General features: G+C 31.5%; 54 protein-coding genes (1 of these 54 running past the window's edge). 31 read left to right on the top strand and 23 right to left on the bottom strand.

All coding sequences use genetic code 11. The features are described 5' to 3' along the window. From B2217_RS04250 to B2217_RS04215, 8 genes are all read left to right on the top strand, one after another. Positions 1 to 337: the 3' portion of a hypothetical protein gene (locus B2217_RS04250; protein WP_291094534.1), read on the top strand. 173 nt of this gene lie to the left of the window's left edge; only the last 337 of its 510 coding nucleotides appear in the window; its start codon lies off the left edge, out of view; the stop codon is at positions 335 to 337. Then, positions 337 to 852, top strand: coding sequence for a hypothetical protein (locus B2217_RS04245; RefSeq protein WP_280046057.1), 516 nt, complete (start codon positions 337 to 339; stop codon positions 850 to 852). Before B2217_RS04250 ends, B2217_RS04245 begins: the two co-directional genes overlap by 1 nt. 58 nt (positions 853 to 910) lie before the next feature. After that, positions 911 to 1,111 (top strand): hypothetical protein, encoded by a 201-nt coding sequence (locus tag B2217_RS04240; RefSeq protein WP_280046056.1) that lies wholly within the window; start codon positions 911 to 913, stop codon positions 1,109 to 1,111. Positions 1,112 to 1,113: 2 nt separating this feature from the next. Beyond that, positions 1,114 to 1,698 (top strand): hypothetical protein, encoded by a 585-nt coding sequence (locus B2217_RS04235; protein WP_280046055.1) that lies wholly within the window; start codon positions 1,114 to 1,116, stop codon positions 1,696 to 1,698. Between the two features lie 92 nt (positions 1,699 to 1,790). Next, the gene (locus tag B2217_RS04230) at positions 1,791 to 2,024 is read left to right on the top strand and encodes a hypothetical protein (RefSeq protein ID WP_280046054.1); all 234 of its coding nucleotides are present in this window, start codon (positions 1,791 to 1,793) and stop codon (positions 2,022 to 2,024) included. Beyond that, positions 2,021 to 2,371 (top strand): hypothetical protein, encoded by a 351-nt coding sequence (locus B2217_RS04225; protein WP_280046053.1) that lies wholly within the window; start codon positions 2,021 to 2,023, stop codon positions 2,369 to 2,371. Before B2217_RS04230 ends, B2217_RS04225 begins: the two co-directional genes overlap by 4 nt. A gap of 106 nt (positions 2,372 to 2,477) precedes the next feature. Then, positions 2,478 to 2,948, top strand: a complete 471-nt coding sequence (locus B2217_RS04220) for a hypothetical protein (protein WP_280046052.1) — start codon at positions 2,478 to 2,480, stop codon at positions 2,946 to 2,948. Between the two features lie 123 nt (positions 2,949 to 3,071). Further along, entirely contained in the window at positions 3,072 to 3,692 is a 621-nt protein-coding gene (locus tag B2217_RS04215; RefSeq protein WP_280046051.1) for a methyltransferase domain-containing protein, read from the top strand. 49 nt (positions 3,693 to 3,741) lie between these two features. On the opposite strand, the gene B2217_RS04210 is transcribed toward B2217_RS04215, so the two are convergent. After that, on the bottom strand, positions 3,742 to 4,176 hold the full coding sequence (locus B2217_RS04210; protein ID WP_280046050.1) for a hypothetical protein: 435 nt from the start codon (positions 4,174 to 4,176) through the stop codon (positions 3,742 to 3,744). Between the two features lie 145 nt (positions 4,177 to 4,321). On the opposite strand from B2217_RS04210, the gene ccoG reads away from it, so the two are divergent. Then, the gene (ccoG, locus tag B2217_RS04205) at positions 4,322 to 5,776 is read left to right on the top strand and encodes a cytochrome c oxidase accessory protein CcoG (RefSeq protein ID WP_407932835.1); all 1,455 of its coding nucleotides are present in this window, start codon (positions 4,322 to 4,324) and stop codon (positions 5,774 to 5,776) included. A gap of 50 nt (positions 5,777 to 5,826) precedes the next feature. Here the strand turns inward: ccoG and B2217_RS04200 are convergent, their stop codons facing one another. Next, positions 5,827 to 6,150 carry a HopJ type III effector protein gene (locus tag B2217_RS04200; protein WP_180906117.1) on the bottom strand — a complete coding sequence of 108 codons (324 nt, stop codon included), beginning with the start codon at positions 6,148 to 6,150 and terminating at the stop codon, positions 5,827 to 5,829. A gap of 156 nt (positions 6,151 to 6,306) precedes the next feature. On the opposite strand from B2217_RS04200, the gene B2217_RS04195 reads away from it, so the two are divergent. Next, on the top strand, positions 6,307 to 6,627 hold the full coding sequence (locus B2217_RS04195; protein WP_180906118.1) for a hypothetical protein: 321 nt from the start codon (positions 6,307 to 6,309) through the stop codon (positions 6,625 to 6,627). Between the two features lie 116 nt (positions 6,628 to 6,743). Here B2217_RS04195 and B2217_RS04190 read toward each other — a convergent pair whose 3' ends face one another. Next, on the bottom strand, positions 6,744 to 6,935 hold the full coding sequence (locus B2217_RS04190) for a hypothetical protein (RefSeq protein WP_180906119.1): 192 nt from the start codon (positions 6,933 to 6,935) through the stop codon (positions 6,744 to 6,746). An 18-nt stretch (positions 6,936 to 6,953) separates the two neighbouring features. Then, positions 6,954 to 7,442: an SPOR domain-containing protein gene (locus tag B2217_RS04185; protein WP_180906120.1), complete on the bottom strand. Its 489-nt coding sequence runs from the start codon at positions 7,440 to 7,442 to the stop codon at positions 6,954 to 6,956. A 414-nt stretch (positions 7,443 to 7,856) separates the two neighbouring features. Between B2217_RS04185 and B2217_RS04180 the strand changes: the two genes are divergently transcribed. Genes B2217_RS04180 through B2217_RS04155 form a run of 6 tightly spaced genes read left to right on the top strand, consistent with a single transcriptional unit; the run spans position 7,857 to position 16,483 of the window. Next, the gene (locus B2217_RS04180; protein WP_180906121.1) at positions 7,857 to 9,275 is read left to right on the top strand and encodes a c-type cytochrome; all 1,419 of its coding nucleotides are present in this window, start codon (positions 7,857 to 7,859) and stop codon (positions 9,273 to 9,275) included. Between the two features lie 22 nt (positions 9,276 to 9,297). Continuing rightward, a complete protein-coding gene (locus B2217_RS04175; RefSeq protein WP_291122125.1) occupies positions 9,298 to 12,459 on the top strand; it encodes a TAT-variant-translocated molybdopterin oxidoreductase in 3,162 nt (1,053 codons plus the stop codon). 34 nt (positions 12,460 to 12,493) lie between these two features. After that, a complete protein-coding gene (nrfD, locus tag B2217_RS04170; RefSeq protein ID WP_038336919.1) occupies positions 12,494 to 13,897 on the top strand; it encodes an NrfD/PsrC family molybdoenzyme membrane anchor subunit in 1,404 nt (467 codons plus the stop codon). After that, positions 13,878 to 14,447 (top strand): DUF3341 domain-containing protein, encoded by a 570-nt coding sequence (locus tag B2217_RS04165; protein WP_221627898.1) that lies wholly within the window; start codon positions 13,878 to 13,880, stop codon positions 14,445 to 14,447. The genes nrfD and B2217_RS04165 overlap by 20 nt, the downstream gene beginning before the upstream one ends. After that, positions 14,447 to 15,127: a c-type cytochrome gene (locus tag B2217_RS04160; RefSeq protein ID WP_180906123.1), complete on the top strand. Its 681-nt coding sequence runs from the start codon at positions 14,447 to 14,449 to the stop codon at positions 15,125 to 15,127. The genes B2217_RS04165 and B2217_RS04160 overlap by 1 nt, the downstream gene beginning before the upstream one ends. Before the next feature lie 18 nt (positions 15,128 to 15,145). Continuing rightward, positions 15,146 to 16,483 (top strand): hypothetical protein, encoded by a 1,338-nt coding sequence (locus B2217_RS04155; RefSeq protein WP_180906124.1) that lies wholly within the window; start codon positions 15,146 to 15,148, stop codon positions 16,481 to 16,483. A gap of 77 nt (positions 16,484 to 16,560) precedes the next feature. On the opposite strand, the gene B2217_RS04150 is transcribed toward B2217_RS04155, so the two are convergent. Beyond that, complete coding sequence (locus B2217_RS04150) at positions 16,561 to 16,872, bottom strand: hypothetical protein (RefSeq protein WP_114999479.1); 312 nt, start codon at positions 16,870 to 16,872, stop codon at positions 16,561 to 16,563. Between the two features lie 276 nt (positions 16,873 to 17,148). Between B2217_RS04150 and B2217_RS04145 the strand changes: the two genes are divergently transcribed. Continuing rightward, complete coding sequence (locus tag B2217_RS04145; protein ID WP_291122124.1) at positions 17,149 to 17,301, top strand: hypothetical protein; 153 nt, start codon at positions 17,149 to 17,151, stop codon at positions 17,299 to 17,301. 58 nt (positions 17,302 to 17,359) lie between these two features. Here the strand turns inward: B2217_RS04145 and B2217_RS04140 are convergent, their stop codons facing one another. Together B2217_RS04140 and dnaG are read right to left on the bottom strand one after the other, a co-directional pair. Beyond that, positions 17,360 to 17,851 carry a septal ring lytic transglycosylase RlpA family protein gene (locus tag B2217_RS04140; protein ID WP_280049577.1) on the bottom strand — a complete coding sequence of 164 codons (492 nt, stop codon included), beginning with the start codon at positions 17,849 to 17,851 and terminating at the stop codon, positions 17,360 to 17,362. Positions 17,852 to 18,098: 247 nt separating this feature from the next. Further along, positions 18,099 to 20,045 (bottom strand): DNA primase, encoded by a 1,947-nt coding sequence (dnaG, locus tag B2217_RS04135; protein WP_291122123.1) that lies wholly within the window; start codon positions 20,043 to 20,045, stop codon positions 18,099 to 18,101. Positions 20,046 to 20,208: 163 nt separating this feature from the next. On the opposite strand from dnaG, the gene B2217_RS04130 reads away from it, so the two are divergent. The 3 genes from B2217_RS04130 to sucD all read left to right on the top strand — a co-directional run bounded on the left by B2217_RS04130 (position 20,209) and on the right by sucD (position 23,042). Then, on the top strand, positions 20,209 to 20,991 hold the full coding sequence (locus B2217_RS04130; protein WP_291122122.1) for an META domain-containing protein: 783 nt from the start codon (positions 20,209 to 20,211) through the stop codon (positions 20,989 to 20,991). A gap of 88 nt (positions 20,992 to 21,079) precedes the next feature. Beyond that, positions 21,080 to 22,006: a UDP-3-O-(3-hydroxymyristoyl)glucosamine N-acyltransferase gene (locus B2217_RS04125; protein ID WP_291122121.1), complete on the top strand. Its 927-nt coding sequence runs from the start codon at positions 21,080 to 21,082 to the stop codon at positions 22,004 to 22,006. 166 nt (positions 22,007 to 22,172) lie between these two features. After that, on the top strand, positions 22,173 to 23,042 hold the full coding sequence (gene sucD / locus B2217_RS04120) for a succinate--CoA ligase subunit alpha (protein WP_038337297.1): 870 nt from the start codon (positions 22,173 to 22,175) through the stop codon (positions 23,040 to 23,042). Positions 23,043 to 23,277: 235 nt separating this feature from the next. Here sucD and B2217_RS04115 read toward each other — a convergent pair whose 3' ends face one another. After that, positions 23,278 to 24,276: an EamA family transporter gene (locus tag B2217_RS04115; RefSeq protein ID WP_244958018.1), complete on the bottom strand. Its 999-nt coding sequence runs from the start codon at positions 24,274 to 24,276 to the stop codon at positions 23,278 to 23,280. A 16-nt stretch (positions 24,277 to 24,292) separates the two neighbouring features. Between B2217_RS04115 and B2217_RS04110 the strand changes: the two genes are divergently transcribed. Then, a complete protein-coding gene (locus B2217_RS04110) occupies positions 24,293 to 24,769 on the top strand; it encodes an Lrp/AsnC family transcriptional regulator (protein WP_244958019.1) in 477 nt (158 codons plus the stop codon). Between the two features lie 28 nt (positions 24,770 to 24,797). Here the strand turns inward: B2217_RS04110 and B2217_RS04105 are convergent, their stop codons facing one another. From B2217_RS04105 to B2217_RS04090, 4 genes are all read right to left on the bottom strand, one after another. Beyond that, a complete protein-coding gene (locus B2217_RS04105; RefSeq protein ID WP_038334092.1) occupies positions 24,798 to 25,352 on the bottom strand; it encodes a hypothetical protein in 555 nt (184 codons plus the stop codon). Positions 25,353 to 25,509: 157 nt separating this feature from the next. Continuing rightward, positions 25,510 to 27,879, bottom strand: coding sequence for a TonB-dependent receptor domain-containing protein (locus B2217_RS04100; protein ID WP_114999339.1), 2,370 nt, complete (start codon positions 27,877 to 27,879; stop codon positions 25,510 to 25,512). A 66-nt stretch (positions 27,880 to 27,945) separates the two neighbouring features. Then, complete coding sequence (locus B2217_RS04095; protein WP_291122120.1) at positions 27,946 to 28,785, bottom strand: AraC family transcriptional regulator; 840 nt, start codon at positions 28,783 to 28,785, stop codon at positions 27,946 to 27,948. Positions 28,786 to 28,892: 107 nt separating this feature from the next. Further along, the gene (locus B2217_RS04090; RefSeq protein WP_114999342.1) at positions 28,893 to 30,077 is read right to left on the bottom strand and encodes a CynX/NimT family MFS transporter; all 1,185 of its coding nucleotides are present in this window, start codon (positions 30,075 to 30,077) and stop codon (positions 28,893 to 28,895) included. 302 nt (positions 30,078 to 30,379) lie between these two features. Here B2217_RS04090 and ilvA point away from each other — a divergent pair, with 302 nt between their 5' ends. Next, positions 30,380 to 31,663 carry a threonine ammonia-lyase IlvA gene (gene ilvA / locus B2217_RS04085; protein ID WP_180905466.1) on the top strand — a complete coding sequence of 428 codons (1,284 nt, stop codon included), beginning with the start codon at positions 30,380 to 30,382 and terminating at the stop codon, positions 31,661 to 31,663. A 73-nt stretch (positions 31,664 to 31,736) separates the two neighbouring features. Here ilvA and thrC read toward each other — a convergent pair whose 3' ends face one another. From thrC to B2217_RS04060, 5 genes are all read right to left on the bottom strand, one after another. Further along, complete coding sequence (thrC, locus tag B2217_RS04080) at positions 31,737 to 33,044, bottom strand: threonine synthase (protein ID WP_291122119.1); 1,308 nt, start codon at positions 33,042 to 33,044, stop codon at positions 31,737 to 31,739. 2 nt (positions 33,045 to 33,046) lie between these two features. Beyond that, on the bottom strand, positions 33,047 to 34,030 hold the full coding sequence (locus tag B2217_RS04075; protein ID WP_180905468.1) for a homoserine kinase: 984 nt from the start codon (positions 34,028 to 34,030) through the stop codon (positions 33,047 to 33,049). Between the two features lie 3 nt (positions 34,031 to 34,033). Further along, positions 34,034 to 36,487: a bifunctional aspartate kinase/homoserine dehydrogenase I gene (gene thrA, locus B2217_RS04070; protein ID WP_291122118.1), complete on the bottom strand. Its 2,454-nt coding sequence runs from the start codon at positions 36,485 to 36,487 to the stop codon at positions 34,034 to 34,036. A gap of 217 nt (positions 36,488 to 36,704) precedes the next feature. Further along, entirely contained in the window at positions 36,705 to 37,133 is a 429-nt protein-coding gene (locus tag B2217_RS04065; protein ID WP_180905470.1) for a hypothetical protein, read from the bottom strand. A 151-nt stretch (positions 37,134 to 37,284) separates the two neighbouring features. Next, on the bottom strand, positions 37,285 to 38,076 hold the full coding sequence (locus B2217_RS04060) for a DUF2797 domain-containing protein (protein ID WP_180905471.1): 792 nt from the start codon (positions 38,074 to 38,076) through the stop codon (positions 37,285 to 37,287). A 52-nt stretch (positions 38,077 to 38,128) separates the two neighbouring features. On the opposite strand from B2217_RS04060, the gene B2217_RS04055 reads away from it, so the two are divergent. Beyond that, on the top strand, positions 38,129 to 39,640 hold the full coding sequence (locus B2217_RS04055) for a GH3 auxin-responsive promoter family protein (RefSeq protein ID WP_180905472.1): 1,512 nt from the start codon (positions 38,129 to 38,131) through the stop codon (positions 39,638 to 39,640). Between the two features lie 37 nt (positions 39,641 to 39,677). Here the strand turns inward: B2217_RS04055 and B2217_RS04050 are convergent, their stop codons facing one another. Further along, positions 39,678 to 43,346, bottom strand: a complete 3,669-nt coding sequence (locus B2217_RS04050; protein WP_180905473.1) for a hypothetical protein — start codon at positions 43,344 to 43,346, stop codon at positions 39,678 to 39,680. 22 nt (positions 43,347 to 43,368) lie between these two features. Beyond that, positions 43,369 to 44,079: a hypothetical protein gene (locus B2217_RS04045; RefSeq protein ID WP_180905474.1), complete on the bottom strand. Its 711-nt coding sequence runs from the start codon at positions 44,077 to 44,079 to the stop codon at positions 43,369 to 43,371. 215 nt (positions 44,080 to 44,294) lie between these two features. Between B2217_RS04045 and B2217_RS04040 the strand changes: the two genes are divergently transcribed. The 4 genes from B2217_RS04040 to B2217_RS04025 are packed head-to-tail and all read left to right on the top strand — an operon-like array spanning position 44,295 to position 48,686. After that, the gene (locus B2217_RS04040; protein ID WP_244957981.1) at positions 44,295 to 46,766 is read left to right on the top strand and encodes a phosphoenolpyruvate carboxylase; all 2,472 of its coding nucleotides are present in this window, start codon (positions 44,295 to 44,297) and stop codon (positions 46,764 to 46,766) included. 30 nt (positions 46,767 to 46,796) lie between these two features. Beyond that, positions 46,797 to 47,345 carry a crossover junction endodeoxyribonuclease RuvC gene (gene ruvC, locus B2217_RS04035; protein ID WP_280046189.1) on the top strand — a complete coding sequence of 183 codons (549 nt, stop codon included), beginning with the start codon at positions 46,797 to 46,799 and terminating at the stop codon, positions 47,343 to 47,345. 54 nt (positions 47,346 to 47,399) lie between these two features. Next, positions 47,400 to 48,458 carry a glutaminyl-peptide cyclotransferase gene (locus B2217_RS04030; protein WP_280046190.1) on the top strand — a complete coding sequence of 353 codons (1,059 nt, stop codon included), beginning with the start codon at positions 47,400 to 47,402 and terminating at the stop codon, positions 48,456 to 48,458. Positions 48,459 to 48,497: 39 nt separating this feature from the next. Then, entirely contained in the window at positions 48,498 to 48,686 is a 189-nt protein-coding gene (locus B2217_RS04025) for a hypothetical protein (RefSeq protein WP_280046191.1), read from the top strand. A gap of 24 nt (positions 48,687 to 48,710) precedes the next feature. Here B2217_RS04025 and B2217_RS04020 read toward each other — a convergent pair whose 3' ends face one another. From B2217_RS04020 to B2217_RS04005, 4 genes are all read right to left on the bottom strand, one after another. Beyond that, entirely contained in the window at positions 48,711 to 49,208 is a 498-nt protein-coding gene (locus B2217_RS04020; protein ID WP_280046192.1) for a hemerythrin domain-containing protein, read from the bottom strand. A gap of 60 nt (positions 49,209 to 49,268) precedes the next feature. Further along, positions 49,269 to 49,703 carry an RrF2 family transcriptional regulator gene (locus B2217_RS04015; RefSeq protein ID WP_038336279.1) on the bottom strand — a complete coding sequence of 145 codons (435 nt, stop codon included), beginning with the start codon at positions 49,701 to 49,703 and terminating at the stop codon, positions 49,269 to 49,271. Between the two features lie 139 nt (positions 49,704 to 49,842). Further along, positions 49,843 to 50,427, bottom strand: a complete 585-nt coding sequence (locus B2217_RS04010) for a 50S ribosomal protein L25/general stress protein Ctc (RefSeq protein WP_038336278.1) — start codon at positions 50,425 to 50,427, stop codon at positions 49,843 to 49,845. A gap of 45 nt (positions 50,428 to 50,472) precedes the next feature. Then, a complete protein-coding gene (locus tag B2217_RS04005; protein ID WP_038336277.1) occupies positions 50,473 to 51,408 on the bottom strand; it encodes a ribose-phosphate pyrophosphokinase in 936 nt (311 codons plus the stop codon). Between the two features lie 222 nt (positions 51,409 to 51,630). Between B2217_RS04005 and B2217_RS04000 the strand changes: the two genes are divergently transcribed. The 4 genes from B2217_RS04000 to B2217_RS03985 all read left to right on the top strand — a co-directional run. After that, positions 51,631 to 52,893: an OmpA family protein gene (locus B2217_RS04000; protein ID WP_291122117.1), complete on the top strand. Its 1,263-nt coding sequence runs from the start codon at positions 51,631 to 51,633 to the stop codon at positions 52,891 to 52,893. Positions 52,894 to 52,998: 105 nt separating this feature from the next. Then, complete coding sequence (locus B2217_RS03995; protein WP_291122116.1) at positions 52,999 to 54,939, top strand: polysaccharide biosynthesis protein; 1,941 nt, start codon at positions 52,999 to 53,001, stop codon at positions 54,937 to 54,939. Continuing rightward, a complete protein-coding gene (locus B2217_RS03990) occupies positions 54,929 to 55,690 on the top strand; it encodes a polysaccharide biosynthesis/export family protein (RefSeq protein ID WP_125348880.1) in 762 nt (253 codons plus the stop codon). The genes B2217_RS03995 and B2217_RS03990 overlap by 11 nt, the downstream gene beginning before the upstream one ends. 2 nt (positions 55,691 to 55,692) lie before the next feature. Next, positions 55,693 to 57,671: GumC family protein (locus tag B2217_RS03985; protein WP_291122115.1), on the top strand; the 1,979-nt coding region annotated here is incomplete at its 3' end.

Here is a 57,671-nt window from a genome sequence, read left to right as displayed (position 1 = left end):
AAAAAGTAATAAAAAATTAAAATTATTAAGTATAGATTATTATAAATTAATATATAATAAAAATAATAATGCAATTATTAATTTAAAAAATGATATCAATTTGAAAGATACTATTCAATTTAATATTGAATATTTTAAATTAATTCATCCTAATCAGCTTAATAGCATAGAAAATAATAATAAATTCAAAAAAAATATAGTATATAAAGTATCAAACAAAGCAGAAGTTTATAAATTATTAACTGAATTTAAAAAAGATGATATTAGATTTAGATATTATCATGAAAATGATTTGAAAAATATAATAGCAAAATCCATACCTGTTAATTTAGAATAATGAAACAAATAGTATTATTTCTGGTATTAATCTTTATTAGTTGTAAAGGGCAATCAATAGATACTTTAGAAGAAATAAAAAATCAAGATCCTATTAAAATTGAAACAATAGGCTTAAAACCAAAAACAGATAGTTTATTTACTACTATTACTTTTCCAAAAAGATATGTATTAAAAAGTGATAAAACCTTAAAATTGGAGAGTGTAAGTTATCATAAACATCCAAATAATAATTTTGGGACAAGTGGTAGTATATTTAGAGAAGATGAACTTAACTTAAATGATACAATAAACTTTGATATTATATATATTACACGATTGATAGCAAAAGATTTTAGGCACTTAATTAATAATAATATTGCCATTAAAGAAAAAGAACGTTTTACTATAACCAATAATCAGGCATTATATCAATTATTGAACGTATTTAAAAAAGATGAAATATTATTTAAATATGAATATTTAGATAATCCAGAAGAATTACATATACTATCCATACCAGTTAACTTAGAATAATGATGATGAAAAGATTTATGATTTCATAGAAATAACTCAAGAAACATATAATAAATTGATGATGGGAGAATTTAAAACTATACTAGATTTGCAAAAATCAGAGTATAATGAAGAGAATATAAGAAGTCAAAAATTTCATTCTGGAGAAATCAAAATATTTAATAATGTCAAACCATTTACAATCCTATATAAAAAAGAATTTGATTCTTCAATAAAAGATGATATTATTTTAATAGAAACAATATTTACCAATTATTAATCATGAAAAAAATCATAATATATTTCGTATTTAGTTTATTAATTTTCATTTGCTGTGGTTCTAAATTTAATCAATCAAGAATAAATTATCATCAAGATTATTCAAATGAAAGAATATTTCTTTTATCTAATCCATATTATGAAGATAGTGTGAGAGTATATTTACCTAAGAATATAAAATTAGAGTTTGAAAAAGAAATTTCATCTGCAGATATACAGTATTTTGAGAACAAAAAAATTATAGGATTGTTAACAGATTATACTTTTTTTACTAAAGCAAATAAAGAATTTTTCCCTACATCAGGAATTAGATTTGAAAAAGATTCTGATTATAATTTAGATTTATTATTATATAAAAATATCAATATATCTTATAACGAATTAACTCAAGTTTTGAAAAAAATGAATATGGAATCAAAGCAAAAACGTTTTAGAGATACTGTATTTGTTGGAGGTATAAAAGATTTTAAAATTATTAAACCAGATTTATTTAATAAACTAAATTCAAAAAATGATACTCTTCTTATTTATTATTCAAAAAAAGGTGATAGAAAATTTAAATTTGAAAAGTTTAGAATTGATTGGTAAATTCTTTAGAAATGGCAAAATGATGATTCAATACAAGATGATATAGCTTTGATAGAAACAATATTTTTTCCTACAAATTAATGATTTTTTATATGAATAAATTTTTTATTGCAACACTTTTGTTAATTAGTTGCATACCTAATAAAGAAGTTATTTTTAATCAAGAAAACACAATTCAAAAAATTACAATTTCATGTAATATTCAAGGTGAATATAAAGATAGTGTTAGATTAAATATCCCTATAGAAATTAGAGTGAGTAATTTAAATGAAACTACATTTTTAGAATTTGATTTTAAATATGATAATATGATAATAATATTTTGATATATCCAACAAATTATATTATATATAATGATGATTTCAAAACTAAATATTTAAGACCATTAAAACCTAAAAAATATAATTATAATCAAATCAAATTATTATTGGTAAATAGAAAAATAAATATTTCGAATCTAAAAGCAAAAAATATTCTAGAAAAATATAATTATTCAAAAGAATTAGGGAATATTTTTAAAGATACTATTCAATTAACTAATTATCAACAATTCAAGAAAGATTTTCCAGAAATATTTGATGAATTAAACGCTGTTGGCGATTCATTGATAATTACTACAAGAGAAGGAGATTCTAAAGTATATCATTCAAAAGCTTATCCTATAAAATGGTGAAATATGAAAATTATAAAACTACCAGTTAATGACTATAAAGATGATATAGAATACATAGGAACCTATCGAAGAATCAGAGACAAGAGATGTGTTTATTGTTTATAAAGTGCTAAGATGGATTGGTTATTTCTTTCTATCAATCATTTTATTTTTAGGTATTATGTTTATTGCTGTGGGAATTGGGGGAAAACATCAAAAATTAGAAATGAATCCTGGTTTTGCTTTATTAGGAGTTATCTTATGTTTGCCCTTTGTTTTATACGTTGTTATTAACAATTATATGGATAAAAGTCCTAAAATTGATAATCAAGTAACCTCTGTAAGGAAAAGTAGTCAGATAGCTTTAAAAGTCGATTTAAAAAATATTAAATTAGTTCAAAATTCTTTTAATTATATAGATGTAATTTTTATTATTCCTTATCCTCAAAAAAATGCCGTAATTCATTATAAACAAAAAATTGAAATGGAGTACGATAATATTTTATTATGGTTTATTCAACAAAAAGAAACAATATTTTACATAAATCCAGAAGACATAAATCATCATTATCTTGATTTAAAATTTATGAATACCTAATCAATCTTAATGAAAATAACAAAACTTGTCATTCTATTCAATTACAAAAAAATCCTTTTAGGAGTAATTGTTTCAATTCTTCTATTTGTATTATCATTTTTTATAGTTTCTACATTTATCAAGATGCTATTTAATATTGTGGGAGGATTGATATTGCTAAATATTATTGCATCAATTCTCGCTTCTTATATACTTTACGATAAATCAGATTTATACGAGATAAATAAATTGAAAGAAATTGCTGATTTTAATAATGTTGAGAATGTCGTTTTAATTCACGCAAGTTTTGATCCTTTGTCTATAAATTTAGAAGAAAAATATCCGACTATCAATTTGACCGTCTGTGATATTTATGGAAATAGACATGAGCACGAAAGTGGAATTAAAATTTCGAAAAAAGTATTTCCACCCAATCCAAAAGAAAAAATAATTCATACGAATAAATTACCTTTTGAAGATAATTCTCAAGATATAATTCTTGCAATTACGGCTATTCATGAAGTTTTGGAGCATACAGAAAGAGTTTTGTTTTTTAAAGAAGCCAAAAGGATTTTGAAAAAAGATGGAATAATTGTCCTTTCAGAACAATTTCGTGATTCGACTAATTTTTTGTTTTTTAATATTGGAGCATTTCATTTTCTAAGCGAAAAACAATGGAAAAAGGCAATTTCAGAAGCAGGATTAAAAATAGTTAATAATAAAAGAATCACGCCTTTTGCAAATATGTTGATTTTAAAAGGTTAATGATTTCCTTCTTCAAAAAACAATATTATTTTTAACTTTTGACATTCTTTTATTTGTTGGTATAATGAACTGAAATATTAAAATAAACTTTTACAGGATTTCCATCAACCAAAGCAGGTTTTATTTTTGTTGATTTTTCTTCTTGTTCTCTATTTATTCTATAAAGGATTTGAGTAGAAATTCGAGCTAATGTTTCATTTCCTTGGGACGTTATATTGGTAAAATATCCATTTTCGTCAATAACAAAATTCAATTTTGCAAAATAATCACTAGATCCGCGTAATATTTTATCCAATGTCATTTTTGATAATTTATCAGAAACCTCTTCGTTAAGTTTATTTTTAAAGCATTCTAAATAACTACCTGATTCATCTTTACAATCTGGATAAACAGCAAATTTATCTACATTATTAGAATTGTAGATGTTTTGAGAAAAAGTGAAAACAGTAATCAATAAAGTAAAGAAGGTTAATAATTTTTTCATAAGTAGGTAGTTTAGATGTATATTAGTAAATCTTTATGAATTAATGATTTATATCAATCCGTAAATACTACCATAAATACCATAAATAGTGCCAGATTCTAGAGGTGTTCTGGTGGTAAATTTGTATACTAATATCAAGAGTAATATGAACGAGTTGAACAAAACTGATTTTGAGAATAATTTAGCTGCAGAAAATGAGAAATTTAGAACTGAGGTAGCGACGTTTACAAAGTCAGGAACCCGAAAATGGGTGTATGCAAAGAAACCATCGGGAAAATTTACAAATTATAGGACAGTTGTATACTCTATATTGCTGATTCTATTAGTTGTTATTCCTTTTATAAAACTACCAAATGGTAACCCCATCTTTAAATTTGATGTTTTTAATACAAATTTTATCTTATTTGGTTATCCATTTTTTACAACAGATTTTTTCTTGCTTGCTTTTGGTATGATTGTAAGTGTGGTTTTCGTCATACTTTTTACTTCTGTTTATGGACGGCTTTTCTGTGGATGGGTTTGTCCTCAAACTATTTTTTTAGAAGGAGTATTTAGAAGAATAGAATTTTGGATAGAAGGAGATCGAAATAAACAAATACGATTAGATAAACAAGATTGGAATGAAGAGAAAATTCTGAAAAGAGGAGGTAAATGGTTTGTCTTTTATATTGTTTCGTTTTTAGCAACAAACATTCTTTTTTCTTATATAATAGGAATGGATGTCTTGATACAAATGTATAAAGAAGGTCCTACTGAACATGGTGGAAAGTTTTTAGGATTATTTATTTTTAGTGTATTATTTTATTTCGTATTTGCTTGGTTTCGTGAACAAGTATGTACATTGGTTTGTCCTTATGGGCGTTTGCAAGGGGTTTTACTTGATAAAAAAACAATGCAGGTCTCTTATGATTATCTTCGAGGAGAAGGAAAAAGTGGTCGAAGTAAATTTAGAAAAGGTGAAGATCGCGTTGCTGTTGGGAAAGGAGATTGTATCGACTGTGGACAATGTATCGCGGTTTGTCCTACAGGAATTGACATCAGAAATGGTTCTCAATTAGAATGTATCAACTGTACAGCATGTATGGATGCTTGTGATGAAATAATGGTAAAAATTAATTTACCTACAGGTTTAATAAAATATGCATCAGAAGAAAATATTGCACAAGGAAAACCATTTAGAATAAATGGACGATCAATTGTTTTTTCACTCATTTTAGTCGCAATGATTTCTGCTATGACAATTTTTATGTTGAATAGAAGTGATGTTGAAGTGAAATTTCTACAAGTTCCAGGAAAAGATTATGTCGTAGAAGGAGATTATATCATCAATACAATGCAATATAGTTTGATGAATAAAACGAACAAGCCTTATAAATTGGTGGTGAACGTAAATGGTTTTAAAGGTGGAAAAACGGTGTTATTGGTAGAACCTGATAAATTTATAAAGATAGACGAAGGTGAATTAAAACAAGGTTTAATCGATATTAAAATACCAAAAAGTGAACTTAAATCTTATAAAGTACCAGTTATTTTAGAATTGAAAGATTTGAATGGAGAAACCATCGATCATTATACGATTAGTTTTATGGCGCCTTTTTAGTTAAATAACAAAAAACGTCTTACATTATGTAAGACGTTTTCTTTTCGAGATTATTTCTTTCTCAACACTTCGTTTTCAAATTTGACACCATTCCAACCGTTCTTCATAAATTGACGAATGTTGTTGTGGTCTGTTCCTTCTGGCGTATCTAAAACCGCTTGATAATGTTCGGCAAATAATTTTAATGTATCATCTTCAGAAAAATTATTCAATTTTGCGAACGCAAAAACTTTAGCACTTCCTTGATTTTGATCTACAGCATTTTCCTGATTTCCATTTACAAAAGCAGAAGCAGTATAAGTATAATTTTCTTCAATATGCGCGATAACATCCGCAAAATTAGCTTCGTTTTGGTTTAATTTTTCTAAAATCATTGTATCTTTTTGTCAAAAATAAGAACTTATTTTGAATACAATAAATCATTAAGTATGTTAATTTTTTTATGCGCTCAAATACTTAACGAATGTTTAACAACTTTCTGTCTATTAATTAATTAGATTTATAATTATTAACCAAATAAAATAAATTTTATGTTTGAAAGAAGGCAATTTAATTATGAAACGTCAAGTGTTGCGCTACGTGAACTTGCGGAAAAAGGATATCAAGAAGATTTTAATTTATTAGAAAGTGATTTGATTGATCATCCGCACGATTTTAGAATTATTTATATCTATCGTTACGAAGGAAATTCGAACCCTGAAGATGAATCAAGTGTTTACGGAATCGAAAAAATATCGACAGGAGAAAAAGGAGTTTTAGTTGCAGGCAATTTGGGATTTGTACAAACAAATTTAGCATCGATACTTATCCAATTAGAAATTGAGGGCAGAGGTAGAATTCTGAACAACTAAAAACAAAAGCATGAATCAACTACTAAATATTACCATTAAAATATAAAAAAGCGTTACCAAGAAAATTGATAACGCTTTTTTTATTTTTTCGAATAAATTCAACTTCCAAAAGAAAGTTAATCGTTTTCTATTTTTAGTAATAGTCTATATTCAGAAAAACGATGCTCGCGAATAGGTCGTGTAAAAGGTTCTGTTTTGAAATATAAAACTAAACATGGAGAAATATTTTTATATTTTTCTACAAACTCAAACGAAACTAATTCACCATTCTTTATTCGCTGTTTTATTTTGTTGTGATAAGGATACATTTTCCTTTTTATAAAATATTACTTCGCTTTTCTACATAAAACCTTGAACGGAATAGAAAATGCACTATTATATTTTGATTTCAAACGACGAATATCTCTCGAAGCAGATGCTCTTGTAAAATAATCTCCAACTAAAACGCGATAGTCTGGTGAGAAATAAGCTGTTTGCGATGATAAGTCAGGATAAGAACGTGCAAATTCATTTCTTACCTTCTCTGCATCTTTTCTATCTTTCGAATAATAAATCTGAATTTTGAAACCATTAACCTGTGGTGTACCTGCGCAAGGATCATTAGATTGTATAACTGGTTTTTTCTCTGTCGGTTTCTTTACAGTAGTGGTATAACTACAAACAGCATCTTCTTTTGCTTTTAATACATTATTTATTCTACTATCAATTTCCATATTCAATGTACCATTATTGATGATTTGAATAGTATCAATTTTATCTTGAGCAAAAACACAAGAAGAAAAAGTAATAAGGAATAAAAAGATAAATTTTTTCATAAGATGAAATTAATTTGTGCAAATATACTTTTTACAATTAAGTTATTAAATTTTATAGACTTTTATTTTCTTACAACGAATATTGTTCCAATTTTTTTTAACAATCAAATATTTGATTGTTGTTTCGTAAAATCGATTGGCAGATTATAATAAAAACAATAATGATTATTTTTTAAATTATGTTAAATAGCAATTTTTCTTGTTCTAAATCTTTTCTATCAAATCAAATAGATAATATTTATACAGCAATATTTTTTAACAATTAATTTAGAAACGTTTTAAATTAAGCTCAATGACAAAGTTCAGTATGTAAACTTTATGATTTTATTAAGTATTGAAGCTATTTTTGCTGTTAGTTAAGTGTTCAAATAAAAACGAGTTAAAAGAAACAACGAACTGAGATTATTTAAGTAAATGAAGGCAAGATTTCTAAAAAGAATACGTTTATGGAGCTGCGCGATAATACTATCGACGTTCTCCTTAGCAAATGCCCAAGATGCAGGTAAAGGTTACGAATTATTCGAAGCCAACTGTACTGCATGTCACCAGATTGATGGTAAATTAATTGGGCCGGAATTACGTAATGTTGAGAAACGCGTACAAGAAGAAGCTGGACTTGGAAAAGAGTGGTTACACTCTTGGATTAAGGACAACAAAGCTTTACGTGCGTCTGGAGATGCGTATGCAAACAAAATTTTCGCTGAGTACAATAACACTGAAATGTTAGCTTTTCCTAACTTATCTGATGGTGATATTGATAATATTCTAGCGTATACTGCCGATCCTGATGGTGGTAAAAAGGCTTTTGATGATGCAAAAGCTGCAAAAAAGAAAGAAGCTGCTGCTGCTAAAGCTGCTGCTGCCGGAAACGGAGGCGGTGCTGGAACAGGAGTTATCGCAGTTGGATTTGTTGTATTAGCAGCATTATTATTGTGGATTTTGGTTCGCGTTAATGCATTAGTTAAAGCAACTGCAACTGATGATTTAGATTCTAAAGAAGAAAAAGCTGCTTTTTCTTTCGCAAACTTCTTCCAAAAATACCAAAAAGTTGGTGGTGTGTTAATCGCAGTATTAGCATTCTTTGCATTGTACAACGTGTATTGGGGATTAATGGGAATTGGTGTTGATAAAGGTTACGAGCCAGAACAACCAATCTATTTCTCTCACAAAGTTCACGCAGGTGTACAAGGTATCGACTGTCAGTACTGTCACAGTTCTGCTAAATACGGTAAAGTGTCTGGAATTCCTTCACCAAACGTATGTATGAACTGTCACAAAACAATCAAAGAATACAAAGGAGATTACTTCGAAGAAGAATTAATCACTTCTGGTAAATTCGCTGATGAGGAGGCGGTTAAGAACTTCTATACAGGAGAAATCCAAAAAATGTATAAAGCGATTGGATGGAATCCAGAAACGAACAAATACGATGGTCCACAAAAACCAATCGAATGGGTACGTATCCACAATATGCCAGATTTCGTATTCTTTAGCCACGCACAACACGTTGTAGCTGGAGAGAAAGCGATTAAGAAAGCAATTAAAGATGGAACTATTCCAAATGCTAAAGAATTGAACATTGGATCAGGAGACCAAGTTTGTTTTGCATGTCATGGACGTGTTGATGAAATGAACGAAGTAAAAATGGCGAATGATTTCACAATGGGATGGTGTATCGAGTGTCACAGAACTACTGAGGTAGATATGGACAACGAGTATAACAAAGAATATTACGCAGAACTACACGAAAAACTGAAAAAACAGTACGGTGACGCAACTAAGATTACAGTTGATGCTATCGGAGGTTTAGAGTGTGGTAAATGTCATTATTAATATAAAAAAGAGAGGAGTATAAATGGCTTCGAAGAAAAATTACTGGAAAAGTTTTGAGGAGTTAACTGACAATACATTAAATGAAAAGTTAACTACCAACGAATTTGCAGAAGAAATTCCTGTAGATAATTTCTTAGGGAATGATAACGCCATGGAGAATAGTCAAACTTCACGACGTGACTTTTTGAAGATTTTAGGGTTCAGTACAGCTGCTGTTACTTTAGCAGCCTGTGAAGCTCCAATCGTAAAATCTGTTCCTTATGTAGTTAAACCAGAAAATATTATGCCTGGTGTACCTACTTATTATGCATCTACAATTTTTGATGGATACGATTATGCGAACGTATTAGTACGTACAAGAGAAGGTCGTCCAATTAGAATTGATGCTAACAAAGGCGCAAAATATTATGGTTCTACAAATGCACGTGTTCAAGCATCTGTATTATCATTATACGATTCTGATAAAATAAAATCACCTTTAACAAACGCAGGTGAAAACTTCAAAGCAACATCTTGGAAAGAGCTTGATGCACGTGTAACAAAAGCATTAGCATCAGTAGGAGGAAAAAAAGTAGTTATTTTAACTTCATCTTTACCTTCACCAACAACTAAAAAGTTGATTGCTGAGTTTGCAACAAAATATCCAACAACTCAACACGTTGTTTATGATGCAATTTCTTCTACGAATGCATTAGACGCAGCACAAGAAGTTTACGGAAAAAGAGAAATCCCATTCTACGATCTTAAGAATGCTGAATTAGTTGTTTCTTTCAACGCAGATTTCTTAGGTGATTATAATGGTGGTGGAATGGAAGGTGATTATGGTGTTGCTCGTAAACCAGGAGCAAACATGATGCGTCACATCCAAGTAGAATCTGTTCTATCTTTAACAGGAGCTAATGCTGATACACGTTATCCTTTAAAACCAACTGATACTGAAAAAGTATTGGCAGAAGTTTATCAAGGATTAACAAGTGGTTCTGCTTCATCTAAAGAAGCAAAAGCAATTCTTGCTGAATTAAAAGCTAAAGGTTCTAAAGCGGTTGTTATGGCAGATGGTTCGAAAGAAGCATATGTAATTGCATACGCAATTAACCAATTGTTAGGATCAGCTGCAGTTTCTGATAAAGCTGTTTTATTAAAAGAGTCTAACGACGCTGTATTTAATCAATTTGTTGCTGAAGCTAAAGCTGGACAAGTTGGAGTTTTATTAAACTTCCAAACAAATCCAATTTACAATGCTAAAAATGCAAAAGAAATTGAATCCGCTTTCAAAAACATTGGACTTAAAGTTGGTTTAGTTGAAAAATTAGACGAAACTGCATCAGTAATGGACGTTATTGCTCCAGTTACTCATGGTTTAGAGTCTTGGAATGATTTTAACCCATTAACAGGTGTTTATTCATTACAACAACCAACAATTCCACGTGTATTTGATTCTCGTCAATTCCAAGATTCATTAATCGCTTGGATGACAGGAGTAACTAAAGTAACAGAAGTAGAAGATCCAAATGATCCAATTATGGTGATGGCGGTTTCTGCAACAAGACAAAAAGTTTCTCCATATTACTTATATGTAAAACAAAACTGGGAATCAGCTATTTTACCAAAATTAGGTGTAGATTTCAACAAAGCATTATACAATGGTTATAATGAAGGGACTGAAACATCTGCATTTACTGCTAACACTAGTGTTGCTACAGCAGCTGCTACAAAATTAGCTACTGGTAAAGCAACAGAATGGGAAATACAATTCTATTCTAAAGCTGGTTTAGGAGATGGTACACAAGCAAACAATCCTTGGTTACAAGAATTACCAGATCCAATTACACGTAACTCTTGGGATAACTATTTAACAGTTAATCCAAATGATGCGGAAAAATTAGGAATCAAAATTCAAGATAACTACAACGTTACAAACGGAAGAATGCAATTTGACGGTGAGTATGTAAACTTAACTGTTAATGGAGTAGTTTTAGAAAACGTTCCAGTATTCATCCAACCAGGTCAAGCAATCGGAACTGTAGGTTTAGCTTTCGGTTATGGTCGTACAAAAGCTGGTAAAGTTGCAAACAATGTAGGGGTTAATGCTTTCGCATTATATACTGGTAACGTAGGTGCATCTAATGTTAAGATTGAAAAATCTTCTCGTTCAGATAAACACGAATTTGCTAACATGCAACAACAACCAACATTGATGGGACGTTACGAAATTGCAAGAGAAGTTTCTTTAGCAGATTTCATCAACACAGATCGTCAAGAATGGAATCCAGTTGCGAAGATGCCAACATGGAGAGGAGATTCTCCAGTAGGTGAAGTTGACTTATGGGCTAGTTTTGATCGTTCTACAGGACCTCACTTCAATTTAACAATTGATATGAACTCTTGTACAGGATGTGGAGCGTGTGTGATTGCTTGTCAAGCAGAAAACAACGTACCAACTGTTGGTAAAGAGCAAATGCGTATGTCGAGAGATATGTATTGGTTAAGAATTGACCGTTACTACTCTGATGTTACTTACCAAGATAAAGACGGAAAATTAACTCAAAAAGTTGCGTTAGAATCTGATCCAGATAACGAACCACAACAATATACACGTTTAATTAAGCCAGAGGCTGAAAATCCAGATGTGATTTTCCAACCATTAATGTGTCAACACTGTAACCACGCTCCTTGTGAGACTGTGTGTCCAGTAGGTGCAACATCTCATGGTCGTCAAGGTCAAAACATGATGGCTTATAACCGTTGTGTTGGTACTCGTTACTGTGCAAATAACTGTCCTTACAAAGTACGTCGTTTCAACTGGTTTAACTGGGCGAACAATGACAAATACGACTTCCACATGAACAATGATTTAGGTCGTATGGTACTTAACCCAGACGTTGTTGTACGTACACGAGGAGTAATTGAGAAATGTTCATTCTGTATCCAACAAACTCAAGCTGCAATCTTAAAAGCTAAGAAAGAGAACAGAGTAGTTAAAGACGAAGAGTTTATGGCTGCTGCTGCTTGTGCTGCTGCTTGTGGAACAGGTGCGATGAAATTTGGTGATATCAATGATGATAAATCTGAAGTAAGAGCTGCATCGAAAGATAAACGTTCTTATGTTTTATTAGAAGAAATTGGTACAAAACCAAACGTTATCTATCAAGTAAAAGTTAGAAACAGAAAAGAACAAGCTTAATTAAATTAGTAAAGAATTAATAAGGTAAACAAATATGTCACATTACGAATCACAGGTAAGAGAACCCCTTATTTTAGGACATAAAACCTACCACGATATCACAGTAGACATTGCTCGTCCAATTGAGACGCCAGCAAGTAAGTTGTGGTGGACATGTTTCAGTATAGCAATGGTTGCATTCATCTTTGGTGTTGGAGCAATTGCTTATACAGTAGGAACTGGTATTGGTGTATGGGGATTGAATAGAACGATTAACTGGGGATGGGATATCACCAACTTCGTATGGTGGGTAGGTATCGGTCACGCTGGTACGTTAATCTCAGCCGTTTTATTATTATTCCGTCAAAAATGGAGAATGTCGGTTAACCGTTCTGCGGAAGCCATGACAATCTTCGCCGTTGTACAGGCAGCGTTATTCCCTGTAATTCACATGGGTCGTCCATGGTTAATGTACTGGGTATTCCCAATTCCTAACCAATTTGGATCTTTATGGCCTAACTTTAACTCACCATTATTATGGGACGTATTCGCGATTTCTACGTATTTCTCTGTATCAACAGTTTTCTGGTTGATGGGATTAATTCCTGACTTCGCTATGGTACGTGACCGTGCAACAAAACCATTCGCTAAGAAAATCTACGGAATCTTATCATTCGGATGGGGAGGTGGAGCAAAACATTGGCAACGTTTCGAAGAGTTATCTTTGGTATTAGCTGGTTTATGTACACCATTAGTATTCTCGGTACACACGATTGTATCTTTTGACTTCGCAACGTCGGTAATCAAAGGATGGCACTCAACAGTATATCCTCCATATTTCGTTGCCGGAGCTATTTTCTCTGGTTTCGCGATGGTACAAACATTATTAAGTGTAATGCGTAAAGTTTTACACTACGAAGATTATATCACACGTAAACACATCGAGTACATGAACATTGTAATCGTTGTAACAGGTGGTATGGTTGCAGTAGCATACTTAACAGAGTTATGGATCGCTTGGTATTCAGGATCTCGTTACGAAGACTTTACATACTTCTCTCCAGGAGCAGCAACAGGACCTTATTGGTGGGCATTCTGGGCGTTAATTATCTGTAACGTTTTAGTACCAGGATTATTATGGATTCGTCCAATTAGAAGAAACTTCTTCTGGACATTCGTTATCTCTATCGTAGTTAACATCGGTATGTGGTTCGAGCGTTTTGATATTATCGTTATCAACTTATCTCGTGACTATTTACCATCAAGCTGGACAATGTTTATGCCTTCATGGGTAGACGTAGGTATCTTCTTAGGTACTATGGGATTCTTTTCTGTGTTATACTTATTGTACGCACGTACATTCCCAGTTATTTCACAATCTGAATTAAAAACTATTTTGAAATCATCAGGCGAAAGCTATAAAAAACATCATACTGAAGATGAGCATCACGAACACTAAAATCGTTTATGGTCTTTACGGAGACGATGATGATTTATTAAAAGCAGTAAAATCTATTCGTAAACAAGGTATTACGATAGATGAAGTATATACACCTTTCCCTGTACACGGTTTAGATAAAGCCTTAGGATTAAAGAAAACTCGTATTTCTGACCTTGCTTTCTTCTACGGTGCATTTGGTACAACGTTAGCATCTTTGATGACATGGTTTATTATGAACCATGACTGGGCTCAAGATATTGGAGGGAAACCATCTTTTTCTTGGGGTGAGAATATGCCAGCTTTCGTTCCTATTATGTTCGAGTTGACAGTATTCTGTGCAGCGCACTTTATGTCATTAACATACTTAGTGCGTAATAAAATGTATCCAGGAGCTAAAGCTAAAAATCCAGATCCACGTACAACAGATGATAAATTCTTAATCGAAATCAGAACTGCTGATGTTGAGAAAATCAAAAATGTATTTGTAGAGACTGGTGCTGAAGAAGTAACTGTAAAAGGTGATGTAGTCGTAGAACCAAGTGTTAACAATTTAGTACAAGAAGCATAATGAAAAAGATAGCATTACTTATAGGATTAGGAAGTATTATTATCACTTCTTGTTCTGATAAAAAACGTCACGCAAGTATCGTATATATGCCAGATATGTATTATCCTACGGCATATGATCCTTACGAAAAGGCAACTTTTGGTTACCCTCATGACGAAGAAAATTCTGAAGTTCCTGTATTAAGTAAAAATCACAATATGTCTGCATTAGAATCTGTAGAAGGTGCTGTTGCAAGAACAGATGGTGATATTTTACCATGGACTTACAAAAACAATAACGCTGGTTATGCACAAGCAAAAGCAGTAACTGTTTCTCCTTTGAATGCGGCTAACAAAGCTGCAGATTTAGAAAGAGGTAAGTTATTGTTTGGACAAAACTGTGCAGTTTGTCACGGTGACGCTGGTGATGGACAAGGATCAATCGTAAAATCTAAAGCTTATTCAGGTGTTCCTAATTATAGCGAAAGAGATGTTACAGTAGGTTCTGTTTATCATGTAATTATGTACGGAAAAAATGCGATGGGTTCTTACGCATCTCAATTGACTCCTGCAGACCGTTGGAGAGTTGCTGAATATGTAATGAGTTTGAAAGGTGCTACTACAGCTGCCGCTGCTCCAGCCGGAGAAGCAACTGCTGAAGCAAAACCTGCAACAGAAACTGAAACAGCAACTAATAAATAATAAAATAAGTTAATTATTATGCAATATACATTTTCCCCAAAATTAAAAAATGCATCACTTATCTTAGCTGTTATAGGTGTTGTACTTTACGGGATAGGATTTTTCTTACATCAACAAGATGTTGCTAATTCAACTGAATATATTAACGGTTTGATTGAAGCTCACCCAACTCAATTTTTTGGTGACTACATTTCAGATTCTTATGCATCTATGAATACAGATCATGCTGGACACATGGAGCATTTGACAAATTTATTGAAAAACAGACCTTGGGCAGCTTTCTATGTACCAGCTTATTTATCGTTTGGTATTGCGGCGTCTGCGTTGTTTTTCTTATGTATTCAATTCGTAGCTAACGCTGGTTGGTCTATGGTAGTATCTCGTGTTATGGAGGCTATCGCATCATTTTTACCAGTAGGTTCTGTACTTGTAGCTATCATCGTTTTAGGATCTTATTTTCACATGAATCACTTATTCCACTGGATGGATGCTGATTTAATAAATCCTGATAGCGAGAAGTATGATATCTTCATGGCGAACAAAGCTCAACTTTGGTTAAGCCCTAACTTCTGGTTAGTACGTTGTGTTATTTACTTAGTAGTATTATCTTTAATGTTACCAGTAATTAAAAACGCAACACGTAAATTAGATGAGACAAACGGAGACTTAAAAGTGTACGCTCAATTGTACAAAAAATCAGTAATTTACTTAGTGATTTTCGCAATTTGTTCTGCAGCATTTGCTTGGGATTTCGTGATGTCTTTAGATCCACACTGGTTCTCTTCATTATTTATGTGGTACGGAATGGTTTCATACTTAGTTTCTGCGGTTTCTATTATGGCAATTATTTCTATCTACTTAAAAAGAAAGAACGCTTTACCATTATTTAATGATAACCACTTACATGATTTAACAAAATACATGTTCGGTTTCTCATTATTATGGTCTTACCTATGGTTCTGTCAATTCATGTTACAATGGTACGCAAACATTCCTGAGGAAGCTCAATACTTCCAACAACGTATGGCGCAATACCCATTATATTTCTGGATGTTGATCATTAACTTAGTAGCTCCATTCTTGATTTTAATTTCATCAAGCATGAAACGTCGTTACCAAATCGTTTTCGCGATGGGATTCGTTATCATCTTCGGACACTACTGGGATTTCTACAACCAAATTATGCCAGCAGCTGTTGGACCATTCCACAACTTTGGTTTAATGGAAATTGGAGCATTAGTTGGAATCGGAGGATTATTTACATTCGTAGTTATGAATGCAGTTTCTAAATTAAACTTAGAAGCAAAAGGTCACCCTTACTTCCACGAATCAAAAATTTATGAATATCCTTTCTAATTAGAAAGATGTTATAAAACCTAAAAAGCTCGATGCATTTGCATCGAGCTTTTTTTATTTGATTAATAATTGTTATTTTATTCTTGAATTGTTCTACGTTTTATTTCCAAATCAACCAAGAAATGATCGACATCGTCATCTGTTGATAGATTTCCAACCACGTAAACACCTTTGTCTCCGTTTTGATTATTGATTATACCATAAACAGAAGATTCGTCATCAGGATCAGACATTCCTTCGTAACGATAAATGCATACGATATCAAAGATTTCAGGGGCTTGTTTTAATTGATTTTTTTCGATATTATAGTCAATAGTAAAACCATTTTCTTTTAGTTCGTCTAAAGCTTCGTTCGTTGTTTTGTAGCGGTATTGGATTTTTTCTTTCATAATTTTAATAGTTTAATTATTGATTCTCAAATACTATTCCAATCAGTATATTCATTAAAATATTGTAAAGTCTTTTTTGGTAAGGTTATTGTCTTATCTCAAAATGAATATAATGAATATGATTATGAAACTAACAGTATTAAAAAAAATCAACTTGATTGCCTTTTTTGCTTTCGCTGCTTTATTTTTGGTATCGTGTGATGGTTCTCAACTATATATGGGTTAGAGCATCAGCATAAACACAAAAAGAAGTATAAGAAATATCCGAAATACGAAGTGAGATATGACGACCATCGTAGCTTACCACCAGGTCAACACAAAAAGGTACATGGTGATAAATCTGCAAAACGATATGCACCAGGTCAACAAAAGAAAAATAATGGGAATTATTATAAAAAGAAAGGGCATCATAAACATCATAATGATTAAAAAAGAAAAGGATTGAACATTGTTCAATCCTTTTCTTTTTTAATATCTAAAAATTGTTTTACTCTACAACTTCCATTTCTACGTTTAATGTTCCCGAATTAATAGAACCTATAGAAGTAAACGCTGCTTTACTCAAATCCAATAAACGAGATTTTGTATGTGGTCCTCTATCGTTTATTTTTACAACAACAGATTTTCCGTTATTTGTATTGGTTACTTTGACTTTTGTACCGAATGGTAAAGTTTTGTGGGCTGCAGTTAAGTTATTTTTGTTATATAACTCGCCACTAGAAGTTTTTTTACCGTGAAATTTATCAGCATACCATGATACAATTCCACTTACTTTTTTTCCAGCTTTTTCAACAATTTCCGAAATCGCAGTGTTATCTGTTTTATTAAAATCTGAAAATTTATTGATTATATTAAGTTTCAAATTTTTAGTTATAGTAACTGGTAACGGATTTTCTATTGAAAAGTTTGATTTTCCTTTAGCTTGAGCCATTGGGATAATCATCAGCATTACTAATAATGTTAAAATATTCTTTGTCATTCTTTAGTTCTTTCTGAATCTTTATCTAAAATAAGCATAATAGATTTTGTTTGTACATGCATAGTTTTTTCTAATGATTTTCAGAAAATAAAAGAGACCTAAATGTCTATGTTTAGTAGCTTTATAAAGAATTGTTAACTATAAGTTAAAAATATAGTTACTTATTAAAATTTTTAAGAACTATTTGTAATTTTTATGTAAATATTTATTAGTCAGTGAGTTGTGATTTTAATCAGTAAATGTTAAATTAAATGACGCGATTAAGATGTTGATTTAAGATATTTTTTAATCCAGTAAAATGCATAATTTGTTGAAGAATTTGACTTGTTTCTTCGATTGATAATTCAGGATTTTTTGTTTGATGCATCAATTCTTTAATCACATTATCTATGTAAATAATTTTGAAGCGAAGTAAAACATCAAATAAATCTTTGTGCACAAATTCTTCTTTTTTCTTAATGTTGATGCCTTGCTTTACTGTCCAGTTTTCGCTTAAACTATGTTTTTCTAACATCATTTCCGAAGCAAGCTGTACAATTTCTGGATTGGTTAATCGAGAAAAATAAGTTCCTGTTCGCAATTCATCATTTCCCAAACCAACTTTCACTTCTTCTAAAATAGATTGATAAAGTGGATTACTCAAACTTAACTCGTTTTCATCAAATTGAGAAATGATTTCTTGGTTAACTGTTGTTTTGTATAGCTCGTTGTTCTCGTTCTTCAAATCAACTTCTAAATCACCAAATTGCATAATCAACTTAATGATTTCATTTTCTACAGTTTGCTGAACATTGATGACTTCTTTTGTAGACGGAAAAACCGAAATAGCAGGTTTTTTAGTTCGCGCATTATCGGTAATATGAGAAGACGAAGAAGTCGATTTATCGCCAGAATTTTGCAATTGAGCCAATTCTTTGAACAAAACTTCTTCTCGAATTTCCATTATTTTAGAAGTTTCTGCAATGTAAACTTCTTGCTTGATAATATTCGGAATAAGCGAAATTGATTTTACAATTTCTCTAATTAATTCAGCTTTTTTGATTGGATCATTCTTCGCATCTTCCAACAAAACATTTGCTTTGAAACGAATAAAATCAGATGCGTTTTCTTTTATATACGCTTCGATTTCAGTTGTCGAATGTTTTTTCGCAAACGAATCTGGATCTTCGCCTTCTGGTAACAAAAGAATTTTGACATTCATTTCTTGTTCCAAAATCATATCAATTCCACGGAAAGACGCTTTGATACCAGCATTATCACCATCGTACATCACAATGATATTCTCTGTCAAACGTTTTATCAAACGAATTTGTTCATTTGTAAGTGCTGTTCCAGAACTCGCTACTACATTTTGAATTCCGGCTTGATGCAAAGACAAAACATCTGTATAACCTTCGACCAAGAAACATTGATCAGCTTTTGTAATGTGTTGTTTCGCCTGAAATAATCCGTATAACGTTTTACTTTTATGGTAAATTTTATTTTCGGGAGAGTTTAAATATTTTGCTGCTTTGGCATCATTTCGCAAAATTCGTCCACCAAAACCCAACGTACGTCCCGAAAAACTATAAATAGGAAACATTACACGCTCGCGAAACTTGTCATATTTCTTATTATCTTCTTTGAAAGTTGCTAAACCAGCTTCTTCAATCAATTCTTTCGAATAACCATTTTTTAAGGCATATTCAGCAAAAGCATCCCATTGTTTTGGCGAATAACCAAGTTCAAATTTGTCGATGGTTTCTTTGGTAAAGCCACGTTCGCGGAAATAACTTAATCCAATCAAATTTCCTTCTTCCGAATTATGCAATTGATTAGTGAAGAATTTCTTCGCAAAATCAGTCAAGATATATAAACTTTCGCGGTCTTTTTCCTCTTGTTGTTGCTCAAAAGTATATTCACCATCTTCTTCAATCTCGATGTTATAACGTTTTGCCAACCATCGCAAGGCTTCTGGATAAGTAAATTGTTCAACTTCCATCAAAAAAGTCACAACATTTCCACCTCTTCCAGAAGAAAAATCTTTCCAGATTTGTTTGGCAGGTGAAACAACAAAAGAAGGTGTTTTTTCGTTCCCAAAAGGCGAGAGTCCTTTTAAGCTAGAACCTGCACGTTTTAAGGTTACAAAATCACCAACAACTTCTTCTACACGAGCTGTTTCTAAAATTATATCTATCGTTCTTTGAGAAATCAAATTGAATTATTTTTTAGAATTATGTAAACAAATTAATTCTCAAAATTAAAACAAATTCTTTACTTGGCTTCATCTTTTCAAAACCTTTGTAGAAATGTATTTTAACATTTTTGAGATTTGGTATGATATTCGTTTATTAGACTGAAACTTGAAATTAAATTTTATGAAATCAATAATTTTAAAAATATCTTTTTCAGCAATTTTAGCAACAGGATTCTTAACATCTTGTTCTACTGTTAATAACGTGATAGGTAATACTGAAAACACAAATAACAACTCTATTTTAGGAAAATGGGAGTTGAGCCAAATCAATTTTATGAAGGCAGGTTCTATTGCAGAAGCTTATCCAATGGGAACTCCTTACCTTAATTTTATTTCGAATAGTATGTTAAATGCTTCGGATGGTTGTAACACTTTGAATGGAGGAGTTACAATTTCTGGAAATGAAATTACATTTGGTAATATGATGTCTACGATGAAAGCTTGTCAAAATGTAGAAGATTCTAATTTCAGTTCAAAATTAAACGGAAAATTAAAATACTCTATTTCAGATAATAAATTATTATTAATTCAAGGAGATATTGTCATCATGACTTTTGTTCGTCCTGGTACTTTAGCAGGTTCTTGGGAATTAGAAGAATTTATTGGTAAAGATAGAAGTGCAAAATCATTAGATGATCGTTTCCCAAATCAAAAACCTACATTAACATTCCAAAATAACAAAGTTTCTGGTAATGATGGATGTAATAATTTGACAGGAGCTTATGTAGCAGTTGGTAATTCATTGACTGTAAAAAACATCGCAACAACACGTATGGCTTGTCAAGGTGTAGATTCTGATGCTTTTGGAGAGCGTTTTAATAATGTAAATAAATACGAAATTGTAGACGGAAAATTAGTTTTGTTTGCAAATGATGTTAAAACAATGGTTTTCAAGAAAAAATAATGAAATTCAATTCATAAATCATTAAAGCTGTCATTTTTTGACAGCTTTTTTATTTTTATATTTGTAGACTTTTTAAAAGGAGAGAAAGATGAAATTTCCACAAACACATCAATTAAAAGATATAGCATCAATTATCGATGCAAAATTTATTGGAGACGAAAATTTTCCAGTAGAAGGAATCAATGAAATTCACCGTGTAGAAGCGGGAGATATAGTTTTTGTTGATCATCCAAAATATTATGATAAAGCGTTACAATCGAATGCTACAATTGTTTTGATAAACAAAGAAGTTGATTGTCCAGAAGGAAAAGCTTTGTTGATTTCTGATGATCCTTTCCGTGATTTTGTCAAAATTGGACAACATTTTATGGCGTTTGAAGCTGCTACAAAACAAATTTCTGATTCTGCAGAAATAGGTGAAGGAACAATTATTCAACCAGGTGCATTTGTTGGTAATCATGTCAAAATTGGAAAAAATTGTGTGATTCATTCTAATGTTTCAATCAATGATTATGCAATTATCGGAGATAATGTAATTATTCGTTCGGGAACAGTTTTAGGAGCTGATGCATTTTACTACAAAAACCGCGAAACAGGTTTTGATCGTTTAAAATCTGTCGGAAATGTTATCATCGAAAATAATGTAGAAATTGGTGCGAATTGTACGATAGATAGAGGAGTTTCTGCGTCTACAATTATTGGAGAAGGAACAATAATGGATAATTTAATTCAGATTGGTCATGATACAATTATTGGTAAAAAATGTTTGATTGCTTCGCAAGTCGGAATTGCTGGTTGTGTAAATGTAGAAGACGAAGTTTCTATTTGGGGACAAGTTGGGATTACAAGTGGTGTAACAATCGGTACAAAAGCGGTGTTATTAGCACAAGCAGGGGTTAGTAAATCTTTGGAAGGAGGAAAAACATATTTTGGTTATCCGGCAGAAGAGGCTCGTGGCTTGTATAAAAAAATGGCTGTCACAGAGATAATGGTTCGCGATTACAAGAGAAAATAAAATTATTTATAGAATATATTTGCAGCCGACCGTTTGGTCGGCTTTTTTTATGATAAATATCTTATACTTTTTTGTCCTGTTCCAATAAAGACTTAGTGTATTTTTTACATTGAATATTTTTTAAAATGCAAAACTCCTTTTATATTTGTGTAAATTAAAAATCACAATGTCTGTATTAGTAAACAAAGATTCAAAAATAATCGTTCAAGGTTTCACAGGGAAAGAAGGAACTTTTCATGCTGAGCAAATGATTGAATATGGAACACAAGTAGTAGGTGGTGTAACTCCAGGAAAAGGAGGACAAACTCACTTAGGGTTACCAATTTTTAACACAGTAAAAGATGCTGTTGATCAAGCAGGAGCAGACGTTTCTATTATTTTCGTTCCACCAGCATTCGCTGCTGACGCTGTAATGGAAGCTGCAGAAGCAGGTATCAAAGTAATTATCTGTATTACAGAAGGTATTCCAGTAGAAGATATGGTAAAAGTACAAGCTTATGTTGACCAAAGAGATGTAACATTAATCGGACCTAACTGTCCTGGTGTTATTACTTCTGAGGAAGCTAAAGTAGGTATTATGCCAGGTTTCATTTTCAAAAAAGGTAAAGTTGGTATCGTTTCTAAATCAGGAACTTTAACTTACGAAGCTGCTGATCAAGTTGTAAAAGCTGGTTACGGAATTTCTACAGCAATCGGAATTGGTGGAGATCCAATTATTGGTACTACAACAAAAGAAGCTGTTGAATTATTTATGAATGACCCAGAAACTGAGTGTATCGTAATGATTGGTGAAATCGGTGGACAATTAGAAGCTGAGGCTGCTCGTTGGATTAAAGCAAATGGAACTAAACCAGTTGTAGGATTTATCGCAGGACAAACTGCACCAAAAGGTCGTACAATGGGACACGCTGGAGCTATCGTAGGTGGAGCTGATGATACAGCACAAGCTAAAATGGCAATTATGGAAGAATGTGGAATCCACGTTGTTGCATCTCCTGCTGATATCGGAGCTACAGTTGCAAAAGTTTTAGGATAAGAAATATTCTTAATCAAAATAGTAAAGGAACTCAAATTTGAGTTCCTTTTTTTATTTCATAGTATCTTTTTAAGATGAGATTTCTGTCACTCATTAATTTTTTTACGTTTAAATGACAATTAAAAATCCCACGATTTAGAATGAATACATAATTAAAATATAAGTTGTTTTAATAAAGTAAATTGACGTGTTTAAAAAAAGTGATTCATCATTTTATTAAAATAATTTATTATACTTAATTAACTTTTTTCTTCTCATAACTCAATAAAAAAATTGTCGAAACAATCAATAAACTGCCAATCCAATCAAGGATACCAAAAGAAACATTAAGCCAAAGTATTGCAATAATTGTTGCAGAAAGAGGTTCAGCAGAAGCAAGTAAACTACTTTTTTGACCACCAATAATTTGTACTGCGGTTAGGTATAAATAGAAGGGAATTAATGTTCCAAAAAGAATGATGAATAAAGTATATAAATATGTTTTCTGATCCCAAATACCATCTATTGACCAAGGAGCTTTAACAAACGAAAAGGCTAATCCACCGATTAACATTCCCCAACCGATAATTGTTGCCGAATTGTATTTTTGCAATAATGGAATAGGTTGTAACGTATAAATTGCTAAAGCTACAGCAGATCCTAAACCAAAAAATAATGCGGTTGTAGAGATATTTAAGCTATCCAATTTACCATGAGTAACCAACAAGAAAGTACCAATAATAGCAAAAGAAATGGCAATACAATCAATAAAACGAGGAGTTTTTTTATTTTTAAATGCTAAATAAATAGCGATAAGAACTGGACCTGCATATTGTAATACTGTTGCTGTAGCGGCATTAGAGTGTTTGATGGCTGCAAAGTAGGTGTATTGCACCATAAGCATCCCTGTTATCGAGAAAAGTATCAATCGAAAAGCATCCTTTTTATTATGCCAAACATCAACGATTTTAGCTTCTTTCTGGCTTGCAGCATATAACAACAAAATGAAACCCGAAACAAGCATTCTTACTGTAATCATCCATTCTACATTGATGCCACGTTGTTGAAACAAAAATTGCCCAAATGTTCCTGAAATTCCCCATAATGAAGCTGCAATAATTGCAAATAAAAATCCTTTTAACGTCGCATTTTTCATGAATAGAATGTTTGATATATTATTTTGTTTTGCAAAAATAATTGAAATACTATGGTGAAAATCTTTAATTTTATAATGTATTTTGCAACTTTGTTTCATTTAAGCTTTGTTTATGATGGATTTAGACCGATTTGATATAGAAATTCTTGATATTTTACAAAAAGATAACATGACTTCGCAACGTGATATTGGTGATAAAATTGGATTATCTGCAGCGGCAGTTCAACGCCGAATCAAAAAAATGCGTGAGGAAAAAGTAATTCGTGCAGATATTTCTGTCATTAACCCTGAAGAAGTTGCTTCTCAAATTTTATTATTTGTAGAAGTGGATTTGGATACAGATAAAATTGAATTTATTGATGAAATAAAAAACACTTTTAGTCAGGTTCCACAAGTACAACAGTGTTACTATGTGACAGGAGAAGTAGACTTTATACTAATTATGGTTGTTAAGAGCATGCAAGAGTATGAATCATTAATAAGAAAATTGTTTTTAAGTAATTCTAATATTCGACGTTTTAAGACATTTGTCAACATGCATACGGTGAAAGCGGGACTTCAAATTCCATTACCCAAAAAGGATTTTAAATAAAAACATAGTTTACTATTCAGCTTTCACCTTACTTCTTATTATAAAAATCAATTTGTCGTTGAATTGTTTTTTCGGTTTGAATAATGTCTAGTATTAGAATTTTGATGGTTTCTTTTTTGTTCTTTTCTGTTTCATAAAAGTTGGAGTACAAGAAATTCATGAAAAATTCTGTTTTGTTCTTTAAAATGTCTTTTTGTTCTTCAATATTAGACAAAGAAGTAATTTTATCATAATTTATCAAGTCAATTTTGGAAGTTGAAACTGATTTCCAAGCGCTTGTTTTAATCTGAGGAATAAACACGCCTTTACATTTCATTGTGATATCCAAAATGTTAACACTTTTGTTATCAGCATAGTATTCAAGTGAATCGACATAAGAATTTTGCAAAGGAACATTGTATTTTATTTCTTCCGTTGTTTCATTCAATTCACTTTTTATCGTTGAAAATACTTGATTAATATACACTTGGTCTTTTCTATTTGTGTTCCAATTGTCAATAAACAGTGCAATCAAAATACCTACGGTTACAGGAATAATTTCTTTGATAAATTGAATTGAATAATTTTCTAATGCTTTCTTCATTAAATTTAGTTCTCGTTAATTTATATTGATGTGTTAAATCAAACAAATATCTCATATTCATTGGAATGAACCATAACTATTTTTATATTTTTTGAAAAATAGTATCGAAATTTAAACACCAACAATTAAGTTGATGTTTTTGAGAGTTGAATTAAGTTTAATTTGCTCTATTTTGTTCCTCGAAATTCACTTTTTTGTTGTTTTCTTTCACTTTGTTATTTCCAAAATTGTAGGTTAAACTAAGTTTTAAACCTCGGTAATCATTGTATTGATTAAATTCTGAACGATAATCGTCATTATACGAATAGCCTTTGTTTTTAATCGTTTTGAATACATCATTTATCACAAAATTGGCTTGTAATTTTTTATCGAAAAACGAAGCTTTAATACCTGGCGAAAACTCCAGTTGATCTTGCAGTTTTATATTGGCATAAGTGAATGGAAGAGTATGCCAGAAATTAATCATCAAAAACCATGTTTTGTCTTTATTCAATGTGATGGTATTGTAAAAAGAGTACGACATCGAATAAACTTTTAACTTTTCCACTTCAGAAATAGTCGGTTTTGTAGTTGTATAAGATGCATTCGCATTAACTGAAGTTTCCCAAATTTTGAAAAAGGTATTGTAATATCCAATATTGAATCCTGTTCTGTTTTGATCATAACTATTTTCTACTACATTGCTGTAAATTCCATCTGAAAAATGTGCAATATTAGACAAATTATTTTGGCTGTATTGATTGTAAAGTCCAAAAGTCAATTTTCCTTTGTACGAATAATTAAGCTCTACATTATCATTGTAAGAAGGTTGTATAGCGGGATTTCCTGTGTAATACATATATGGATTCGTGTACCAGCGAAATGGGTTTAAAGATTGGAAATCGGGACGATTTATTCTTTTGGAATAATTGATACTGAACGAATGATTCGTAGTTGGTTTGTAACTGATATAAGCTGTAGGAAATAATTTTCCATAGTTCTTTTTCAGTCTGCTGTTTTCGTCATTTGGCGTAAAACCTACTAGCGAAGTGTATTCGTATCGTAAACCTGCTTTTGTTGACCATTTTTCGTTGAAATCTTTTTGAAAACTCACATAAGCTGCATAATTATTTTCTTTGTATTGGAAAATATTGCTGTTCGTAGGATTCAAAATAAAATCTATTCCATCAAATTCATAATATCCCACATCCGATTTGTTGTCCAATAATGTATATTTTGCTCCAGTTTCTATGTTCGACCATTTGTATGGCAAAGTAAAATCAGCTTGCATCGAAAGGATCGAATATTTCATTTTACTATTGTTTTGGATTAAAGTTTCGTTGTTATTCAACTCATTTTGCGTATTAAAATCATTGAATTTTTTGGGTGAATTATTTAGAAAATTCGCCGTGAAATTTAGCTTTTTTCCAATGCTATCTAATTTTATGTCATAATAGGCATTCAAGGTATGTGTAGGTGTTGTCCAATGTTGTTTTTGATTGGTATACAAAGTAGAATCGATAATAGAATGTGTTTGGTATCGGCTGATTCCTTTTGTATCCATATCATAATTCATCTTACTATAGCTGTAAATAAATCCTGTATTTTGGTTTTTATTGATTTTGACATCTAAGTTATAATTAACGCTAAAAATTTTCGGATTATCATGTCTTTCTTCGTTTGTATAAATTGCGGTTTCTTTCCCAATAAAATTTTGGCTATTACGTAGCTTGTAATTAATATCACCTTGATTTAATTTTAATGAACTACTTATTTTATTCGATTGATAATTAATCGTTCCGCCCGTTCTGAAACCATTGTAAGAATTTCGTTGATATGAAGAATTTACACTCCCGCTCCAGCCGAGATTGGGATTTTTCTTTAGAATAATATTAATAATCCCACTATTTCCTTGCGCTTCATATTTTGAAGGAGGAGTTGTAATGATTTCAATTTTCGCAATATCATCAGAGCGCAGCGATTGTAGATAATTCGTAAGTTCGCTTCCTGATAAATTAAGCATTCTGTCATTTACCATTACAGCAACATTTCCTTTTCCGACAATAGAAATATTATCATTTAGTACATTCACCATTGGTGTGTTACGTAAAGCGTCCAACGCAGACATTCCTTGTGATGCAATAGAATTTTCGATATTGTAAACAAGTCGATCAACTTTCTGTTCAATCAATTTCTTTTTTGCTGTAATCGTTGCGCCTTCTAGAGTTGTAGCATCTTGAATTTTGATAAGCCCTAAGTCTTTATCTTGCTTGATTTCTATTTCTTGTGAATAAAATTCTACGCCAAATTGTTCTATTTTAAGTAAATAAGTTCCAGTATCTATTTTCATAGAAAATAATCCCAGACTATCTGTATATGCTTGATTGATAAGTAAACTGTCATTTTCGAAAAGAAGAACATCAGCAAATTCAAGTGCTTTGTCATGTTGATTGATTACTTTTCCTTTTATCGAAAATTGTTGCCCAAAAACTGATGAACAAAAGCTAAAGGCAATCAAATAGCAGCTAATCAAAATAAGATTTTTCATATGATATATTAATTTATAACAAAGAAAAAGTATCGAAGAAAGATAAAATTGTAAAAATCGTGCAGCTTAATGTTGCGCATAAATCCAAGCCAATTGTTCTTGTTGAATGCTTGTTTTATTTCTTAATTGATTGGGCGATTGCCCCGTAATTTCTTTAAAATCGCGGATAAAATGGGATTGATCGGTATAATTATTTTGGTAAGCGATATGCGTAAGTTTTTCTTTTTCGAAATGAAGAATAGACTCTAGCGCTTTTCTAAATCGAACTGTTTTCAAAAAAGATTTAGGACTTTGCCCAATCTGATTCATGAATAAACGATATAAAGTCGATTCGTTCATTGAAAGTTGTTTGGCTAAAGGACCAACTTTTAATTCATCTGTTTGTTGAATGAGATATAAGATTTCTTTGGTTTTAGTAGTTAAATAATCTTGATTTAAGCTTTTCAATAGTATATTTTCGAGCATTAAAATTCTTTTCAAAGAATTCTTTTCCTCAAATAATTGTTCTGTAAAATCTGTAGCAGATTTTGGGAAAATCATTTCAAAAACTTCATCACTTTTAATTAATTCATCGTACGAAATATTCGTAAATAAGCGTAGCGCAGCTGGATGAAAAATGATGCAAATTTCATCTAAAGTAGCGTCAATGCTTACATTAAGATTAGATTCATGAAATCCTGATAAATAACTTTTGTATGTAGCATATCCTTTTAAGGTAAAAAGATGTTTGCTTGTTTTATTTTGTTCGAGAATGATTTTATTCTGCTTGTAAATGGCAAGACACAAATTGGTGTTAGGGAAAGTTGAATACTCAACTTTTTCATCCTTTTCAGATTTGAAAAGGATGAAATACTGAACAATATTTTTTAATTCAGGATGATGAGGTTGTATAATTTCGGTTTTCATAAACGTACACGTAATAAAATCAATTTGCGCGATTAACACGTTGATAACGTGTTCTATTCTATAGACGCTTTTGCTTGATGTATGTTACGTGTAAATTCGAATTATTTTTAATCTTCCTCCACAAATTTAGGTTGAGAAGCTTTTATTCCAAAAAATGTTAGGATCATCATGCAGAACATTAAAAAGTATAATGAATAGCTCCAAGTAGAATCGATATCATATAATTTTCCGAAAATAGGAGGTCCAAATGCCGCAATTAAATAACCAACAGATTGTGCCATTCCCGAAATTTTGATTGTTCCAACCATTGTTTTTGTTCTTAATGAGAAGAATAAAATAGAAAGACTAAAGGCAAATCCTCCTGCAATTCCAATTAAAATCGCACTCAAATAACTGAATTTCGCTTTGAAAATTAGCAATGTTATGATTCCAATAAAATATAAAATGGAAGTTATGTAAATCATAATTTTTGGATTTTTCATGCGTGAGGCTAAAACTGGACTTACTAACATGGCGGGTAACATGGCAAGTTGTAAAACCGAAAATACCCAACCTGCATTGTTTTTTGTCATACCAAAATCTATTAGTAATGTAGGTAATAATGCAACCAAACAATAATAAATCAACGATTGTAATCCCATAAAAATACTAATGTTCCATGCTTGTTTTGATTTGAAAATATTGAATTTTACATCCTCTGATTGAACAATTTTTTGTTGAGTTGCTGTTTTATTTTTTAAAGAATCAATACAGACAATTATAAGTGCAGCTATAGCCGCTACAATCCAAACTCCAAGAGAACCTTTCCAACCTAAATTTGTCCAATTTCCAATTGCAATACTCAATCCAGAAGCTAATGCGGCGATTAAACTCATCGAAACCGAAAAAATACCTGTCATAATTCCAATTTTTGTTGGAAACGTATTTTTTATATAGGCTGGTGTCAAAACATTTCCAATACAAATTCCTAATCCAATTAATAAGGAGCCGATATATAACATCGAAATATTGCCGTAAATACGGACGTAAATCCCGATAATTAGAATGATTAAAGAATAAATTAATCCATGTCGAATATTAATTTTTGCAGTGGCTTTACTCACTAAAATTGAACAAAATGCAAATACGAAAAGTGGAATAGAAGTCAATAAACTTGCCTGAAAATTGTCTATTTTTAAGACAGATTTCATTTCATCTAAAATTGGACTAACAGCGGTAATTGGTGCTCTTAGGTTAGTTGAAACTAAAATGACAACTGCAATTCCAATCCAAATATTTTTATTTTTTTCCATTGACTTGATATTTCTAATTCGGTTACAAAATTAATCATGTCGTTTTTATTAATTTTGCCATATATTATATTTAAAACGACAAATAAAATTAACATTTTGTATATCTTGAATTAAAATTCGTCAGTTCGAGTGATTTTTAGAAATGAAATGAATAAAAATTGTATCGAGAATTAAGATGAATTTTATCTTCTAAAACCTTATTCTCGATATAAAATTCTTCCAGAATTTCACTCGAACTGACGGTTTTATTGCTAAAATTATCAAAATGCAAAATGCATAAAATAACTAACAAACAGTGAATTATGGCAAATGGACTTAGAAATGAAAAAACTGAGACCTTAGGCGTTTCGCTTGACGAAGTAAACTTAGCACAAATGAATTTGAAAGGAGTTGCCAAAAACACTCCTTTCGATTTCAATGAAAATTTAAGTCGTCAATTTGAAGCGAATGTCTATCTAAAACGAGAAGATTTACAAGTCGTCCGTTCGTACAAATTGCGTGGTGCTTATAATAAAATCGTTCAGTTATCAGAACAAGAAAAAAATAATGGTGTGATCTGCGCAAGTGCAGGAAATCACGCACAAGGTGTCGCATATTCGTGTCAACAATTAAACATTAAAGGTAAAATTGTAATGCCTACTACGACACCTCAACAAAAAATAAAACAAGTAAAATGGTTTGGGAAAGATCAAATCGAAATCATTTTACATGGTGATACATTTGATGATGCATCGGCTTTTGCACATCAATTATCCCAAGAAGGAAATATTACATTTATTCATCCTTTTGATGACGAAAAAGTAATCGCAGGACAAGGAACTGTTGCTTTAGAAATTTTGAATCAATGCAATCAACCAATCGATTATATTTTCGTGCCAATTGGCGGTGGAGGTTTAGCATCTGGCGTTATTTCTGTGATGAAAACACTTAGTCCAAACACCAAAATTATTGGCGTAGAACCGAGTGGCGCAGCAAGTATGGCAGAAGCTATCAAACAAAAACAATCTGTTGCATTAGCGAAGATTGACCCTTTTGTAGATGGCGCAGCTGTAAAAAAAGCAGGTGAAAAAACCTACAAAATCTGTGCAGAAGGTTTAGAAACAACTTGTGCTGTTCCAGAAGGAAAAGTTTGTTCGAGCATTTTGCGTTTGTACAATGAAGACGCAATTGTTGTAGAACCAGCAGGCGCTTTGAGTGTTTCGGCTTTAGATTTTTTCAAGGAAGAAATCAAAGGAAAAAATGTGGTTTGCGTGCTTAGTGGAAGCAACAACGACATTACGCGAATGGAAGAAATAAAAGAAAGAAGTTTGCAATATGAAGGTTTGAAACATTATTTCATTATCAATTTTCCTCAACGTGCTGGCGCTTTAAAAGAATTAGTGAACGAAGTTTTGGGTGAAAATGATGACATCACTTACTTTCAATACACGCAAAAAAATAACAAAGAAACAGGTCCAGCAGTAGTTGGCATTGAATTAGACAAAAAAGAAGATTTAGATGGTTTAATTTTTAGATTAGAAAATCATCATTTCGACTATCAATATCTTAACACAGACAACACACTCTTTTCGTTAATGATTGGATAATTTTTCCATCATTAATATACTATTCAAAAAAAGCAAAGCTTCTATTTAGTTAGAAACTTTGCTTTTTAATTTATTAATTATTCAACAACCAATTTTTTAACTCATCAAAATTATTGTTCATCACCACTTTATTTGATTGTTTCGATTTCAATTCTTCGACTTCTTTTGGATAGACAATTTTATCTCGTATTTCTTTCGGAAAAACTTCAGGAAATTTACACGGATGCGCTGTCGATAAAAATACCACTAACTCTTTTTCATCTTGCTTTTTCGCTTGGTATTCCTTCGCTGCCAACCACGCAATCGACGTATGCGGACAAGCAATGTAATCATATTCTTGATTAATTTTAACAATTGCATTTGTCGTTTCAATATCTGAAAAAGCTTTTGAAACCATTTTTGATTTTAATTGCTCCATATCTTGCTCGAAAAATTCCATCACACGAACCCAATTGCTCGGATTTCCAACATCCATCGCATTCGAAAACGTTTGTACAGAAGGTTTGGGTAGATAATTTTCGGTTTTTAAAAATAATGGAACAGTATCATTCGCATTTGTAGCCGCAACAAATTGTTCTACTTCCAATCCTAATTTTGAAGCCAAAATACCTGCTGTAATATTCCCGAAATTTCCACTCGGAACAACAAAAGAAACTTTCTCAAAACCTTTTCTTTTTGCTTGGGCAAATGCCTCGAAATAATAGAAAGATTGCGGAATTAAGCGAGCAATATTAATTGAATTTGCTGAGGTTAAGTTTAGATTTTTCATTAAATCTTTGTCTAAAAAAGCTCGCTTGACCAATGCTTGACAATCATCAAAAGTTCCGTCGATTTCTATGGCACGAATATTTTTTCCATTCGCCGTTAATTGCAATTCTTGTATCAGCGACACTTTTCCTTTTGGATACAAAATCGTTACTCTCGTTCCTTCTACTCCCAGAAAGCCAAGTGCTACAGCGCCTCCTGTATCGCCAGAAGTTGCGACCAAAACATCTAACAATTGATTATCTTTTTTTGAATAATGTGCCATCACGCGACTCATAAATCTTGCTCCAAAATCTTTAAAAGCAAAAGAAGGTCCGTGAAATAATTCCAAAATAGCTAAATCATCTTCTAAAAACACCAAAGGCGCAGGAAAATTAATTACATCATCAATTAAATTATTAATCGTTTCTTCAGAAAAATCATCTTTTAATAAGTGATTTGTCACCTTTTTCGCAATCTCTTGAAATGAATAATTTTCAATAGAATTCAACCAATTTTCATCTAATTTTTCCAACGACAAAGGCATATACAATCCTTTATCTTCTGGCAAAGATTGGAAAACCGCTTGTTTAAAATCAACTCTGTTCTTATGATTATTTGTACTATATAATTTCATTTTTAGTGTTTTATGTAAGGTCCTTGTTGATTGATTTTAGAAACAAATGATAAATGTTCAATTTCTTTTATCGTCAAAAAATCATTTAGTTTTTGTTCGATATTTTCTGCACCCAATTTACTTTTAGATAACGCCATAACTGTTGGTCCAGAACCAGAAATACCGAATGTTAATGCATTATTTTCGAGCGAAATACTTTTCATTTCATTAAAATATGGAATCAATAAAGAACGATTTGGTTCGATAATATCATCTTGCATCGAACGACCAATCTCTTCGTAATCATTCTCATAAAGCGCTGCAACCAAACTTGCAATATTTCCCCATTGCTTTATTGCTTTACTCAATTGCACTTTATCTTTAATTAATTTGCGCGCATCCTTTGTTGGCACTTCTACTTTTGAGTAAATCAGTGTGACATATAAATTTTCAGGAACAGGTAAAGAACGCACCAAAATCGGCTCATAAGAAGGAATCAACGTAATTCCTCCAAACAACGATGGCGCAACATTATCCGCATGAGCAGCGCCACAAGCCAATCGTTCGCCTTCCATACAATAAGGCAAAAGCTCATTTTTAGAAAGTGGTTTTCCTAATAATTCATTCAATGCAAAAAGTCCAGAAACTGTGCTCGCCGCGCTTGAACCTAAACCACTTCCAATTGGCATTTTTTTGTGTAATTCTATCGATAATCCAAAAGAATCTTGTAGACCTAAATCACAAAATAATTTCCATGCCGAATGAGAAACTGTATTTTTCATCGCATCCAAAGGCAATTTACCCTCGTCACCTGTAATTGTCAGAATTTCGATTCCTAACTTTTCTGTCTTTTTCATGATTACCTCATCACCTGGATAATCCACCGCAAAGCCCAAAATATCATATCCACAGATCATATTGGCAACTGTTGCAGGAGCAAAAACATGTACTTTATCTAAAAACTTCGCTTGATCAAGCTTATATTTATTTTCGATTATTTGATTCATCTTTTATCGTATTGAACTTATATTAACTAAATCTGCAAAAACGCCAGCTGCTGTAACTTCTGCACCAGCTCCAGGTCCTTTCACAACCAAAGGACGTTCCTTGTAACGCGCTGTTGTAAAAGAAATAATATTATCGCTTCCAGACAAGGCATAAAACGGATGTTGATTATCCACCAATTCTAACGAAATTGATATTTTTCCATCTTCTAAAATCCCGATGTAACGAATCACTTTCTGCTCCTCATCTGCTTGATGTTTTATCTTTTCGAAATAATCATTTTCGTTGACTAATTCTTGATAAAAATCTTCTACAGTTGCAGCTTCTAAACAAGATTTAGGCAAAATAGAATCGATTTTTACATCTCCCGCTTCAATTTCGTAACCATTGTCACGAGCAAGAATCAACATTTTTCGCATAAAATCTATTCCACTCAAATCATCGCGAGGATCTGGTTCTGTATAACCTAATTCTTGCGCTTTTTTTACAATTTCGGCAAATGTATTTTCACCTTTAAAATGATTAAATATATACGAAATTGTTCCTGATAAAATTGCTTCAATTTTTAAGATTTGATCTCCACTCATTCTTAAATCTTTCAACACGCTAATAATTGGTAAACCTGCTCCAACATTTGTTTCGTAAAGAAAATCAATACCATATTTTCGAGCAGTTTCTTTCAATTTTTTATACTCTTGATAAGAAGATGAATTCGCAATTTTATTACATGTCACAACCGAAATACTGCTTTCAAAAATTTGTTTGTAATAATTTGGCAAATCAGAACTCGCAGTATTATCTACAAAAACACAATTTGGTAAATTATACTGTTTCATTTTTTGGATAAATTCATTCAAATCAGCTGGAGAAGAAGAATTTTCTAATTCATTTTTCCAATTCGATAAATTAATTCCGTTTTCATCAAACATCATTTTTTTTGAATTTGATAATCCAACCAATTTTATTTCGATATCATTATTTTTTGCTAAAAAATCTTTCTGTTTTTCTAATTGATTTAAAAATGTCGACCCAATATTTCCTACTCCAACATTGAAAACATGAATTGTTTTTTTCAAATGATTAAAAAACGCATCATGTACCGCATTTAAAGCTTTTGACAAATCATTTTCGTTAATCACAACCGAAATATTATACTCCGAAGAACCTTGCGCAATCGCTCTGACATTGATTCCATTTCGTCCTAATGCATAAAATAACTTGCCCGAAACACCAACCATTTTCTTCATGTTTTCTCCAACAATTGCAATAATTCCGAGATTTTCTTCAATTTCAATTGGTTCCAACCATTTTGCTGCAATTTCCAAACAAAACTCTTCTTCAATTAATTGCTTTGCTTTTTCGACTTCATTATGATGAATGGCAAGCGTGATACTATGCTCTGACGAAGATTGCGTAATCAACACAATGTTGATATGATGTTGCGCTAAAAGTGAAAAAAGTTTTCCACTAAAGCCCAATTTGCCAACCAAGCCGCTTCCTTTTATATTGACTAATGCAATATCTTTGATCGACGAAATTCCTTTAATTGGATAATCTGTTGGTTGCGAATCGAACTGAATTTTTGTTCCCTCAAAATCCGGTTGAAATGTGTTTTTAATTAAAATCGGAATTCGAAGTTTAAAAGCTGGAGCCATTGTTGGCGGATAAATCACTTTCGCACCGAAATACGACAATTCCATCGCTTCTGTATACGATAAATTTTCTAACGAAAAAGCTTTGTTCACAAAACGAGGATCCGCCGTCATCATTCCATTTACATCTGTCCAAATTTCAATTTGTTCTGCATGTAAAGCCGCACCAATCAAAGCCGCAGTGTAATCAGAACCTCCTCTTCCCAAAGTTGTCACTCGTCCTTCTTCATTAGCAGCAATAAACCCTGTTACAACTAATAATTTATCCGAATAATCTTTTGCTAATTGTTGAATATTCTGAAACGATTTTTCCTCGATAACATTCGCTTGACCAAAATTATGATCAGTCAAAATATAATCTGATGCATTAATCGCCAATGAATTTCCAACATGCTCTTGCATTACTTTTGCTATTAATAAAGCACTACATCTTTCGCCGAAACTCAAAATCAAATCTTTTGTTTGAGGGCTTAATTCTTTCAGAATTTCCACCCCTTCTAATAATGCTTCCAACTCATTCATCAACAATTTTAATTTTGTTAAAATCGGATTTTGATTCGGCACATCGATTAAAGCTTTTACAATTTCGAAATGTTTTTCTTGAAAAAGTTTTAAATCATTTTCATCAAAACTTCCTGATGAAGCTTCTTCGGACAATTTGGTTAATAAATTGGTCAAACCAGAAATAGCAGACATAACCAAAATAATCGAGTTATTTTGTTGCCTTTCTTGTTTAACAATTTCTACGACCGCGCGGATACTTTCTACCGATCCGACTGATGTTCCTCCGAATTTTAAAACTTTCATAATTTAAATTTTGATCATAAAAAAAGCATCTTTCTTTTGAGAAGATGCTTTTGCATTATTTTTTTAGAATTAAATACATAACAAGACTCCTCTAAGTGTGAACACTAGAAGTCGTCGTAATTGAAATAATTGTATTTAATCCGTTTTGTTTCATTATTGATAACGAATATACAAACTTTTTAATAAATCATCAATAATTTATTGATTTTTTTTATTTTTATTTCACAGAATCTTTCTTTACAGCTGTCGAATCTGTTGTTGTTACTATAGGTTTTACATCGCTTGAATAACCAACAACAATTCCATCTAACTTATCTATTCTTTTTACTTTAAATGTTTCTGTTCCTTCTGCTCCTTTAAAAGATACCTTATAAACAGCTTCGTAAACTGTTTTGTCTCCATCCTCAAGAGGCGTCATTTTTTCGAAATTATAAACATCTACAGGTCCATACTGTTTAGTTACTGCATTCAAATCTTCTACATTTACACCTTCCACTTTTGCGAAAAGAGAATCTGGTTTATCCGCTCTATATTTATAAACATCTAAAATTGCTTCTTTTACTTTGTAGTCTGGTAAATCTGATTTTTTATTACATGCTGTTAAAGCTAAAATTCCTCCAACGATAAGTAATGCACTTGCTTTCATAATTCCAATTTTTTTGTGTTAATTGATTATAACTAATTTAGTGATAATTAAATTTAAAAACAAGTATTTTTATTAAAATCAATTAGATACAATTAAAAAGTCGATTCTATAATAGAATCGACTTTTAATATATTTCTTTTTAAAATGATTTTTATACTTCAAAATTGACGTAAAAGCCTTCGTGACCACGAACATTAAAAACTGTATTATCTTCAAAAATTAAGTATTGACCTTTTATCCCTTTCAAAACACCTTCTATTTCATGTGTCTTTTTTAGGTTTAATGATTTTACTTTTTCTGGATAAGATAAAACTGGATATTCTAACTTCCAAACGTCTGGTTCATCAACCAAAAATTGTTGAAAATCTGGATTCACTTCATTTCTGATTTCGTGATACTTTTCGAATAAATTAATTTCTGGCACATCATTTTTCAACATTCTTTGCCAATTCGTTTTATCTGCAATAACATTTTTCAACGAAACCTCTATCATTCCAGCTTCATAACGATTATCTGTTCGGGCAATAATAATAGCTTCAGAAGCTCCTTGATCAATCCAACGTGTCGGAACTTGCGTTAAACGTGTTACACCAACTTTAATTCCGGACGAATTTGCCAAATACACAATATGCGGTTGTAATTCGAATTTCGTTTCAAACTCTAAATCACGTTGTACAATTCCCAAATGTGCTGTTGAAAGTTCTGGATTGATGATACTTGGATTAGCTTCTGGAACTGTAAAAAAACAATTTTTACAATATCCCATCTGATAAATCTCTTTGTCCTCGTGACAGTTTAAACATTCGTAATGATCAAAGTTAATCTTGATTTTTTTTCCTAACAATTGATTCATAACGATAAAATCATCTTTGAAATTCCAATAATAATTGATTGGCGTTCCATTTTCAGTTGTCATTTTACGAATTTGTCCTTCAAACTGCATCTTGCTAAAAAAGTTTAATTAATTTTGTGTAAATCTACAAAACTTTTAGCGGATGGGAATAGTCAATAAGATTATGGAAATTATGATGCGTAGCCGAATGAATGTCATCGAGGAAAGCATTAAAAATCCAGTTGGTACGCAAGAACGTGTGTTATTTGAGAATATCAAAAAAGCCAAATCGACTATTTACGGAAAAGAATTTCATTTTGATGAAATCAAAACGACACAGAAATTTCAAGAACAAGTTCCTGCGGTGCATTACGAGGATTTTCAACCTTATATTGAATTAGCGAGAAAAGGTGAAAAAGATGTCACTTGGCATGGAAAAATAAAGTGGTTTGCAAAATCTTCTGGAACAACAAATGCGAAAAGTAAGTTTATTCCGATTAGTAATGAATCCTTAGAAGATTGCCATTACGCAGCAGGAAAAACAATGTTTGCGTTGTACTTAAATGCTTATCCCGAAACGGATATTTTCATGCACAAAAACCTAAGAATTGGCGGAAGTAGTGAACTTTATCAAAAATATGATACGCGTTTTGGTGATTTATCAGCTATTTTGATTGATAATTTACCTTTTTATGCTGAGATGAAAAATATTCCGAATCGTGAGATTTCTTTAATGTCTGATTGGAATGTGAAGATGAATGCGATTATCAATGCAACAAAAAATGAAGATGTTGGTTCTTTAACTGGTGTTCCTTCATGGATGCTGGTTGTATTGAACAAATTATTAGCCGAAACTGGAAAGAATTATTTGGACGAATTATGGCCAAATCTCGAAGTGTTTTTTCATGGTGGAATCAGCTTCAAACCTTATGCAGAAAACTATAATTTAATCACTCAAAAAAAATTAAATTATTTCGAATTATATAATGCTTCTGAAGGTTTTTTTGGTATTCAGGATCAATTGCTCAGCAAAGATTTATTGTTATTATTAGACAACGGAATCTTTTACGAATTTATTCCAATGGAAGAATTTGGTTCAGAAACTCAACGGTTTTTAACAATTGGAGAAGTTGAAGTTGGTAAAAATTACGCCATGGTAATTACAACAAATGGAGGTTTGTGGCGCTATATTATTGGTGATACGGTTCGCTTTACATCTACAAATCCTCATCGAATTGTTGTTTCTGGACGAACAAAACATTATATCAATGCATTTGGCGAAGAATTGATGATAGAAAATGCAGAAGAAGCTTTGAAACGTGCTTGTATGCAAACAAATTCAATTGTTTCTGAATATAGTGCTGGTCCAATTTTTATGCAAGGGAAAGAAAAAGGCGCGCATGAATGGGTAATCGAATTTGATAAAGAACCTGAAAATTTTGAGCAATTTATTGATTGTTTAGACAAAGGTTTGCAAGAAGTTAATTCAGATTACGAAGCAAAACGTTACAATAATATGACACTTAATCGCCCAATTGTACACAAAGCTCGCAAAAAATTATTCATCGAATGGATGGCTTCTCGTGGTAAGTTAGGTGGACAAAATAAAGTTCCGAGGCTAGCAAACACACGCGAATTTATTGAACCATTAATTGAATTAAATAATCGATCATAACAAAAAAAGAGAATCAATATGATTCTCTTTTTTTGTTCTATCTTATTCGAATTCGAATACTTGGATTGACTAAAACTTTTTTCAGTAATCCTTTCAATAAAATATTATCATTTACGCTACATGTAATTGTATTTCCATTTGAATAATCAACTTTGACTTCATAGGTTCCGTAGCCAAATTTTCGGATATCGATTTCTTTATCTGTACTAATAACACTAGTTGCACTACTATTCAATCCTTCAATTTTATACCATTTGTATGTTGTATAACTATTTCCATAGAATTTACTAGTTGATAAAATATAAGTTAATGGATTAGAACCATCAATTTTGTGATCAATCCAATCTGCTCCTAACCCTTCAAAAGCACCAGGATTATATGGATCATAGGTTATATTGTTATTGTTCTGATTCGCGATTGTACTTTGCTCACCAAAATGTAACAATTGACCAGATGCATTGATATCTTTTAGATTACCAAAATTAAAGTTAGTTGCCGAACCTGTAATATTCAAATTAGCTCTTGTTCCTATGATGCTACTTTGCAGAAATGTGACCTCGCAAGGCGTTCCTCCTAAAATTAAATTTTCTACTGTTTGAGTTTTTGAAGCATCTAGAGTATAACTTTTACCAGAAGAAAATTCTAGATTTTTAATGTTATTAATTCCCTTTATACTTCCACTACCTCTAAAGGTAACAGCGTTAAAGCTTGTTGTTCCGTTTGTCGAATTAATGCTGGCATTTGCTCTACTTTCAAAAACCACATTATTGAACCGCTGACCGTCATAAGTTGACAAACCATAACTTGCTGTTGTACTTCCTGTAAAAATTAGTTGAGAAGTCCCCGCATTTATCGTAACATAAGCAGAATTTGTATGAAAGTACGGAGAGTTGTTTGGTAAATAAAAATTTGATGAACCCATACTTATTGTTCTTGGTTTAGTATCTGAATTAGCATAAAATCGTCCATAAATTATTACATCATTATTGTTGGTAATCCATGTACCTGCTTGATGGTACAACTCATATCCTATTTTATAGTTATCTAATAAGCTTATCGTATTTTCTTCTTCAAAATAAATAGTAACAGCGCTACTTCCAGATATCACATCATTACTTTTTATTGTTTTAGCCTCTCCTGTATGACGATAGAAAATTTTATTGAGATTAATTGTTCCCATTCCGTTCTGCCACTCACTAGATCCATAGATATTGATAGTCTGAGAGCCAGTTTGTGTTAATATTGGAGGAACTGCACTTCCGGAGAATGTAATATTTCGAGTGTAAGAAGTATTGTCTACAGTTATAGTCTTGTTTGCAGATGTAAAACCAGAACCTTGGTTAAAAATCGTATTATCTGATGGACCAGGAACACAATAACCTCCCATACCATTGCTACTCTGTGACCAATGCATTTTATCATTCCAATTACCAGATCCACCAACCCAATAAAGCTCCTGACCAGCTATCTTAGGAAACTGCCATCCAGGATTGTTATTACCATTATCAATTGAATTTTGCGCAATAAACGCAGCACCTCCATTACCCGATATATCTTGCATAATAACACCAGATACATTAACAGTGACATTAGATGCAGCCTCAATTTTTGCCAAGCTTCCTGATTTGCTAGAATTAATTGTTAACCAGCCTCCACATTGTGGTGTTGAAGCTGATAATAAATTGGTTATAGTTTGGGTTGCCCCAGCAGGAAAACTGTAGTTTTTAGTTGGAGCTAAAATTAAGTTATAAAAATGATTGTTCCCATTGATTGTTCCATTCCCTTTAAATTCAACCTGATTAAAATATGCTGTCCCTGTTTGTGCGCTTATCGATCCAGCCGATGAAGAATTATCAAAGCTTACATTATAATATCGTTGATTTTCACCTGCTATAAGTCCATAACTATTGCTTGTTGTATTTGTAAAGTGTATATGTGATGTTCCTGCATTAATCGTGGTTAAGCTTGAGTTTGTTTGAAAATATGGAACGGTGTAGGGTAAATAGAAGTTTGAGCTGCCCATGTTTATTACCTTAGGTTTTGAACCATATATTGCATAAAATCGACCATTAATAGTAACTTGATGATTGTTAGTTGTCCATACTCCTGCCTGATGATAAAGTTCATAATTTACAATAAAATCGTCTAGCAAACTAATCGAATTTTCTTCTTCAAAATAAATACTAGAACTAGCTGAGCCTAGTTTTACACCATTACTTTTTATGGTTTTCGCCTCTCCTGTATGACGGTAATAAATATTTGACAAATTAATCGTTCCCATTCCTTCTTGCCATTCACTTGAACCGTAAATATTTAACGTTTGGGATCCGCTTTCTGTTAACGTTGGTGGATTAGAACTATCAACAAAAGAAATATTGTGAGTATAAGACGTTTTATCTAAAATGATTGTTTTATCGTTTAACGTAAATCCTGATCCTCTATCAACAAATGTATTATCATTAGGACCAGGAGAACAGTAACCGCCAGTACCACCTGAGGTTTTGGACCAATGTGTTCTATCGTTCCAATTACCAGAACCACCAACCCAATATAAATCTTGCCCTACAGTTGAAGGAATTGTCCAACCAGTATTTATACCTTCTCCAATTGAATTATTAGCAATAAAATTAGCTCCTCCCGATGCTGTAATGTTTTTCAGAATAGTACCAGAAACAATTATACTTACATCAGAAGCTCCAACTATTTCAGTTGTTGTTCCGTAGCTATTAGATGATATATTAGACCATCCTTCGCAGACTGGAGTGTTCACAGAAAATAAATTGGTAATCGTTTGTTTTTTATTAGCTTCAATAATATAATTTTTTGTAGGTGCAAAAATCAAAGCTTTAAATGTGTTATTCCCCGAAATACTTCCATTGCCCTTAAACTCAACCTGATTAAAATTTGCCGAACCTGATAAATTTATATTTGCTTGTTCTTCAAAAGTAACATTGTAAAAATTCTGTCCTTGATAAGCTGTTAAGCCATAGGTATTAGATGTTACTTTTCCTGTAAAATAAATATGAGAAGTCCCAGCATTAATTGTTGTAGCAGCAAAGTTTGTATGAAAATAAGGAGTAGAAGTTGTTAAATAAATTTTAGAACTTCCAAATTCTATGGTTCTTGGTGTATTTCCTTGGTTTGCATAGAAACGTCCGTCTATCTTTATTTGATGACTGTTCGTGATCCACGTGCCAGCATTATGGTATAATTCGTAACCTACTTGAAAATCATCTAATAAACTTATTGAAGTTCTTTCTTCAAAAACAACAATCGAATTTGTTGACCCTGTAATTGTTCCATTACTTTTTATCGTCTTCGCCTCGCCTGTGTGACGATAATAAATTTTTGAAACATTAATCATTCCCATTCCTACTTGCCACTCACTCGAACCATAAATATTTAAAGTTTGAGTACCGATTTGTGTTAAAATTGGAACGATTGTACTCGCAGAAAAGGTTATATTATGACAATTCACTATATTGTCTATCGTTACCGTTTTACTTGAAGCTGAAAAACCTGAATTAATATCAAAAAAAACATTATCCGTTGGTCCTGGAACTACAGACGGTAAAGATACTCCTCCAGAAGTTGTTCGCCAATGGTTAATATCTGTCCAATTTCCGCTTCCTCCAACCCAATAATAATCAGCCGCGAAAGTAAAAATAGCGCATAGAAATGCTAGAAAACTTAAAATTTTCTTCATAGAAATAGCTTTAGAAATAGGATTATTTTACTTTAAATACAATATTCATAAATGTATTTTCCGTCACCATTGGGTTAGATAAAATAGAATATTTTAAAACCCCATTATCGTCCAAAGTAATTTTAGATGGATCAAAGACTTGATTATCAAAATACGTTACAAAGTATTCTAAATCTGTTTTGTTTAAGACTGGAATACTAGTTGCAGAAGGACTTTTTAATGCACTTTTTTTAACTCCACTAACATTTCCTGATAAATCAAATTGACTTTTATAAATTTCGAACAACTTTACATTAAACATAGAAGTAGCACTATCATACCAAATTGTAGAAGACGAATCGGTTGAAACTCCTGCTATATCAGTTGGCAAAGCAATAGAAGGTGCATAGAAATAAGAAACAACTTTTTTATATCCTAAATTTAACGGTTCCCACTTTTTTGTCATATCACCAGACCAATACCATAATCCTAATGCATCAATATCAGGAGTTGTATTCGTCGAAATAGCATTTGCATAAACAAGTGTTCCTGCTTTTAGATCTGTTGTAGACATCGCCTCTATTTGATTTCCACTCATCATTGGAAAAGCTACACCTGCTTTATCTCCACTTTTGTAATTTGCATCGATAGCTACATCAAGTGTTGCATTTGGATTAGATGTACCTATACCTACTTGTGCTAACAAAATGTTCATAAAACAAAATGAAATTGCTAATAATAAATTGATTTTCATAAATTTTTTGGAAATTTTGCGCAAAGGTATTGTTTTAATTATCAATAAGCTACTGATAACTAATTTATACCATTAATTATACTCATTAAATCATTATTAAAGTTTAAATTTACTCTTAAGAGAAAAAATACCTATTAATGCGAAGTACGAATTTATCTGAACTTAAGTTCCACCAAATTGTGGAAAATAAGTTTCAAATTTACAACAGTCTCTTTATGAGTCTGCCCTACGAAAAAATGCAAAATATCGGATCATTGATCCCGTTTTTGTACGATGAAAGTCAAAAAGGTTTACCTGAAGGTAAATCGCCAAATGAAATCATCAACAATTTTTTTGAGAAATACACTGATTTAAAAACCGAACAAGAGCAAATCGATTTGATGTTTCGAATGATACAATACATCGAGCGACAAGTTGTTTTGTTTGATAGTATCGAAGATGCTGCATTTCCGTCATTACATTCCGAAAATGAAAAAGGAAGTTTGGAAAGCATTTACCATATTGCGCAAGCGCAAGGTAAAATGGAGCAAGTAAAAACGAGAATTGAAGATTTTGTGACAAGAGTTGTTTTTACAGCACATCCAACACAATTTTATCCAACAAATGTTCAACAAATTATTCAGGATTTACGCGATGCTATTCAACAAGATTCGGTAAGTAAAATTGATTTATTGTTGCAACAATTAGGAAAAACACCTTTCATCAACGAAGAAAAACCGACACCTTACGATGAAGCAGTTTCGATTATTTATTATTTACGAAATGTGTATTATCAGACAATTGGACGATTGTATAACGAAATCAATCAATTGTTTTTTACAGAAAGTCAACCACTAAAATCTCCTGTCATTCAATTAGGTTTTTGGCCTGGAGGTGATCGCGATGGAAATCCTTTCGTTACAGCAGAAATTACGTGGAAAGTAGCAAGTTTATTGCGAACAAGTATCTTAAAAAATTATTACAATCATCTAAAAATTGTTCAAAGACGATTAACGTTCAAACATGTTACAGAGCCTTTAAAAGCGTTGAGTAATTTGATTTACGAAAATATGTTCAATGAAAATGGAACAATTACAATTGATGAAATCAAAACGCGCTTACAAACGATTCGTACAATTTTGATTGAACAACACAATGGTGTTTTCTTAGATATTCTGGACGATTTTATCACACGTGTTGATATTTTCGGATTGCATTTTGCTTCTTTGGATATTCGTCAAGATTCGCGTGTTCATCAAAAAGTAATTAACCAAATTGTTGAAAAATATACTGGAATTAATCTGAAAGATTTAAGCGAAGCAGAACAAATCGAATTGTTAACAAATCCTTCATTTACTGCTAAGCCTGAAGATTTTGAAGATGATATTGTGATTGATACGATCAAAAATGTTTATCAATTAAAAACAATTCAGCAACGAAATGGCGAATTAGGTGTTAACCGATACATTATTTCAAATTCTGAAACCATTTTCGATGTTTTAAATGTTTACGCTTTATTCAAATTTTGTGGTTACAAAGATGACGAAATTAAGTTTGATATTATGCCACTTTTCGAGACGATTAGAGGTTTAGATGGTGCTGAAAATACGATGAATAAATTGTATAATTTACCTATTTATGCACAACATTTAGAACGTAGAAAACAACGTCAATCAATTATGTTAGGATTTTCGGACGGAACAAAAGATGGCGGTTACATCAAAGCGAATTGGGAAATTTATCGTACCAAAGAAATCCTTTCGAATGTTTCGGATAAAAATCAAATCGAAGTTATTTTCTTTGATGGTCGTGGTGGACCTCCTGCACGTGGAGGAGGAAAAACGCACGAGTTTTACGCTTCTCAAGGGAAAACAATTGCAAATCACGAAATTCAAATTACAATTCAAGGGCAAACAATTACCTCGAATTATGGAACAATGCCGCAGGCAAAATATAATTTTGAACAATTGTACACGGCTGGTATTATTTCGGATGTTTTCTCGACAAGTACAAGTCAGATTTCGCCTGATGAACGCACATTGATTGATAAATTAGCCACAATTAGTTATCAGAAATACGAAGATTTGAAAGCGCATCCTTCATTTTTACCTTATTTAGAAAATATGAGTACGCTTAACTATTATGGAAAAACGAATATCGGAAGCCGTCCGAGTAAACGAGGTGGTGATAAAAAATTAGAGTTCGATGATTTGCGCGCTATTCCATTTGTGGGTTCTTGGAGTCAATTAAAACAAAATGTTCCAGGATATTTTGGTGTTGGAACGGCTATAAATGAATTGAAAAAACAAGGTCATTTAGAGGATGTAAAAGATTTATTCAAAAATTCGAGCTTCTTCAAAACGTTGATTCAAAATAGTATGATGTCGATGGAAAAAACTTATTTTCCATTAACTTCTTATATGAAAGATGATCCTGAATATGGTGAATTTTGGAATATTTTGCACGATGAATTTGAATTATCAAAAGCATTGTGTTTAGAAATTTCGGGTTACACAGAATTGATGCAAGATGAACCATTGAACAAATCTTCGGTACAAATGCGCGAAAAAATTGTGTTACCATTATTAACGATTCAACAATTTGCGTTGAACAAAATTCATCATGAAAGTGAATTCAAATCAGTCTATGAGCAAATTGTAATGCGTTCGTTATTCGGAAATATTAATGCGAGTCGAAATTCGGCTTAATTTTCAGAATATCTTAATACCTTCGCAACGATGGAAAAGATTATTTTAGGGATTGATCCTGGAACAATGGTGATGGGTTTTGGTTTGATTGAAGTCAAAAACAACAAAATAAAGTTGATTACTTTAGACGAATTGTTGTTGCATAAACTTCCGAATCAACAAACAAAATTGAAAAAGATTTTCGAAAAAACTTTAGCCATTATTGATCAATATCATCCTGATGAATTAGCCATTGAAGCGCAGTTTTTTGGCGTTAATGTTCAGTCTATGTTAAAACTTGGACGTGCACAAGGCGTTTGTATTGCGGCTTGTCTGCATCGCGATATGCCTGTGGTAGAATATGCGCCAAAAAAAGTTAAGATGGCGATTACCGGAAACGGAAATGCCTCGAAAGAACAAGTTGCGGGAATGTTGCAACATTTACTTGGATTGAAAGAAATTCCGAAACGTTTGGATGCCACAGATGGTCTTGCCGTTGCAGTTTGTCATTATCTAAATTCGGGTAAAACAACTGGAACTTCAAGTTCTTATTCGAGTTGGGATGCCTTTGTAAAAAATAATCCGAATCGAACAAAATAAAATATATTTGTAGTAGAATTAGCAACCTAATTCATAAAACATAAAACACATCAAATGAAAAAATATTTAATCGCTGCCTCAGTTTGTGCAACAGTTTTCTCTTCAGTATTATTTTCTTGTAAAGATTCTACAGGAAAAAACAATACTGCAATCACTGAAATTGTTTCGAAAATTGAACAAAATAAATACAAAATTGGCGACAAAATCGATATTCCTTTAACTAATTTGGATGGAATTACTAAAGTTGTAGTTTCGGTGGATGGACAAGAAGTTCCTGCTGATTTTACGATTGACGGAAAAACAATTGGATTAGGAAATCATACGGTTAATTTGAAATTCTTCAAAGGAGAAGAAGAAACAAATTCGCGCGATTTTACGTTTGTGGTTTATGCAAATGAGCCGGCTGCGCAATGGAATTATGAAATTGTTGGAACTTATCCACATAACCCTGATTATTTTACGCAAGGTTTTTATTTCAAAAACGGAAATATTTTCGAAGGAACTGGACTTCGTGGAGGAAAAACACGTTTGATTGAATATAAATTGGGAGCAACTGAGCCTACAAAATTATACCAAATTAAAGACGATGTTTTTGGAGAAGGAATTACAGAACTTAATGGTTTTATTTATCAATTAACATGGCAAGATCGTGCGATTTATAAATATGATTTAAACTTTAATCAAGTTGAAAAATTTGATATGCCAGCTCAAATTATCGAAGGTTGGGGAATTACTACAATTGGTAAAGAATTAGCCGTAACAGAAGGCTCACAACGTATTCATTTCTTCGACGAGAAATTTAACTACCTTAGAACTGTTCAAGCTTTTGATAACACGCAACCATATAGTTATTTGAATGAAATTGAGTATCACGATGGTCTAATTTATGCAAATGTTTACCTAAAATCTGGACATGCAGATAATAGTAATATTGTGGTAATTGATCCACAAACTGGTGCTGTAAAAGCTGAGTTTAATTTTGCTGAATTGAAAGGAAAACAAGGAAATCCACAAGCACAAGAATTGAACGGAATCGCTTTCAAAGACAACGGAAATATGTTATTAACAGGTAAAAACTGGGACAAAATCTTTGAAATTAAGATTAAGAAGTAGAATCTTATGCGATTAACCAGACCCAAAATAATAAGAACATTGAAGATTCAACGGATGATGTCTGAAACTTTGGCTGTTATAAATGACATCAAAAATCCTCCTAATAAAATAATTATTCCTTGTTCATCAATTGAAGATGGTGAAGAAATAATCGAAAAGATAAAAAAGCAAAAAGCTCGACCTGCAAAATCGAGCTTTTCTTTTCAAAAATCATCTAAAAAATTATAAGTAAAAATTTTTAGCTATAAAGATCTATAACCAAAATTGATCTTTCCAATCTGTGTTAGTTAAAAGTGAATTAAATTGTTCTTTAATTACTTTTAACTTTTTTTGTGTTGCATTTTTCTCAAATTCAGGAAACATTTGTTTCTCCTCAAATCTGATATGCAAATCCAATTCTTCTTCGATATAAATCAAACTTTTCATCGGATTTTTTGCATCTATCTTAAACAAGCGTCTCAAACGTCTATGTTCTTTCAATGCTCTTTTTACCAAGTAATGATCTTCATCCAAAAGTGTAAAAAGAAATTTTTCTTCTATCTCAAATTTTTTGAATAAAACATCTTCCCCATACCAATTTACATAATCAACAATTCGTTGAATATCGACTCCTTTATCTATTCCAGCACGAATATTCCAACAAAAAAATAATGTCTTATGATGTCTTTCGCACGCTTCATTTAGATTTACTGTTACAGTATAACTCATATGAGAAGCAGTTGTTTGAGGAAGTTCTATTAATAGGTTCATTGTTGTAATTTTTTAATTCGGATAATCGGATATTTTTATCTTATTTTTAATCAAATTTTTTTAATGCTTAAGAAAAGCAATTCCTTTCTCAAGATCATCAATCAAATTAAACATCGATGTCTTTTCTAGCATTCCTCGCAAATCATTACGAATTGCAAAAACACGGCTATGTAAAGCACAAGGTTTGTTAGCATCGCATTCTACTAAACCTAAAATGCAACTGTGATAAAGACCATCTCCGTCAATCGCTTTGATGATATTCACTAATTTGATATCTTCTAAATGCGCTGCATCCATTTGGAAACCTCCCATTTTTCCTTTGACAGATGAAATCACATTTGCTTTAACTAATTGTTGAAGAATTTTGGCTGTGTAAGCTTCTGGAGAATTAATCGAATTTGCAATTTGTTTTAAATTGACTCTCTTTCCTTCTACAGATTCTTGTGCAATAAACACACAAGCCTTAATTCCATATTCGCACGCTTTAGAAAACATTAATTTCTTTTATTCATTATAAATTATGAAGCAAATATACAACTAATTTTAATTCGGACAAATTTATCTTATTAAATTTTTAAAAATAAAAAAACCACTCAAAATTGAGTGGTTTAATTTTATCTGAAAAGAAAATTTCTTAATCTTCGTCTTCGTCTTGATCAGCATCTTTAACAGCGTTACGAGAAGTACGGATAGCTACTACTACTGCGTTATCTGGATGAGCGAATGTGTAGTTATCATTTTTCAATGTTTCTACATACATTTTGTGACCAATTCTCATTGGAGTAATATCGATTTCGATTTCGTCTGGTAAGTTTGCTGGAATAGCACGAACTTTTAATTTACGCATGTTGAAACGTAAAACCCCACCAGCTACTAAACCACGAGCACGTCCTACTAAACGAACTGGAACTTCCATAGTTACTGGTTTGTCCTCGTTTAATTGGTAAAAATCTACGTGTAAGATTTTATCCGTTACTGGGTGAAATTGGATGTCTTGTAAAATTGCTTGAATTTTAGCTCCATCAGCTAACTCGATAGTTGCTGTATGAGCATCTGGAGTGTAAACTAATGATTTGAATGCTTTTTCATCAGCTGAAAAGTGGATAGGCTCTCCAGAACCGTAAACCACACAAGGTACTTGTTCAGCATTACGTAGGTTACGTGTAGCCACTTTACCTAAGTCTTCTCTTTTTACACCTTGAATTGTAATTGACTTCATAATAATATGTATATAATAAAAATAATTTAATTTTAATCTAAATCACTAGATAACAAAACGTTGGCTAATAGATTTATTGCTATGTACTAAATGCATAACATCAGCAAAAAGCGGAGCGCAAGATAATACTTTTATTTTAGATACGGAAGTATTTTTTAATGGAATACTATCAGTTATAGCAATTTCCGTTAACAAAGAGTTATCAAGACGCTCATAAGCTGGTCCAGATAAAACTCCGTGCGTTGCAATTGCACGAACAGATTTTGCTCCTTTTTCCATAATCAATTCAGCAGCTTTAGCAAGTGTACCCGCTGTATCAATCATATCATCTACTAAAATAACATTTTTACCTTCTACCTCACCGATTAACATCATGCTATCAACTTGGTTTGCAACTTTACGTTCTTTGTGACAAATTACGATATCTGCATTAAGGTATTTAGCATATGTATTTGCACGTTTAGCACCACCCATGTCTGGAGAAGCGATACAAATATTATCTAAACCTAAACCTTTGATATACTCAACAAAAATTGTTGAAGCGAATAAATGATCAACAGGAACTTCAAAAAATCCTTGTATTTGATCAGCGTGTAAATCCATAGTCATTACACGAGTTGCTCCAGCTGTCATTAACATTTTTGCAACTAATTTTGCTCCAATTGGCACACGTGGTGCATCCTTACGATCTTGACGAGCAAAACCAAAATAAGGAATAACAACTGTAATACTTTTAGCAGATGCGCGTTTTGCAGCATCACACATTAAAAGTAATTCCATTAAATTGTCTGTTGGTTGCATTGTTGAACCAATTAAGAAAACGCGAGCACCGCGAATTGGTTGTTCAAAAGCTGGCACAAATTCGCCATCGCTAAACTCTACAATTTTAGATTTACCAAGTTCTTGACCATATTGATCGGCAATTTTTTGTGCTAATTCTAATGATCCTCTGGTTGAAAAAAGAAATGCTGATTGTTCCATTGTTTGTTTTGGGAAATATTTGTGCAAAAATAATTTAAATGATTTGAAAATGATATAAGAAAACTAAAAATTAATTTCGGCACAATTATTGAAGTTCTTTTTAACTCATTAAACTAATCAACAAGAGAATTATATGATTTTCGTTAGTAATAGGCGTTTTTAACAGTTTTTTATTGATTCGTTTTTAAGTATTTATATAATTTTGTAATTAAATATATCCTCATGAAAAAGATTTCATACCTATTAAGTGTAATTGGATTAGGAATTTTTGCTCAAGCGCAAGAAACTACTGAGACAGTTAACAACGATTACAACAAATGGTCTATCGAGGCCAATGGAGGTGCTGTAAAAGCACGTAAAGCTTTCACTCCTGGTTACTATTCTGAAACGCCAAGTTTCTATCATGCTGATTTTGGAGTTCGTTACATGTTCAACAATAAGTTTGGTTTAAAATTAGACGGTGGATATGATCGTATCAAAGAAGGTGAAGATGTAGCTCGTTTCCGTTCTAATTATTACCGTGTAGATTTACAAGGGGTTGCGAACTTAGGACGAATCATGAATTTTGAAACATGGACAAATAGAATTGGTTTATTAGCGCATGGTGGTGCAGGTTATTCTTGGATGAATAATGACGCAACAAAAGGTGCTGATGGTAAAGTTTTCGATGACAATGATAACATGGTAAATGTTATGGTTGGTTTAACTCCTCAGTTAAGATTAACAGATCGTGTTGTATTAACAGGAGACGTTTCTTATGTAAGAAATATTCGTCAAAACGTAGCTTTTGATGGAAATTCTGAAATTTCAGGTTCTGGATTTGGAGGTGAAATTTGGAATGCTACCTTAGGTTTAACTTTCTACTTAGGTAAAAACCAAAAACATGCTGACTGGGTTTACGAACCAACTCGTTCTGACTTAGAAGATCGTATTTCTAACATCGAACAAATGTTAAAAGATACTGATGGTGATGGTGTTGCTGATTACTTAGATCAAGAGCCAGATTCAGCTCCAGGCGCTGTTGTTGACACTCACGGTGTTACAATTGACCACAATGGAAACGGAATTCCAGATAATATTGAAGAATATATCAAACAAAATGCAGGAGGAAATACAACTATCGTTAATGATGCTGATTTCTTAGAGCAAATGATTAACTCTGGTATTATCAACGTTTACTTTGATTACAATTCTGATAAACCATACCAACAATCAGTTGGAGGTATCAAATTTGTATCTGAGTACTTAAAAGCTAAGCCAAATGCTCAAATTGACATTTTAGGTTACGCTGACCCAGTTGGAAGTGATTCTTACAACAAAAATTTATCTCGTAGAAGAGCAGAAAATGTAAAAGCTATTTTAGTTAGTCAAGGAGCAAATGCTTCTCAATTAACTACAGTTGGTGAAGGTAAAGATAATGAGTTCAAAAACTCTCAAGTTTCTTCTCATCAATTAGCAAGAAGAGTTGTTTTCAGAGTAAAATAATTTTTCTTTATTTAAGATATTAATCAGGGGTAGATTTTTCCAGTTTTTGGAGTCTCTATTCCTGATTTTTTTATTATCTTTATCACCACTTAAATTACTAAAATATTGAATCCTTTTAACCAACACTTTAATGCTCCTAGATGGGTAGTATTAGTGCTAGACATACTTATAGTTTTCTTTAGCTATGTAATAACCAATTTTATACTTAATAGCTTTCTAAATTCTTTTAGCTTAGAAAAATTATTATTTAAATTACCATTTGTTGTAGCAGTTTATACTATATGTTTTTTGTATTTTAAAACATATAAAGGAATTGTAAAAAAAACTGGACTAAAAGATGCCGAAAATGTTTTTGTTTCCAATACAACTGCTTTTCTGATTCTTTTCTTCATCTCTTTTATCTATAGACAATTTATTGAATCTACTATTTCAGAAAACACTATTACTTCATATGTTTTCAGAATGTCTTACTCTGTTATTTTTGTTCATTTATTCATTTCGACCGTAGTAATGGTTATTGCTAGATTATATTACAAATGGATTTATGATTATTTTTTCTCTAAAAATAAAGCTCAACAAAAAATATTGATTTACGGAGCTGGAGATTCCGGATTAATTACTCGAGATATTTTACAAAATGATACTCAGTTTAATTATAAAGTTGTAGGTTTTATTGATGACAAACCTTCTAAAATTGGAACATTTATAGATGGTGTAAAAATTTATTCTATAAATGATATTGATGATAAATTCATTGAACGAAATGATATTTCAGAAATTATTATTTCAATTCAAAATATAAAAACGAATCAATTATTAAATCTATCCAAATCATTAGAAGATTTGAATGTAAATATAAAAATAATTCCGCCTATTTCTAATTGGATTGATGGGACATATAAACCTGCACAAATCAAACAATTGAAAATTGAAGATTTATTAGGTCGTGAGTCTATCAAACTTAAAAACCCAATCATTAACGAAAATGTACAAGATAAGGTAATACTTGTTACAGGAGCTGCAGGGTCTATAGGAAGTGAAATTTCAAGACAACTTGCTATGATGGATTTTGCTCAACTAATTTTGATTGATCAGGCAGAATCGGCCCTATATGATGTTCAACAGTCTTTAAAAAATGAAATTTCTGAAGAAAAACAAAATAGAATAGATTATATCGTTTCAAGTGTAAGAGATCGAAAACGAATGTTAAGCCTTTTTGATAAATATCATCCGCAAATTATTTTTCATGCAGCTGCATATAAACATGTTCCGTTAATGGAAAGATTTCCATATGAAGCAATTAATACAAATATTTATGGAACAAAAATTATTGCTGATTTAGCGAATGAATTTGGTGCTGAAAAGTTTGTAATGGTTTCTACTGATAAAGCTGTAAATCCAACAAATGTAATGGGCGCAACAAAACGAGTTGCCGAAATTTATGTAAATTGTACAAATGAAAAATCTAAAACAAATTATATTGTTACTCGATTTGGCAATGTCTTAGGATCTAATGGTTCTGTAATACCTTTATTCAAACGTCAATTAGAAAACGGAGGTCCTTTGACAGTCACACATCCTGATATTACACGTTTTTTCATGACTATTCCAGAGGCCTGCCAATTAGTATTAGAAGCGGCTGTTATGGGAAAAGGTGGTGAGATTTTTGTATTCGACATGGGCGAATCAATGAAAATTATTGATCTTGCTAAAAGGATGATTAGATTAAGTGGCTTTAAATATCCTGAAGAAATTGATATAAAAATTGTAGGTTTGCGTCCAGGTGAAAAAATCTATGAAGAGTTATTGGCTAATGATGAAAATACAGTAAAGACCCATCATGAAAAAATAATGATAGCAAAAGTTAATACAAACAAATGTCAAGACAATAAAAAACTAATTGAAGAACTATGCTTAATGTCTTCAACCATAGAAAAACATGAGCAAGTCATGCATTTAGTGGCTAAAATAAAAGAGATTGTACCAGAATTTAAATCTCAAAACTCAGAATTTGAAAAACTTGATAACTTAATTTATGAAAAATAAAATTTTTAATCTTTTAATTGTAATAGTTATACTCACTATTTCTTCTTGTGCATCAAAAAAAGAATTAGTCTACTTTCAAGGAGATCAACAATCTACTACGAAATACGAAGAATATATTCCTAAAATTCAATCTTCTGATATGCTAGCAATCAGTGTAAGTGCTGCTGATATAAAAGCTACAGAACCTTTTAATCAACAAAGTGTTTATCAAGTAAATTCTGGGGTGCAAAATAATCCTTATGCGAAGGTTTATACTGTTGATGAAAATGGTTATATCAACTATCCGTTAATTGGTAATGTGAAAGTAGGTGGATTAACTAGAACAGAAGCTGAAAATGAATTAAAAGCAAAAATCTCAAAATATATCGTTAATCCTGGGGTAAATATTAATTTTACAAATTTTAGAATTAGCGTTTTAGGAGAAGTTGCTAAACCTGGTAATTTTACAATTCCAAGCGAAAGAGTAAGTATACTTGATGCTTTAGGTATGGCTGGTGATTTAACTATTAATGGTGTTAGAAATAATATTATGGTTATTCGTGAACAAAATGGACAAAAACAAACATATAACGTCGATTTAACATCCAAAGAAATACTAAACTCTCCTGTTTATTATTTAGCCCAAAATGATGTTATTTATGTAGAACCAAATAATGCTAAAATTTCATCATCTAAATTTACACCAAACTATTCATTATGGATATCTGTTGCTGGTGTTATAATATCTGTAATTGCTGTTATTTCTAAATAAAAATGAGTACAAATAAAAATAACCTAGAAGACCAATACTTCGATGAGTCTGAAGAAACGATTAATATCAGGGAAATTTTAGAACAATATCTTTATTACTGGAAATGGTTTGTATTTGGAGTTATTATTTCTTTAACCTTAGCCTTTTTATATGTTAAATATACTCAGAAACAATATCAAGTTTCAGCTAAAATATTATTAAATGAGAAAGAATCTGCAACAGGTGAATTAGCTGGTTTAATGGATCAAGCTATGCTTGGAGGTGGCTCTGGCGGAAGCGCAGAAGTTGGAGATCAAATTGATGTACTAAAGTCTAGAAGATTATTAACTAAAGTAATTCAAAAAAATAACTTTAATATACAATATTTTAGCATAGGTCGAGTTGCAGAAATTCAATTACAACAAGAAAAGTCTCCCGTAAAATTCATTTTATTAAATGAAAACGATAAAACCAATGAAAGCTTAGACAATAATAGTTTTATTGTAAGTATATTATCGAACACTAAATTTAAACTTGAAAATAAAAAAACAAGTGTTATAAAAGAATATTCTTTTGGACAAAAGATTACAGAAGACTTTGGAAGTTTTATAATTAGTCCAAATGGAAGCTTAGGAAAACATATTGGTTTTGAATATCAAATTAATGTAAATTCTATTGATAGAATTGTTAATACATATCAAAACTCATTGAGTATTTCTCCAAATACTGAGAAGAGTTCAAAAATTATTAATTTTTCTTTGGTTGGTCCTGTTCCAGATATATCTAAGAAGTTAATAAATGATCTTATTACAACTTATAATGAAGATTTAGTAAGTGATAATCATAAATTAACAGAAGCTACCTCTAAATTTATTGATGATCGCCTACAAATTGTTACAAACGATTTACGTGGAGTTGATAAAAATCTTGAACGTTATAAAGTTCAAAATAATATTACAGATGTTACTTCAGAAGCGAATATCTTTTTAGAAAGTGCCGCAGATAACGAAAAGAAACTTTTAGAATCATCTACTCAACTACAATTAGTTGACTATATGAACTCTGCTCTAAATTCTTCTAAGACTGATTTACTACCTTCTAATATTGGGTTAGAAGATAAATCTATCTCAGCAGAAATATCTTCGTACAATGAATTAGTTCTTGCAAAAGAAGATATGTTAAAATCTGTAACAAAAGACCACCCTAATGCGATCAAATTACAAGAACAAATTAATGATTTAAAGAGAAATCTTAAAAATAGTTTGAGATTATATAGAAATAACACTCAAACAATGTTAAATTCTGTTCAATCTAAACAAAATCAAATTGCGAGCAGAATTCAAAAAGTACCAAGTCAAGAACGTGGTTTTAGAGATATTTCTCGTCAACAGCAAATTGTTGAAGCTTTATATTTATTCTTATTACAAAAACGTGAAGAGAACGAAATAAAAGCAGCTGCTACACCAGATAATATAAAAGTTATTGACTATGCTTATGATTCTAAGATTCCCGTTTCACCTAAGAAAAGTATTATATTATTAGGAGCTCTAATTCTAGGATTAGTTATTCCATTTATATGTATATATATTTATAAATTATTGAATAATAATGTAAACTCTAAAGAGGATGTTGAAGATGCTGTGGGAGCTCCAATTGCTGGACAAGTACCTAAAAGTGATATTTCTATTATCGAGCAAAATGATAATTCTAGTGTTGCTGAAGCTTTTAGAATTCTTAGAACAAACATGAATTTTTTACTTAAAAATTCAACAGATCCTCAGTCTATCTATATAACTTCTACTACAAGCGGAGAAGGTAAAACATTTATTTCAACTAATTTAGCTCAAATATTAACAATGTCAGGTAAATCTGTTTTATTAATTGGAGCAGATATTAGAAGTCCTAAAGTTTTAGATTATTTAGGAATTACCGATCAATACAGACACAAATATGGTGTTACAGAATATTTGATTTCAAATGATATTAATATTAGTGATATCAT

Source organism: Empedobacter sp. UBA7620, from assembly GCF_002484185.1.
Classification (GTDB): Bacteria; Bacteroidota; Bacteroidia; order Flavobacteriales; family Weeksellaceae; genus Empedobacter; species Empedobacter falsenii_C.
The sequence above is the reverse complement of the archived record's forward strand: the minus strand, read 5'-3'. Positions and strand labels throughout refer to the sequence as shown.

What these genes read in the sequence shown, in the direction of transcription:
- B2217_RS04090 (WP_114999342.1), bottom strand. Translation starts at nt 30,077, where the DNA reads ATGGAAAAAAATAAAAATATTTGGATTGGAATTGCAGTTGTCATTTTA.
- B2217_RS04215 (WP_280046051.1), top strand. Translation starts at nt 3,072, where the DNA reads ATGCTATTTAATATTGTGGGAGGATTGATATTGCTAAATATTATTGCA.
- B2217_RS04100 (WP_114999339.1), bottom strand. Translation starts at nt 27,879, where the DNA reads ATGAAAAATCTTATTTTGATTAGCTGCTATTTGATTGCCTTTAGCTTT.
- B2217_RS04115 (WP_244958018.1), bottom strand. Translation starts at nt 24,276, where the DNA reads ATGAAACAAAGTTGCAAAATACATTATAAAATTAAAGATTTTCACCAT.
- B2217_RS04230 (WP_280046054.1), top strand. Translation starts at nt 1,791, where the DNA reads ATGAATAAATTTTTTATTGCAACACTTTTGTTAATTAGTTGCATACCT.
- B2217_RS04010 (WP_038336278.1), bottom strand. Translation starts at nt 50,427, where the DNA reads ATGAAGTCAATTACAATTCAAGGTGTAAAAAGAGAAGACTTAGGTAAA.
- thrC (WP_291122119.1), bottom strand. Translation starts at nt 33,044, where the DNA reads ATGAAATTATATAGTACAAATAATCATAAGAACAGAGTTGATTTTAAA.
- B2217_RS04045 (WP_180905474.1), bottom strand. Translation starts at nt 44,079, where the DNA reads ATGAAAATCAATTTATTATTAGCAATTTCATTTTGTTTTATGAACATT.
- thrA (WP_291122118.1), bottom strand. Translation starts at nt 36,487, where the DNA reads ATGAAAGTTTTAAAATTCGGAGGAACATCAGTCGGATCGGTAGAAAGT.
- B2217_RS04155 (WP_180906124.1), top strand. Translation starts at nt 15,146, where the DNA reads ATGCAATATACATTTTCCCCAAAATTAAAAAATGCATCACTTATCTTA.
- B2217_RS04185 (WP_180906120.1), bottom strand. Translation starts at nt 7,442, where the DNA reads ATGAAAAAATTTATCTTTTTATTCCTTATTACTTTTTCTTCTTGTGTT.
- B2217_RS04110 (WP_244958019.1), top strand. Translation starts at nt 24,293, where the DNA reads ATGGATTTAGACCGATTTGATATAGAAATTCTTGATATTTTACAAAAA.
- B2217_RS04190 (WP_180906119.1), bottom strand. Translation starts at nt 6,935, where the DNA reads ATGTATCCTTATCACAACAAAATAAAACAGCGAATAAAGAATGGTGAA.
- B2217_RS04095 (WP_291122120.1), bottom strand. Translation starts at nt 28,785, where the DNA reads ATGAAAACCGAAATTATACAACCTCATCATCCTGAATTAAAAAATATT.
- B2217_RS04165 (WP_221627898.1), top strand. Translation starts at nt 13,878, where the DNA reads ATGAGCATCACGAACACTAAAATCGTTTATGGTCTTTACGGAGACGAT.
- nrfD (WP_038336919.1), top strand. Translation starts at nt 12,494, where the DNA reads ATGTCACATTACGAATCACAGGTAAGAGAACCCCTTATTTTAGGACAT.
- B2217_RS04180 (WP_180906121.1), top strand. Translation starts at nt 7,857, where the DNA reads ATGAAGGCAAGATTTCTAAAAAGAATACGTTTATGGAGCTGCGCGATA.
- B2217_RS04150 (WP_114999479.1), bottom strand. Translation starts at nt 16,872, where the DNA reads ATGAAAGAAAAAATCCAATACCGCTACAAAACAACGAACGAAGCTTTA.
- ccoG (WP_407932835.1), top strand. Translation starts at nt 4,322, where the DNA reads ATGAACGAGTTGAACAAAACTGATTTTGAGAATAATTTAGCTGCAGAA.
- B2217_RS04075 (WP_180905468.1), bottom strand. Translation starts at nt 34,030, where the DNA reads ATGAATCAAATAATCGAAAATAAATATAAGCTTGATCAAGCGAAGTTT.
- B2217_RS04210 (WP_280046050.1), bottom strand. Translation starts at nt 4,176, where the DNA reads ATGAAAAAATTATTAACCTTCTTTACTTTATTGATTACTGTTTTCACT.
- B2217_RS04050 (WP_180905473.1), bottom strand. Translation starts at nt 43,346, where the DNA reads ATGAAGAAAATTTTAAGTTTTCTAGCATTTCTATGCGCTATTTTTACT.
- B2217_RS04005 (WP_038336277.1), bottom strand. Translation starts at nt 51,408, where the DNA reads ATGGAACAATCAGCATTTCTTTTTTCAACCAGAGGATCATTAGAATTA.
- B2217_RS04055 (WP_180905472.1), top strand. Translation starts at nt 38,129, where the DNA reads ATGGGAATAGTCAATAAGATTATGGAAATTATGATGCGTAGCCGAATG.
- B2217_RS04130 (WP_291122122.1), top strand. Translation starts at nt 20,209, where the DNA reads ATGAAATCAATAATTTTAAAAATATCTTTTTCAGCAATTTTAGCAACA.
- B2217_RS04235 (WP_280046055.1), top strand. Translation starts at nt 1,114, where the DNA reads ATGAAAAAAATCATAATATATTTCGTATTTAGTTTATTAATTTTCATT.
- B2217_RS04200 (WP_180906117.1), bottom strand. Translation starts at nt 6,150, where the DNA reads ATGATTTTAGAAAAATTAAACCAAAACGAAGCTAATTTTGCGGATGTT.
- B2217_RS04140 (WP_280049577.1), bottom strand. Translation starts at nt 17,851, where the DNA reads ATGACAAAGAATATTTTAACATTATTAGTAATGCTGATGATTATCCCA.
- B2217_RS04125 (WP_291122121.1), top strand. Translation starts at nt 21,080, where the DNA reads ATGAAATTTCCACAAACACATCAATTAAAAGATATAGCATCAATTATC.
- B2217_RS04060 (WP_180905471.1), bottom strand. Translation starts at nt 38,076, where the DNA reads ATGCAGTTTGAAGGACAAATTCGTAAAATGACAACTGAAAATGGAACG.
- B2217_RS04015 (WP_038336279.1), bottom strand. Translation starts at nt 49,703, where the DNA reads ATGTTTTCTAAAGCGTGCGAATATGGAATTAAGGCTTGTGTGTTTATT.
- B2217_RS04175 (WP_291122125.1), top strand. Translation starts at nt 9,298, where the DNA reads ATGGCTTCGAAGAAAAATTACTGGAAAAGTTTTGAGGAGTTAACTGAC.
- ilvA (WP_180905466.1), top strand. Translation starts at nt 30,380, where the DNA reads ATGGCAAATGGACTTAGAAATGAAAAAACTGAGACCTTAGGCGTTTCG.
- B2217_RS04195 (WP_180906118.1), top strand. Translation starts at nt 6,307, where the DNA reads ATGTTTGAAAGAAGGCAATTTAATTATGAAACGTCAAGTGTTGCGCTA.
- ruvC (WP_280046189.1), top strand. Translation starts at nt 46,797, where the DNA reads ATGGAAAAGATTATTTTAGGGATTGATCCTGGAACAATGGTGATGGGT.
- B2217_RS04065 (WP_180905470.1), bottom strand. Translation starts at nt 37,133, where the DNA reads ATGAAAGCAAGTGCATTACTTATCGTTGGAGGAATTTTAGCTTTAACA.
- B2217_RS04040 (WP_244957981.1), top strand. Translation starts at nt 44,295, where the DNA reads ATGAGTCTGCCCTACGAAAAAATGCAAAATATCGGATCATTGATCCCG.
- B2217_RS04105 (WP_038334092.1), bottom strand. Translation starts at nt 25,352, where the DNA reads ATGAAGAAAGCATTAGAAAATTATTCAATTCAATTTATCAAAGAAATT.
- B2217_RS04160 (WP_180906123.1), top strand. Translation starts at nt 14,447, where the DNA reads ATGAAAAAGATAGCATTACTTATAGGATTAGGAAGTATTATTATCACT.
- B2217_RS04240 (WP_280046056.1), top strand. Translation starts at nt 911, where the DNA reads ATGATGGGAGAATTTAAAACTATACTAGATTTGCAAAAATCAGAGTAT.
- B2217_RS03990 (WP_125348880.1), top strand. Translation starts at nt 54,929, where the DNA reads ATGAAAAATAAAATTTTTAATCTTTTAATTGTAATAGTTATACTCACT.
- B2217_RS04245 (WP_280046057.1), top strand. Translation starts at nt 337, where the DNA reads ATGAAACAAATAGTATTATTTCTGGTATTAATCTTTATTAGTTGTAAA.
- sucD (WP_038337297.1), top strand. Translation starts at nt 22,173, where the DNA reads ATGTCTGTATTAGTAAACAAAGATTCAAAAATAATCGTTCAAGGTTTC.
- B2217_RS04030 (WP_280046190.1), top strand. Translation starts at nt 47,400, where the DNA reads ATGAAAAAATATTTAATCGCTGCCTCAGTTTGTGCAACAGTTTTCTCT.
- B2217_RS04020 (WP_280046192.1), bottom strand. Translation starts at nt 49,208, where the DNA reads ATGAACCTATTAATAGAACTTCCTCAAACAACTGCTTCTCATATGAGT.
- B2217_RS04000 (WP_291122117.1), top strand. Translation starts at nt 51,631, where the DNA reads ATGAAAAAGATTTCATACCTATTAAGTGTAATTGGATTAGGAATTTTT.